This is a genomic window from Azotobacter chroococcum (assembly GCF_002220155.1).
Taxonomy (GTDB): Bacteria; Pseudomonadota; Gammaproteobacteria; order Pseudomonadales; family Pseudomonadaceae; genus Azotobacter; species Azotobacter chroococcum.
The window spans coordinates 2,927,501-2,984,079 of sequence record NZ_CP011835.1; the positions used below are offsets into that span (position 1 = coordinate 2,927,501).

48 protein-coding genes and 3 pseudogenes (1 of these 51 cut by a window edge) are annotated in these 56,579 nt (G+C 68.0%); 29 read left to right on the forward strand and 22 right to left on the reverse strand.

Features of this window, described 5'->3' with window-relative positions:
• Positions 1-4 precede the first annotated feature (4 nt).
• Positions 5-1,909: a molecular chaperone HtpG gene (gene htpG / locus ACG10_RS13485; protein ID WP_089168607.1), complete on the reverse strand. Its 1,905-nt coding sequence runs from the start codon at positions 1,907-1,909 to the stop codon at positions 5-7.
• Between the two features lie 109 nt (positions 1,910-2,018).
• On the reverse strand, positions 2,019-3,266 hold the full coding sequence (locus ACG10_RS13490) for a hypothetical protein (RefSeq protein WP_089168608.1): 1,248 nt from the start codon (positions 3,264-3,266) through the stop codon (positions 2,019-2,021).
• Positions 3,267-3,556: 290 nt separating this feature from the next.
• On the opposite strand from ACG10_RS13490, the pseudogene ACG10_RS13495 reads away from it, so the two are divergent.
• The 3 genes and pseudogenes from ACG10_RS13495 to ACG10_RS13505 all read left to right on the forward strand — a co-directional run.
• Positions 3,557-3,898 (forward strand): annotated as a pseudogene (locus tag ACG10_RS13495) (transposase); the annotation flags it as partial.
• Between the two features lie 453 nt (positions 3,899-4,351).
• Positions 4,352-4,621, forward strand: a pseudogene (locus ACG10_RS24460) (transposase); the annotation flags it as partial.
• Between the two features lie 107 nt (positions 4,622-4,728).
• Entirely contained in the window at positions 4,729-5,649 is a 921-nt protein-coding gene (locus tag ACG10_RS13505) for a LysR substrate-binding domain-containing protein (RefSeq protein WP_131254314.1), read from the forward strand.
• Between the two features lie 105 nt (positions 5,650-5,754).
• On the opposite strand, the gene ACG10_RS13510 is transcribed toward ACG10_RS13505, so the two are convergent.
• A complete protein-coding gene (locus ACG10_RS13510) occupies positions 5,755-7,563 on the reverse strand; it encodes an ABCB family ABC transporter ATP-binding protein/permease (protein ID WP_089168610.1) in 1,809 nt (602 codons plus the stop codon).
• A 309-nt stretch (positions 7,564-7,872) separates the two neighbouring features.
• On the opposite strand from ACG10_RS13510, the gene egtB reads away from it, so the two are divergent.
• Both egtB and egtD read left to right on the forward strand, forming a co-directional pair.
• Positions 7,873-9,105 carry an ergothioneine biosynthesis protein EgtB gene (gene egtB, locus ACG10_RS13515; protein WP_408608443.1) on the forward strand — a complete coding sequence of 411 codons (1,233 nt, stop codon included), beginning with the start codon at positions 7,873-7,875 and terminating at the stop codon, positions 9,103-9,105.
• Positions 9,106-9,107: 2 nt separating this feature from the next.
• Positions 9,108-10,070, forward strand: coding sequence for an L-histidine N(alpha)-methyltransferase (gene egtD, locus ACG10_RS13520; RefSeq protein ID WP_089168612.1), 963 nt, complete (start codon positions 9,108-9,110; stop codon positions 10,068-10,070).
• 7 nt (positions 10,071-10,077) lie between these two features.
• Here egtD and ACG10_RS13525 read toward each other — a convergent pair whose 3' ends face one another.
• Complete coding sequence (locus ACG10_RS13525; protein WP_089168613.1) at positions 10,078-11,397, reverse strand: DEAD/DEAH box helicase; 1,320 nt, start codon at positions 11,395-11,397, stop codon at positions 10,078-10,080.
• A gap of 177 nt (positions 11,398-11,574) precedes the next feature.
• On the opposite strand from ACG10_RS13525, the gene ACG10_RS13530 reads away from it, so the two are divergent.
• A complete protein-coding gene (locus ACG10_RS13530; protein ID WP_089168614.1) occupies positions 11,575-11,988 on the forward strand; it encodes an anti-virulence regulator CigR family protein in 414 nt (137 codons plus the stop codon).
• Between the two features lie 27 nt (positions 11,989-12,015).
• On the opposite strand, the gene ACG10_RS13535 is transcribed toward ACG10_RS13530, so the two are convergent.
• On the reverse strand, positions 12,016-12,615 hold the full coding sequence (locus ACG10_RS13535) for an FMN-dependent NADH-azoreductase (RefSeq protein ID WP_089168615.1): 600 nt from the start codon (positions 12,613-12,615) through the stop codon (positions 12,016-12,018).
• A gap of 209 nt (positions 12,616-12,824) precedes the next feature.
• On the opposite strand from ACG10_RS13535, the gene ACG10_RS13540 reads away from it, so the two are divergent.
• Together ACG10_RS13540 and ACG10_RS13545 are read left to right on the forward strand one after the other, a co-directional pair.
• Complete coding sequence (locus tag ACG10_RS13540) at positions 12,825-13,751, forward strand: LysR family transcriptional regulator (RefSeq protein ID WP_089168616.1); 927 nt, start codon at positions 12,825-12,827, stop codon at positions 13,749-13,751.
• 85 nt (positions 13,752-13,836) lie between these two features.
• Positions 13,837-14,391 carry a peptidylprolyl isomerase gene (locus ACG10_RS13545; protein ID WP_039803233.1) on the forward strand — a complete coding sequence of 185 codons (555 nt, stop codon included), beginning with the start codon at positions 13,837-13,839 and terminating at the stop codon, positions 14,389-14,391.
• Positions 14,392-14,436: 45 nt separating this feature from the next.
• Here the strand turns inward: ACG10_RS13545 and ACG10_RS13550 are convergent, their stop codons facing one another.
• The 3 genes from ACG10_RS13550 to ACG10_RS24755 form a co-directional block, all read right to left on the reverse strand.
• Positions 14,437-15,561 (reverse strand): GNAT family N-acetyltransferase, encoded by a 1,125-nt coding sequence (locus ACG10_RS13550; RefSeq protein WP_089168617.1) that lies wholly within the window; start codon positions 15,559-15,561, stop codon positions 14,437-14,439.
• A gap of 114 nt (positions 15,562-15,675) precedes the next feature.
• Positions 15,676-17,004, reverse strand: a complete 1,329-nt coding sequence (locus ACG10_RS13555) for an OprD family porin (protein WP_089168618.1) — start codon at positions 17,002-17,004, stop codon at positions 15,676-15,678.
• 20 nt (positions 17,005-17,024) lie between these two features.
• Positions 17,025-17,150, reverse strand: a complete 126-nt coding sequence (locus ACG10_RS24755) for a hypothetical protein (protein ID WP_264371153.1) — start codon at positions 17,148-17,150, stop codon at positions 17,025-17,027.
• A 352-nt stretch (positions 17,151-17,502) separates the two neighbouring features.
• On the opposite strand from ACG10_RS24755, the gene ACG10_RS13560 reads away from it, so the two are divergent.
• The gene (locus tag ACG10_RS13560; protein ID WP_089168619.1) at positions 17,503-18,213 is read left to right on the forward strand and encodes a dienelactone hydrolase family protein; all 711 of its coding nucleotides are present in this window, start codon (positions 17,503-17,505) and stop codon (positions 18,211-18,213) included.
• Between the two features lie 484 nt (positions 18,214-18,697).
• On the opposite strand, the gene cas2e is transcribed toward ACG10_RS13560, so the two are convergent.
• The 8 genes and pseudogenes from cas2e to ACG10_RS13600 all read right to left on the reverse strand — a co-directional run bounded on the left by cas2e (position 18,698) and on the right by ACG10_RS13600 (position 26,809).
• A complete protein-coding gene (gene cas2e / locus ACG10_RS13565; protein WP_089168620.1) occupies positions 18,698-18,997 on the reverse strand; it encodes a type I-E CRISPR-associated endoribonuclease Cas2e in 300 nt (99 codons plus the stop codon).
• A pseudogene (gene cas1e, locus ACG10_RS13570) lies at positions 18,997-19,911 on the reverse strand (type I-E CRISPR-associated endonuclease Cas1e). Before cas1e ends, cas2e begins: the two are co-directional and overlap by 1 nt.
• Positions 19,911-20,525, reverse strand: a complete 615-nt coding sequence (gene cas6e, locus ACG10_RS13575) for a type I-E CRISPR-associated protein Cas6/Cse3/CasE (protein WP_089168621.1) — start codon at positions 20,523-20,525, stop codon at positions 19,911-19,913. The pseudogene cas1e and the gene cas6e overlap by 1 nt, the downstream one beginning before the upstream one ends.
• Positions 20,500-21,162 (reverse strand): type I-E CRISPR-associated protein Cas5/CasD, encoded by a 663-nt coding sequence (cas5e, locus tag ACG10_RS13580; protein ID WP_089168622.1) that lies wholly within the window; start codon positions 21,160-21,162, stop codon positions 20,500-20,502. The genes cas6e and cas5e overlap by 26 nt, the downstream gene beginning before the upstream one ends.
• Positions 21,163-21,164: 2 nt before the next feature.
• A complete protein-coding gene (gene cas7e, locus ACG10_RS13585) occupies positions 21,165-22,307 on the reverse strand; it encodes a type I-E CRISPR-associated protein Cas7/Cse4/CasC (protein ID WP_089168623.1) in 1,143 nt (380 codons plus the stop codon).
• A gap of 10 nt (positions 22,308-22,317) precedes the next feature.
• Positions 22,318-22,860, reverse strand: a complete 543-nt coding sequence (gene casB / locus ACG10_RS13590; protein WP_089168624.1) for a type I-E CRISPR-associated protein Cse2/CasB — start codon at positions 22,858-22,860, stop codon at positions 22,318-22,320.
• On the reverse strand, positions 22,857-24,416 hold the full coding sequence (gene casA, locus ACG10_RS13595) for a type I-E CRISPR-associated protein Cse1/CasA (RefSeq protein ID WP_089168625.1): 1,560 nt from the start codon (positions 24,414-24,416) through the stop codon (positions 22,857-22,859). The genes casB and casA overlap by 4 nt, the downstream gene beginning before the upstream one ends.
• Positions 24,413-26,809: a CRISPR-associated helicase/endonuclease Cas3 gene (locus ACG10_RS13600; RefSeq protein WP_089168626.1), complete on the reverse strand. Its 2,397-nt coding sequence runs from the start codon at positions 26,807-26,809 to the stop codon at positions 24,413-24,415. Before ACG10_RS13600 ends, casA begins: the two co-directional genes overlap by 4 nt.
• 255 nt (positions 26,810-27,064) lie before the next feature.
• Here ACG10_RS13600 and ACG10_RS13605 point away from each other — a divergent pair, with 255 nt between their 5' ends.
• The 3 genes from ACG10_RS13605 (at position 27,065) to ACG10_RS13615 (ending at position 28,783) form a co-directional block, all read left to right on the forward strand.
• Complete coding sequence (locus ACG10_RS13605; RefSeq protein WP_089168627.1) at positions 27,065-27,595, forward strand: hypothetical protein; 531 nt, start codon at positions 27,065-27,067, stop codon at positions 27,593-27,595.
• 13 nt (positions 27,596-27,608) lie between these two features.
• Positions 27,609-27,989, forward strand: coding sequence for a VanZ family protein (locus ACG10_RS13610; RefSeq protein ID WP_198318945.1), 381 nt, complete (start codon positions 27,609-27,611; stop codon positions 27,987-27,989).
• 332 nt (positions 27,990-28,321) lie between these two features.
• The gene (locus tag ACG10_RS13615) at positions 28,322-28,783 is read left to right on the forward strand and encodes a thermonuclease family protein (protein ID WP_232487111.1); all 462 of its coding nucleotides are present in this window, start codon (positions 28,322-28,324) and stop codon (positions 28,781-28,783) included.
• On the opposite strand, the gene ACG10_RS13620 is transcribed toward ACG10_RS13615, so the two are convergent.
• A complete protein-coding gene (locus ACG10_RS13620; RefSeq protein WP_039803197.1) occupies positions 28,770-29,027 on the reverse strand; it encodes a glutaredoxin family protein in 258 nt (85 codons plus the stop codon). The two genes, ACG10_RS13615 and ACG10_RS13620, sit on opposite strands and share 14 nt — an antisense overlap.
• Before the next feature lie 411 nt (positions 29,028-29,438).
• Between ACG10_RS13620 and ACG10_RS13625 the strand changes: the two genes are divergently transcribed.
• The 6 genes from ACG10_RS13625 (at position 29,439) to dacB (ending at position 34,747) form a co-directional block, all read left to right on the forward strand.
• Positions 29,439-29,834: a DUF883 family protein gene (locus tag ACG10_RS13625; protein ID WP_232487112.1), complete on the forward strand. Its 396-nt coding sequence runs from the start codon at positions 29,439-29,441 to the stop codon at positions 29,832-29,834.
• A 21-nt stretch (positions 29,835-29,855) separates the two neighbouring features.
• Complete coding sequence (locus tag ACG10_RS13630) at positions 29,856-30,236, forward strand: phage holin family protein (protein WP_089168629.1); 381 nt, start codon at positions 29,856-29,858, stop codon at positions 30,234-30,236.
• Positions 30,233-30,577 carry a hypothetical protein gene (locus tag ACG10_RS13635; protein ID WP_089168630.1) on the forward strand — a complete coding sequence of 115 codons (345 nt, stop codon included), beginning with the start codon at positions 30,233-30,235 and terminating at the stop codon, positions 30,575-30,577. Before ACG10_RS13630 ends, ACG10_RS13635 begins: the two co-directional genes overlap by 4 nt.
• A 97-nt stretch (positions 30,578-30,674) precedes the next feature.
• Entirely contained in the window at positions 30,675-32,006 is a 1,332-nt protein-coding gene (locus ACG10_RS13640; RefSeq protein ID WP_089168631.1) for a deoxyguanosinetriphosphate triphosphohydrolase, read from the forward strand.
• Between the two features lie 81 nt (positions 32,007-32,087).
• Positions 32,088-33,149 (forward strand): FUSC family protein, encoded by a 1,062-nt coding sequence (locus ACG10_RS13645; protein WP_198318946.1) that lies wholly within the window; start codon positions 32,088-32,090, stop codon positions 33,147-33,149.
• Positions 33,150-33,286: 137 nt separating this feature from the next.
• Positions 33,287-34,747, forward strand: coding sequence for a D-alanyl-D-alanine carboxypeptidase/D-alanyl-D-alanine endopeptidase (dacB, locus tag ACG10_RS13650; protein WP_089168632.1), 1,461 nt, complete (start codon positions 33,287-33,289; stop codon positions 34,745-34,747).
• Between the two features lie 42 nt (positions 34,748-34,789).
• Here the strand turns inward: dacB and rlmKL are convergent, their stop codons facing one another.
• A complete protein-coding gene (gene rlmKL, locus ACG10_RS13655) occupies positions 34,790-37,003 on the reverse strand; it encodes a bifunctional 23S rRNA (guanine(2069)-N(7))-methyltransferase RlmK/23S rRNA (guanine(2445)-N(2))-methyltransferase RlmL (RefSeq protein ID WP_089168633.1) in 2,214 nt (737 codons plus the stop codon).
• Between the two features lie 412 nt (positions 37,004-37,415).
• Here rlmKL and rmf point away from each other — a divergent pair, with 412 nt between their 5' ends.
• Positions 37,416-37,631 (forward strand): ribosome modulation factor, encoded by a 216-nt coding sequence (gene rmf / locus ACG10_RS13660; RefSeq protein WP_089168634.1) that lies wholly within the window; start codon positions 37,416-37,418, stop codon positions 37,629-37,631.
• 93 nt (positions 37,632-37,724) lie between these two features.
• On the opposite strand, the gene ACG10_RS13665 is transcribed toward rmf, so the two are convergent.
• Complete coding sequence (locus tag ACG10_RS13665) at positions 37,725-38,765, reverse strand: quinone-dependent dihydroorotate dehydrogenase (protein WP_089168635.1); 1,041 nt, start codon at positions 38,763-38,765, stop codon at positions 37,725-37,727.
• 137 nt (positions 38,766-38,902) lie between these two features.
• Positions 38,903-40,048, reverse strand: a complete 1,146-nt coding sequence (locus ACG10_RS13670) for an aldo/keto reductase (RefSeq protein WP_089168636.1) — start codon at positions 40,046-40,048, stop codon at positions 38,903-38,905.
• Between the two features lie 198 nt (positions 40,049-40,246).
• Here ACG10_RS13670 and ACG10_RS13675 point away from each other — a divergent pair, with 198 nt between their 5' ends.
• From ACG10_RS13675 to ACG10_RS13685, 3 genes are all read left to right on the forward strand, one after another.
• Positions 40,247-41,137, forward strand: coding sequence for a DUF6685 family protein (locus tag ACG10_RS13675; RefSeq protein WP_232487113.1), 891 nt, complete (start codon positions 40,247-40,249; stop codon positions 41,135-41,137).
• Positions 41,138-41,177: 40 nt separating this feature from the next.
• Positions 41,178-42,188, forward strand: coding sequence for an alpha/beta fold hydrolase (locus tag ACG10_RS13680; RefSeq protein WP_408608444.1), 1,011 nt, complete (start codon positions 41,178-41,180; stop codon positions 42,186-42,188).
• A 247-nt stretch (positions 42,189-42,435) separates the two neighbouring features.
• Positions 42,436-42,810, forward strand: coding sequence for a hypothetical protein (locus ACG10_RS13685; RefSeq protein WP_039803174.1), 375 nt, complete (start codon positions 42,436-42,438; stop codon positions 42,808-42,810).
• Between the two features lie 23 nt (positions 42,811-42,833).
• Here the strand turns inward: ACG10_RS13685 and ACG10_RS13690 are convergent, their stop codons facing one another.
• Positions 42,834-47,690, reverse strand: coding sequence for an NAD-glutamate dehydrogenase (locus ACG10_RS13690; RefSeq protein WP_089168639.1), 4,857 nt, complete (start codon positions 47,688-47,690; stop codon positions 42,834-42,836).
• A gap of 280 nt (positions 47,691-47,970) precedes the next feature.
• Between ACG10_RS13690 and ACG10_RS13695 the strand changes: the two genes are divergently transcribed.
• From ACG10_RS13695 to ACG10_RS13725, 7 genes are all read left to right on the forward strand, one after another.
• A complete protein-coding gene (locus ACG10_RS13695) occupies positions 47,971-48,930 on the forward strand; it encodes an AAA family ATPase (RefSeq protein ID WP_089168640.1) in 960 nt (319 codons plus the stop codon).
• Entirely contained in the window at positions 48,930-49,886 is a 957-nt protein-coding gene (locus tag ACG10_RS13700) for a DUF58 domain-containing protein (RefSeq protein ID WP_089168641.1), read from the forward strand. The genes ACG10_RS13695 and ACG10_RS13700 overlap by 1 nt, the downstream gene beginning before the upstream one ends.
• A complete protein-coding gene (locus tag ACG10_RS13705) occupies positions 49,883-50,374 on the forward strand; it encodes a DUF4381 domain-containing protein (RefSeq protein WP_089168642.1) in 492 nt (163 codons plus the stop codon). The genes ACG10_RS13700 and ACG10_RS13705 overlap by 4 nt, the downstream gene beginning before the upstream one ends.
• Positions 50,367-51,374 carry a vWA domain-containing protein gene (locus ACG10_RS13710; protein ID WP_089168643.1) on the forward strand — a complete coding sequence of 336 codons (1,008 nt, stop codon included), beginning with the start codon at positions 50,367-50,369 and terminating at the stop codon, positions 51,372-51,374. Before ACG10_RS13705 ends, ACG10_RS13710 begins: the two co-directional genes overlap by 8 nt.
• The gene (locus ACG10_RS13715; RefSeq protein ID WP_089168644.1) at positions 51,371-53,116 is read left to right on the forward strand and encodes a VWA domain-containing protein; all 1,746 of its coding nucleotides are present in this window, start codon (positions 51,371-51,373) and stop codon (positions 53,114-53,116) included. The genes ACG10_RS13710 and ACG10_RS13715 overlap by 4 nt, the downstream gene beginning before the upstream one ends.
• A complete protein-coding gene (locus tag ACG10_RS13720) occupies positions 53,113-54,747 on the forward strand; it encodes a BatD family protein (RefSeq protein ID WP_089168645.1) in 1,635 nt (544 codons plus the stop codon). Before ACG10_RS13715 ends, ACG10_RS13720 begins: the two co-directional genes overlap by 4 nt.
• Positions 54,748-54,836: 89 nt before the next feature.
• On the forward strand, positions 54,837-55,577 hold the full coding sequence (locus ACG10_RS13725) for a hypothetical protein (protein WP_089168646.1): 741 nt from the start codon (positions 54,837-54,839) through the stop codon (positions 55,575-55,577).
• 108 nt (positions 55,578-55,685) lie between these two features.
• Here the strand turns inward: ACG10_RS13725 and ACG10_RS13730 are convergent, their stop codons facing one another.
• A protein-coding gene (locus ACG10_RS13730) for an acetyl-CoA hydrolase/transferase family protein (RefSeq protein WP_039803157.1) crosses the window boundary here: on the reverse strand, positions 55,686-56,579 show its 3' portion. It continues 603 nt past the right edge of the window; 894 of the gene's 1,497 nt are visible here — the last part of the coding sequence; its start codon lies beyond the right edge, outside the window; it ends in the stop codon at positions 55,686-55,688.

Consider the following 56,579-nt stretch of genomic DNA (forward strand, 5'->3'; position numbering starts at 1 on the left):
ATGCTCAGGCAGAAAGCTCTACCAGCAATCTGTTCAGCCGCTGCACGTAATCAGCCGGGTCCCTCAGGCCATCGCCTGCCGCCAACGCCGCTTGATCGAAGAGGATGCGCGAGAGGTCGGTGAAACGATCTTCATCAGCCTCGGAGTCCAGTTTTAGAATCAGCGGATGCACGGGATTAATCTCGAAGATTGGCTTGGAGTCCGGCACCTTCTGCCCGCTGGCTTCCAGGATCTGGCGCATTTGTAGGCCAAGATCCTGCTCACCAATGGCCAAGACCGCTGGCGAGTCGGTCAGGCGATGCGACACCCGCACCTCGGCCACCTGCTCGCCCAGTACCACCTTCAGGCGCTCAATCAGCCCTTCTTTCGCCTTGGCGACTTCGTCCTGGGCCTGCCTCTCCTCTTCCGTGTCCAGCTTGCCGAGATCCAGATCACCGCGAGCAACATCGACGAACTGCTTACCATCGAAGTCGGTGAGATATCCCATTAACCACTCGTCGATACGATCGGTCAGCAACAGCACCTCAATCCCTTTCTTGCGGAAGATTTCCAGATGGGGACTGTTTTTTACTTGAAGGTAACTTTCGCCCGTGAGGTAGTAAATCTTTTCCTGCCCCTCACGCATCCGCTCCACGTAGTCTGCCAAGGCAACACCCTGATCGCCAGACTCCTCCCTAGTAGAGGCAAAGCGCAGAAGACCCGCGATGCGCTCTCTATTGGCAAAATCCTCCGCCGGCCCCTCCTTGATCACCTGGCCGAAGGCCTTCCAAAAGCCCTTGTATTGTTCCGGCTCGCTCTTCGCCAGCTTTTCCAGCATATCCAGCACCCGCTTGGTCAGCGCTGATTTCATCGAATCAATGACGGGGTCCTTCTGCAGAATTTCACGAGACACGTTCAGCGACAAGTCATTGGAATCCACCACCCCCTTGATAAAGCGCAAGTACAGGGGCAGGAACTCGTCGGCTTGGTCCATGATGAACACGCGCTGTACATAAAGCTTCAGCCCTTTGGGCGCATCGCGCTGATAGAGATCGAAGGGAGCGTGACTCGGCACATAAAGCAGCGAGGTGTACTCCAGCTTGCCCTCAACCCTGTTGTGGCTCCAAGTCAGCGCGTCTTGGAAATCATGGGCGGCATGCTTGTAGAACTCTTGATACTCGTTGTCTTGGATTTCGCTACGAGGACGGGCCCACAAAGCACTGGCCCGGTTTACGGCTTCCCAATCGGTTGCGGTCGGGCTGTCCTTCTCATCGCCAAAACTTTCTTTGGGCAGCTCGATGGGCAAAGCGATATGGTCGGAGTACTTTCTGACAATGTTACGCAAACGCCACCCATCGGCGAACTCCTCTTCGCCGCTTTTCAGGTGCAAGACAATCTTGGTACCACGTTCGGGCTTTTCGATTGTCGCAATTTCAAACTCACCCTCGCCCCGCGACACCCAGTGCACGCCCTCACTGGCTGGTAGACCAGAGCGCCGGCTGAATACCTCGACCTTTTCAGCAACGATGAAAGCAGAATAGAAGCCCACACCAAACTGGCCAATCAGGTGAGAGTCCTTCTTCTGATCACCCGAGAGACTCCTCAGGAAATCGGCTGTCCCGGATTTGGCGATGGTTCCCAGGTGGAGGACCGCCTCCTCGCGACTCATACCAATACCATTATCCTCGAGCGTGATAGTCTTGGCGCCTTTGTCAAAACTGATGCGAATCTTCAGCTCCGCATTGTTCTCAAGCAGTTCAGGCTTGGACAGAGCCTCGAAACGCAATTTGTCGGCCGCATCGGAGGCATTGGAAATCAGCTCGCGGAGAAAGATTTCCTTATTGGAATAAAGCGAATGAATCATCAGATGAAGCAGTTGCTTCACCTCGGCCTGGAAGCCCAGCGTTTCTTTTTGAGTTTCCACACTCATGGTCGTCTGACTCCACACAGATGGCATATGCCGAAAGCCCAGTGATCCCCTACAAATGGGGCATCGAGACAAGATTTCAAGTAGCCAACTGGACCATGCAGGCAAAACCTCAGGGATCCAGCAACTCGATCGACTGGATGCTCTGCGGACTGAGCTTGTAGCTAGCGCTCCCTCCGCCCCCCAGGCGGCGCTGAATGACGAGATAGCCATCCCCATCAATCCCCACAAACACCCCTTCAGCAGCTCCCCCTTGTACCGTGACGATACGCATGCGCAACTGCTGAAACTCAGCCGGACTAAGTTGAAGACGCTGCAAGGAGAAGCCCCGCCTTTTATCGACTGACTCCAGAGCTGGGCTCGAGTGGGGCTTGACACCAGCGGTACCTGCCGGATCTTCGCTAGCCGCAGGCAGCGCAGGGAATCGATCCCCCTCGACCTGCCAGCCACGCAACTCATCCTTGCCCATATTCACCAGAAAATGGTGAGCCTTGTCATTGATAAAAGCCGCAACATCAATCTCCAAATGCCTGGATGGCAATGAAACACGGGAAAGGCCATACAGTTGTACTGCATCAGTTACGAAACGGCGCGCCAAGTAATCCCGGATCACATAGGCGAGAGTCTCTTCTGAGTCAAAGTGGAGATTGACTTTCCCGTTACGATAACGCAGTCGACTGGCAAACAACTCCACTCGACCACTCAGGCTCGTTCGGAACTGCCTCGGCAAGACCAAATGAAAGCTACCAATCAACAGGTTTGGCGCCTGAGGCTCAAGATCAAGATGCAGGGTATACCCTCGAGCAAGGTGCTGATTTTCCGGCTGGGTCAAATTGGAAGCTGACCGACTGATTTCAATCAGTGGTAACCGGCCCTGATCTTCAGGCAATATATTGATATGCACTGGACCAGATGATGCACTGGGCAGATGAATTCTAATTTCTTGCTGCATAGAAGCGACATTGCGCTCACGTAGCGTCAGCACGCTCCCGATTAACTCGCCCTCTTGGGGAATGAAAGGGTGCCCGTTGAGCTCGCCACGCAGTTGTATCCTCAGTTCGGGCGCCGGCTCTCTATTGACTTCTGAGTTAAGCCAACTCAGTTGGAGGATTGTCTCCAGACGCTCGCTATCGTGGTTAGCCAGCATAGCGAAACCGACCACCAGAGGAATGAAGCCGAAAGCCATCAATGTCACTGGGCTGGAAGACTTTTGCCACTTGAATAGCACGAAGACCAGAGTCATCGGCGGCAGCAAGCTTCCCAACCCCCAGAACAGACTCAAGGAAAAAGCCCGCCTAATCAACCAAGTCAACCCGCCAATAATCAATAGCAAGCCTCCCAGGATCAGCAGCTCATCCATTTGACATTCCTATTCAAAAACCTGCCTCAGGCCGTCCGTTCGAGTTGGCACCATTACAGCGCGCACCATACCGGGACTTTACTCTGCAAACCAGCTATGAATTCCTACTTTGTAATAACCATCGCATCCATGCACCGACTCTGAAAAGGCCAGAATATTGCTTTATAGTCCAGCCATCGAACTGGGGAGTAGCTAAGCGGGTAAGGTAGCTACGTCGCCGTAGCCACCTCCCCCAAGAACTGAACTGCTCCGGGTTTCCCGGAGGCTCCAACTCTTGAGAGGATGGAGCCATGAAGATAGCGGCGAAGTATTCCTCTGAAGTCCGGCAGCGGGCGGTTCGTATGGGGCTCGAACATCAGGACGAGCACGAGCCGCAGTGGGCGGCGATCAATTTCATCGCTGCGAAGATCGGCTGCACGGCCGAGACGCTGCGCCGCTGGGTGAGACAGGCCGAGCGCGATACTGGACTGGGTGAGGGACAGACGACGCCAGAGCGTGAACGGATCAAGGCGCTCGAGCGGGAGGTGCGTGAGCTGCGCCAAGCCAACGAGATCCTGGCGCAAGGCCTCAGTCTATTTTGCCCAGGCGGAACTCGACCACCGCCTCAAGCCATGAAGGCATTCATCGATGAGCGGCCACGCTGGCCTGGGTGGACTGGTTCAACCACCGGCGGCGGCTGGAGCCGATCGGCAACGTACCTCCGGCCGAGGCCGAAGCGGCTTAATTATCGGCAACTCGACGAGTCCGCCAGGGTGGCGTGACTCACACCAACGAGCCTCCGGAATTCCCGGGGCGGTTCACCTCTGATCGGAATCGGTTTCAGGCGTCGATGGAGTGGGAGTCGGGGTAGGCACCGGGGTGCTCTGACTGGGTTCTAAGGGCCTATCCTCGGTAGCCGGGCTCGGTGGTGGGCTGGCGGGAGTGGCTGGTGCTGTTACCTTGTCGTCCTTCGAGGAGTCACAGGCTGCTAGACCCATGGTAGCTGCCAGTAGAATGGCGTAGGCAAAGGATTTGTGCATGGCGATCTCCTTGATGAGCGATTCACGCTAATCCGTTCGAGCACTCCGGCTCGATGAAGTTCAATGTACGAGTATGTGCGGCGGGGCAGCGGCAATGGGTTCATGGCCTGCGAGCCGCTGGCCGGGTGGTGCATGGTCCGGGTGACCGAACGCAGGACCCGCGCGGACTGGGCGCATTTCGGCCGGGCTATCGCCGGCGCCTACCCCGATGCCGAGCGCATCACGCGGGTCATGGACAACCTCAACACCCACAGTGCAGCCTCGCTGTACGATCCGGCCGGCCTCGCGATCCAATATTTGTCCGCCAGGGAAAAACGACTCGATTTATGGGAGAGGCTAACTACAATCACTGAACGTGGAATCAACAGCCCTGCCTGGCATGGAGAAAGCCGTCCCACTGCCACGTGTGATGATCGCTTGTGCTCATGGATAGGCATTTCTGTATGGATACGCTGAATAATGTTTCAGACTTTTACCTATTGGTCCGCGTTATCGAAGCCGGTGGCTTCACGGCAGCTGCAGCTGAAACCGGTATTCCGCGCTCACGTCTGAGCCGGCGCATCATCGAACTTGAACAGCGATTGGGGGTACGCCTGCTGAACCGCAGTACGCGCAGCTTCGCCATGACCAGTACTGGCGAGCAGGTGTACCGGCATGCATTGGGCATACTGGCCGCCACCGAAGCCGCCGAGGGAGCCGCGCGGGAAGTGCAAGGCGGCCCGTCCGGACTGATTCGCCTGGCTGTTCCCAGCCTGCTGCAGGAAGTGCTGGGAGAACTTCTGCTCAGCTTTTCGAGCAGTCAGCCGAAGGTAAGGCTCGCCTTGGGACTACACAACAACCACACCGAACTGTCGCTGCAACGCCACGACCTGCTGCTCTACCTGGAAGGACAACCACCGGACAGCGCCGATATCGTTGCGCACCCCATTGGTCAGGTCCACTTCGTCACCGTTGCCAGTCCGGAACTCTGCAAACGACTGGGCCACCTTCGGCATCCCGACGAACTGGACGACCGGAACTGCCTTGGGTTTGGTCCTCCACAGGCCATCCGCCCCTGGCTGCTGCGCAACGCCGCGCCACGGCTGCTGCGCCAGGCCTGTTTCAGCAGCGACAACCTGCCTCTGCTCCTCGACGCGGCGCGCCAAGGTCTCGGCCTGGCCCATCTGCCGTTCTATGCCTGTGCCGGAGACCTGGCGAGTGGCCGTCTGGTCAGGCTGTTCGAAGCCCATGAGCCGCCGGCCCTCCCCCTGCTAGCACTTACGCCACCGCATCGAGCCATGACGCCTGCCATTCGTGCCCTGATCCAATTCATCAGATCGAACCTGGAAGAGCTCCAGGAACGAGGAATCCTTCTGGCAAGCTAATCCACAGGGCTCAGCCAGCCGCCTCAGACTAGCTGAGCCCCCCTTGCAGAACCTCTGGAAAACGAGCCTCCCCCAACAACCTGCAAGCCCTCTACTTTCTCACCCTCAGCCTTCCCTCTCCGCCTCGCGCTGCTGCAGCTGCCACATCTGCGCATAGCGGCCATCCCGCGCCAGCAGATCCCCGTGACTGCCACGCTCGACGACCCGCCCGCCATCCATCACCAGAATCTGGTCGGCGTTCATCACCGTGGACAGGCGATGGGCGATGACGAGGGTGGTGCGGCCGAGCTGGATACGCTCGAGTTCGGCCTGAATGGCCCGCTCGGACTGGGAGTCCAGCGCCGAGGTGGCTTCGTCGAAGATCAGGATGCTCGGGCTCTTCAGGATCGCCCGGGCGATGGCCACGCGCTGCTTCTCGCCTCCGGAGAGCTTCAGGCCGCGCTCGCCTACCTGGGTGTCGTAGCCATCCGGCAGGCTCTGGATGAACTTGTGGATGTGCGCGGCACGGGCAGCGGCCTCCACCTCCTCGCGGCTGGCTTCCGGGCGGCCGTAGCGGATGTTGTAGAAGATGCTGTCGTTGAACAGCACGGTGTCCTGGGGAACGATGGCGATGGCCCCACGCAGCGAGGCCTGGGTCAACTGGCGGATATCCTGACCGTCGATGAGGATGCGCCCGCCGTCGACGTCGTAGAAGCGGTAGAGCAGCCGGGCCAGGGTCGACTTGCCCGAGCCCGAGTGCCCGACCACCGCCACGGTACCGCCCGCCGGGATCTCGAAGTCCACGTCGTGGAGGATCTGCCGGCGCGGGTCGTAGCCAAAACGCACCGCCTCGAAGCGCACACTCGGCCGGGTGGCGGCCAGCGGCCTGGCATCCGGCGCGTCCTGCACGTCCTGGCGCTCGTCGAGCAGGCCGAACAGACGCTCCATGTTGGTCAGCGCCTGCTTCACCTCGCGGTACATCATGCCGAGCAGGAACAGCGGCGCGGAGAGCTGCAGCAGGTAGGCGTTGACCAGTACCAGGTCGCCGACCGTCATGCTGCCGTCCACCACCCCGGCGGCGGCCAGCCACATCATTGCGGTGACGCCGACGGCCACCAGCGTGGTCTGGCCGAGGTTGAGCACGGCCAGGCTGGTGGTCGCCTTGACCTTGGCATTCTCCAGATGACGCAGGTTCTCGTCGTAGCGTGCCGCCTCGTGCGCCTCGTTGTTGAAGTACTTGACCGTCTCGTAGTTGAGCAGCGAGTCGACTGCCCGCTCGTTGGCGCGGGTATCGGCCTCCACCGACGCGCGGTAGTAGCGGGTACGCCACTCGGTGATGGCGAAGGTCCAGGCCCCATAGGCCAGCAGGGTAGCCAGGGTGATGGCCGCGAAGCGCCAGTCGTAGGCCCAGACCAGCACCGCGGTGACCAGCAGCACCTCCAGCAGGATCGGCACGATCGAGTAGAGCGTCCAGTCGAGCAGCTCGGCGATGGCGCTGCCGCCGCGCTCGACATCGCGGGCCACGCCGCCGGTGCGCCGGCCCAGATGGAATTTCAGGCTGAGCCCGTGCAGGTGGCGGAACACCTTGAGGGTCACCTGCCGCGAGGTCCGCGCCATGACCCGGGCGAACACTACCTGGCGCAGCTCGGTGAACAGGCTGACGCCGATCCGCGAAACGCCGTAGGCCAGCAGCAGGCCGACCGGCAACAGCAGCAGGCTGGGTTCGACGTTGAGAGTGTCGACGATCTGCTTGAGAACGATCGGAACCAGCAGGTTGATCAGCTTGGCGACGAACACCAGGCCCAGCGCCAACAGGATGCGCCACAGATAGGGGCGCAAGTAGGGCAGCAGATCGGCGATCACCGCGAACTCGCCGCGCGCTTCACGGGCGCGCCGCAGCGGGGCGACCTCGGAGGCCGGATGGTCTTGGCTCATGGGGAACTCTCTTGACGGCTGGGCCGGCTGACACAAAAACCTGATTTCGAGCCGCTCATGCTGGCCTGTACGACAGACCGCCGCAACATTTTGCAACGAGCACTGCAGCCGGTCGGCAGAGGGGAACCCCAGCCCACACCCTGACGGTCTACCGCATGCCGGCCTTGGCATACCGGCCGGATCAGGGCAGCAGCAGGCGTGATGTCCAGCCTGGAACCGACCTCTTCGCCAGTCCCTTCGCCCCAGGAGCAGCCACCGATGCCTGACCCGGCCTCCGCGCAAAGCGCCCTCTCCTCATCCGTTTCCCTCATGGAGCGCTTCCAGCGCATCCGCGCCGCCAGCGAGTCGATCTGCGCGCCGCTGCAGATCGAGGACTACGTCATCCAGAGCATGCCCGACGTGAGCCCGCCGAAATGGCACCTGGCCCACGTCAGCTGGTTCTTCGAAGCCTTCGTGCTGCTGCCCTTCCTGCACGGCTACCGGGTGCTGGACGAGGCCTACGACCACCTCTTCAACTCCTATTACGAGACCCACGGCAAACCCTTTCCCCGCGCCAGTCGCGGGCTGCTCTCGCGCCCCGGGGTGGCCGAGGTCTATCGCTATCGCCAGCATATCGATGCGGCCATGGGCGAGCTGCTCGCCCGGCCGCCGCTGGAGCATGCCGCGGAGATCGCCCGTCGCGTCGAACTGGGCCTGCAGCACGAGCAGCAGCACCAGGAGCTGCTGCTCATGGACATCCTCCACATCCTCGCGCAGAACCCGCTGCGACCGGCCTATCGCAGCGACCTGCGCCCGGGTCCCGGGCAACTGCCGGACGAGCCGCACTGGCGGGACTATCCAGGCGGGCTGCAGCAGATCGGCCACGGCGGCGAGGGCTTCGCCTTCGACTGCGAGACGCCGCGGCACCGCCAGTTCCTCGAGGGCTTCCGCCTGGCCAGCCGGCCGGTGAGCTGTGCCGACTATCTCGCCTTCATCAGTGATGGCGGCTATGCCCGTCCGGAACTCTGGCTGGCCGATGGCTGGAGCCTGGTCCAGCAGGCCGGCTGGCGCGCGCCGCTGTACTGGCAGCGCACAGACGGCCGCTGGCTGGAAATGACCCTGGGCGGCCTGCATCCACTCGACCTGCAGGCGCCGGTCTGCCACATCAGCTTCTACGAGGCCGACGCCTATGCCCGCTGGGCCGGCGCCCGCCTGCCCAGCGAGGCGGAATGGGAAATAGCCGCCAGCGACCTGCCGATCACCGGCAACTTCCTCGAAAACGACCATCTGCACCCGGTTGCCGCCCCGCAGGCCGCCGCCATGTCTCAGCTGTACGGCGACGTCTGGGAGTGGACCGCCAGCGCCTACCGCCCCTACCCGGGCTTCCGGCCGTTGCCGGGAAGCCTCGGCGAATACAACGGCAAGTTCATGTGCGGGCAGATGGTCCTGCGTGGCGGCTGCTGCGTCACCCCGCAGGCGCATATCCGCGTCACCTACCGCAACTTCTTCTATCCAGCCATGCGCTGGCAATTCGCCGGGCTGCGCCTGGCCAAGGAGGCTTGAGCGTGCCCCTTTCCGTCCATTTTCATGATCAGCGCCCGCAGGCTGCCGGGCGCTCCCTGCGCGAGGAAGTACTCGCCGGCTTCGCCGAACGTCCCAAGACGACGCCACCGAAGCTTTTCTACGATCGCCGCGGCTCCGAACTGTTCGAGCAGATCTGCCGGCAGCCCGAGTACTATCCGACGCGCACCGAGGAACTGATCCTCGCCCGCGCTGCCCACGACATCGCCGAGATCGCCGGTCAGGACGCCAGCCTGGTGGAGCTGGGCAGCGGCGCGAGCCGCAAGGTGCGCCTGCTGCTGGAAGCCATGCACCCCGCCAGCTATCTGGGTATCGACATTTCAGAGGACTTCCTGCGCACCAGCACCCAGCGCCTGGCGGCCGACTATCCCTGGCTGGAGGTGCATGCCGCCTGCGCCGACTTCTCCCGACCGATGAGCCTGCCGGACGGCTTCGCCGGCGAACACCCGCTGGCCTTCTTCCCCGGCTCCAGCATCGGCAACTTCGATCCCGAGGAAGCACTGGCCTTTCTCGCCAACCTCCACGAGCTGCTGCCGGAAGGCGGCGGCCTGCTGATCGGCGTCGATCTGGTCAAGGACCGGGACGTGCTGGAGGCGGCCTACAATGACCGGGCCGGGGTCACCGCAGCCTTCAACCTGAACCTGCTGGAGCGCATCCGCCGCGAGCTGGACAGCGACATCGAGCCGGGCACCTTCGTCCACCGCGCCTTCTTCAACCAGGCCGACTCGCGGATCGAGATGCATCTGGTCAGTGACCGTACGCAGGACGTGGAGATCGAGGGCGAGCGCTTCCACTTCACCGCCGGTGAAAGCCTGCACACCGAGAACTCCTACAAGTACAGCGCCGAGGGCTTCCGTGCCCTGGCCGGCCGCGCCGGCTTTCGCGCCCTGGCTTTGTGGACCGACCCGCAGGCGCTGTTCAGCGTGCATTACCTGCAGCGGGCGTGAGGCGGACTCACTCCGCCGGCGGCGTGCGGCGCTTGAGCGGGGCCAGGCCGTCCTGGCTGACCAGGGACGGGCCCGCGGGCTTGCGCCGCGGGGCGGCCTTGGCGGCCGGCTTCTTGCCACCCTTCTTGTCGTCGGGCTTTTTCTTCTTGGTGCCGGCGGCCTTGCCGGAGGCCTTGAGGTTCTTCGGGCCCTGGTAGCTGCCTTTCAGTTCCTTGATGACGCGCCGCTCGAAATGCTGCTTGAGGTAGCGCTCGATGCTCGACATCAGGTTCCAGTCGTTGTGGCAGATCAGCGAGACCGCCAGGCCCTCGGCGCCGGCCCGGCCGGTGCGGCCGACGCGGTGCAGGTACTCGTCGCCGGAGCGCGGCATGTCGAAGTTGATCACCAGATCCAGGCCCTCCACATCCAGCCCGCGCGCCGCCACGTCGGTGGCCACCAGCACCTTGGTGCCGCCCTGCTTGAGCCGCTCGATGGCCAGCTTGCGCTCCTTCTGGTCCTTCTCGCCGTGCAGGACGAACGCCTTCTGGCCGGCGGCGACCAGATGCCCGTAGAGCCGGTCGGCCTGGACGCGGGTGTTGGTGAAGACGATCGCCTTGCGGTAGCTCTCGTGCTCCAGCAGCCAGTGCACCAGCTGCTCCTTGTGCGCCGGATCGTCCGCCGTGATGATCTGCTGACGGATGGTTGCGGAGAGATCGCTGACCGCATTGAGCATCAGGTGCTGCGGATCGCGCAGCACCTTGGCGACCATCTCGCGCAGCCCGGAACCACCGGTGGTGGCGGAGAACAGCAGGGTCTGCCGGCGGTTGGCGCACTCCTCGACCAGGCGCTGCACGTCCTCGGCGAAGCCCATGTCGAGCATGCGGTCGGCCTCGTCGAGCACCAGCACCTCCACTTCCTTGAGATCGAGATGACCGGCATTCAGATGCTCGATCAACCGCCCCGGCGTGGCGATCAGGATGTCCGGCACCTTGCGCAGCAGCGCCGCCTGTACCTTGAAGTCCTCGCCGCCGGTGACCAGCCCGGACTTGATGAAGGTGAACTGCGAGAAGCGCTCGACCTCCTTGAGGGTCTGCTGCGCCAGCTCGCGGGTCGGCAGCAGGATCAGCGCGCGGATGGTCACCCGCGGCCGGGCATCGCCGATCAGGCCGTTGAGCAGCGGCAGCACGAAGGCCGCAGTCTTGCCGCTGCCGGTCTGGGCGATCACCCGCAGGTCGCGCCCCTCCAGGGCCGGCGGAATCGCCGCCACCTGCACCGGCGTGGGCTCGACGAAATTCAGTTCGGCCAGCGCCTTGAGCAGGCGTTCGTGCAGGGCGAATTGGGAAAACACGGGGCTACCTCGATCGGACGGATGAAACGGCTGCATAGCCTAGCGTGACTCGCGGCGGAACACCCGTCCGGAGTGCGAAATGTTGCGCAGCTCCGGATGGCCAGCTTGACGGCGCAGCGGCGCTCTGGCTGCAATGGCTGGCACTGCGCCCCTTGGCGCCCACGAGAGCAACACGACATGCGCAAGACTTCCCGCCTGCTGGCGGTCGCCGCCAGCCTGACCTTCGCCGCCGCCGCCCACAGCGCCCCTCCCGCGGACAAGGGACACCATCAAGGCAATCATCATCACGGCGACAGCGACCTGTCGGTCAGGGTGCAGGCCCCCAGCATCGACATCGGCCAGGTACGTATCGTGCTCGGCGAGAACCGCCGGCTGATCGGCGATGCCCAGCCGCTGCCGCCCGGTATTCGCAAGCAACTGGCCCGCGGCAAGCCGCTGCCGCCCGGCATCGCCAGGAACTTCGACAGCCGCCTGACCAGCCAGTTGCCCCGCTACGACGGCTACGAGTGGCGCCAGGCGGGCACCGACGTGGTGCTGGTGACCCTCGCCACCGGACTGATCTACGAAGTCCTCCACGACGTGCTGCACTGAGCCGCCACCCGCCGGCCCGGCGGGGAGTCAGGCCACCCCGGCCAGCTTCTCCTTGGCCCGGGCCAGGCCCTTCTGCAGAAAATCGCCGCCCATGTTCAGCCCTTCGGCGTGGATGAAGCTGACGTCGTGGATGCCGATGAACCCCAGCGCCTGGCGCAGGTAGGGCTCCTGGTGATCCAGGGGGCTACCCGAATAGATGCCGCCGCGGGCGGTCAGCACGAAGGCGCGCTTGCCGGTCAGCAGGCCCTGCGGCCCGTTTTCGGTGTACTTGAAGGTCACCCCGGCGCGCAGCACGTGGTCGAGCCAGGCCTTCAGGGTGCTGGGAATGGCGAAGTTGTACATGGGCGCGGCGAGCACCAGCACATCGGCGCCGAGCAGTTCCCCGGTCAGTCGCTCGGAACGCGCCAGCGCCGCCTGCTCCGCCTCGCTCTGCTGCCCGGCGGGCTTGGTCCAGCCGCCCAGCAGCTCGATGTCCAGATGCGGCACCGGCTCGTTCGCCAGATCGCGCACGACGATCTCGTCGTCCGGGTGCGCCGCCCTCCAGTTGGCGAGGAACTCGGCGGTGAGCTGGCGGGAAACCGAACCTTCCTTGCGGGCGCTGCTTTCGATGACCAGAACACGGGACATGGGATTCTCCTTGGGTTGTGCGGGTCGATGGAGACAGGGTAGAAAGGAACAGGCCGATAAAAAAGCGCAAAAACCCGCTCTGAATCATCGATAAAATCGATACCTACTCCAGACACGACAGCCCCCCTGTAGGAGCCAACTTGCTGGCGATCAACCATGTATCGCCAGCAAGCTGGCTCCTACGGGATGACAAGGCAGAGGAAATCCCCATGAAAGCCCCCCGCGTCACCCTGGACCAATGGCGCACCCTGCAGGCGGTGGTCGATCACGGCGGCTTCGCCCAGGCCGCCGAGGTGCTGCACCGCTCGCAGTCCTCGGTCAGCTACACGGTCGCGCGCATGCAGGAGCAGCTCGGCGTGCCGCTTCTGCGCATCGAGGGGCGCAAGGCGGTGCTGACCGAGGCCGGCGCCGTTCTGCTGCGCCGCTCGCGGCAGCTGGTCAAGCAGGCCAGCCAGCTGGAAGACCTCGCCCATCACATGGAACAGGGCTGGGAAGCCGAGGTACGCCTGGTGGTGGATGCCGCCTACCCGACCCTGCGCCTGGTCCGCGCGCTGACCGCCTTCATGCCGCAGAGCCGCGGCTGCCGCGTGCGCCTGCGCGAGGAAGTGCTCTCCGGGGTCGAGGAAGTACTGCTGGAAGGCGCTGCCGACCTGGCGATCTCCAGCCTGAGCATTCCCGGCTACCTGGGCAGCGCGCTGAGCGAAGTGGAATTCGTCGCCGTCGCCCATCCCGACCATCCGCTGCATCGCCTGCAGCGCACCCTGGTTGCAGCCGACCTGGAAAGCCAGATGCAGGTGGTGATCCGCGACACCGGCCGACAGCAGCCGCGCGATGTCGGCTGGCTCGGCGCCGAGCAGCGCTGGACCGTGGGCAGCCTGGCCACCGCGGCGACCTTCGTCGGCAACGGCCTGGGCTTCGCCTGGCTGCCCTGCCACCTGATCGGCCGCGAACTCGCCGAAGGCCTGCTCAAGCCCCTGCCGCTGGAAGAAGGGAGCACCCACCGGCCGCGCTTCCAGCTCTACGCCGACAAGGACAAGCCCCTCGGCCCGGCCACGCAGATTCTTGTGGAGCTGATCAAGACTTTCGACAGTGCCCCGCTGGATGCGCCCTTCGCCGCGCCCCTGCCCGGCGCCTGAAGCTATCATCCCAAGAGCCGGGAACGCTCCGTCGGCGCACCGGTCTAGCAAGCCACCCTTTGTAGAACCACAAGGAAAGTTACACATGCTGAAAAAACTCGCCCTTGCCGCCGGTACCCTGCTGTTCGCCGCCAACCTGCTGGCCGCAGAAAAGCCCCACGTCCTGCTGGACACCAGCCTCGGCGAAATCGAAATCGAACTGGAAGCCGAGAAGGCGCCGATCAGCGTGAAGAACTTCCTCGCCTATGTGGATTCGGGGTTCTACAACGGCACCGTCTTCCACCGGGTCATCCCCGGCTTCATGATCCAGGGCGGCGGCTTCGACGCCGACATGAAGCAGAAACCCACCCAGCCGCCGATCAAGAACGAGGCCGACAACGGCCTGCACAACGTGCGCGGCACCCTGGCCATGGCGCGCACCCAGGCGGTGAACTCGGCGAACAGCCAGTTCTTCATCAACCACAAGGACAACGCCTTCCTCGACCACGGCGCGCGCGACTTCGGCTATGCGGTGTTCGGCAAGGTGGTGCGCGGCATGGAGGTGGTCGACCAGATCGCCCAGGTGCCGACCGGCTCGCGGGGCATGCAGCAGAACGTGCCGCGCGAGCCGGTGCTGATCAAGTCGGCGAAGAAGCTCTGACCTTTCGCGACACCCGCCGAACCGGGTGAGGCCGCCGGCCTCACCCTATCCCCGCCGGTAGGGCAACTGCCCCCGCGCCTCGTCCGCATAGGCCAGCACCCCGGCCTCCTCCTCCCGCAGAAACTCCGCCACTGCCCGGCGCAGTCCCGGATGCAGCAGGTAATGCCAGGAGCGGGTGATCACCGGCTCGAAACCGCGGACCAGCTTGTGCTCGCCCTGGGCGCCGGCGTCGAAGCGCCTGAACCCGTGGGCCAGGGCATAGTCGATGCCCTGGTAGAAACAGGTCTCGAAGTGCAGCCGGTCGAACTCGGCGAGACAGCCCCAGTAGCGCCCATACAGGCTGTCGCCGCCGACCAGGCTGAAGGCCATCGCCAGCGGACGGCCAGCCTGGCGGGCCAGTACCACACGGATCGTCTCGGGCATGCGCTCGGCCAGCAGGCTGAAGAAGCTGCGCGTCAGATAGGGCGCCTGGCCGCGCACCCGGTAGGTGTTGGCATAGCAGGCATGCACGAAGTCCCATTCGGCCTCGTCGAGCTGGTGCCCCTCGCGCCAGTCGAACTCGATGCCCTGTCCCGCCACCTGCTCGCGCTCCTTGCGCAGCTGCTTGCGCTTGCGCGAGGCCAGCGCATCGAGAAAGTCCTGGAAGTCCCGATAGTCGCGGTTGAACCACTGGAACTGGCAGCCGAGCCGCAGCAGCCAGCCTTCCCGGCCGGCCAGCAAGGCATCGGCCGGCGGATCGGTGAAGTTCACGTGCAGACCGGACAACCCCTGCTCGCGCAGCTCGCCGGTCAGGGCGTCAAGCAGTGCGCCGGCCGCCTCCGCCTCGCCGAGCAGGCGTGCGCCGCCGACCGGGGTGAAGGGCACCGCGCAGAGCAGCTTGGGGTAATAGCGGATACCGGCCCGCCGGCAGGCATCGGCCCAGGCCCAGTCGAACACGTATTCGCCGTAGGAGTGGGTCTTCAGGTAGGCCGGCAGGGCTGCCAGCAGCCGGCCGGCGGCATCGCGGAACAGCCGGTGCGCCGGCTGCCAGCCGCTGCGTCCGCCGACGCTGCCGCTGTCCTCCAAGCTCGAAAGGAAAGCATGCCGCAGGAAGGGCTGGCCCCCCGGCAGCAGGGCGTCCCAGTCGCTGGCGGGAAGGTCGGACAGGCGGGAAAGGCTGATGATCGGCATGCCCGCAGTCTGCCCCGTCGAGCAGACGAAAAAAAGCCCCGCCGAGGCGGGGCGAATTACACCGGATAAAACGAATGAACGACCCGCGGAGGCGGAAATAACCCGCCCTCGGGCTTACAGCAGGGGCAGCGTATAGGTGACGTACAGACGGTTGTCGTCGCGCTCGCGAATGCCGCGCACCATCGAGTTGCGCCAGGTGAGTCCGAGCCCCTTGAGGGTCCCTTCCTGCAGGACGTAGTCAACGCGGAAATCCCGCTCCCACTCTTCCAGATCGCTGCCGTTGGCATCGATGTCGTCGCCGCTGAAATAGGCAATGCTGGTCTTCAGCCCCGGAATGCCGACCTTGGCGAAGTCGTAGGCATAACCGGCCAGCCAGGTGGTCTCGCCGGCCCGGGTGAACTTCTCCACCGTGGCATCGGTGATCAGCGGTACCGAATGACCGCCCTGGTTGAGAACCGGGAAGTCGCTGTCGCCGGTGAGCCTCTGGTAACCCGCCTTCAGCTCGTGGCCGCCCAGGGTATAGGTGAACAGGGCGCTCCAGGCGTTGTTGTCGACCTCGCCGCGGTCGGGATCGCCGGCACTCCAGTAGCCGGCGCTCCGGTAACCCTCGGAACGCCCGGAAGCACGCGAGTTCGCGCCGGAGGAATCGCTGTTCCAGTAGCGCAGGTCGGTCTTCAGCGCGCCGACCGGCAGCGCCCAGTTGTGCACCAGGCCGAGGAAGTGCTGCTCGTAGAAGTCTTCCAGATTGCCGAAGTAGTACTGCAGCATCAGGTCCTTGGTGACCTTGTAGTCGGCGCCGCCATAGTAGAACTTGTTGCTGAACTGAGCACTGTTGCCGCTGTTGGCACCGGCAATCGAGAGGCCATAGCTGTCGCTGGAGTTACGCTCGGTGGAGTGCTCGAGCTTACCGGCGACCAGGGTCAGGTCCTTGAACTCCTTGGAGGTGATCTGCGCGCCGTGGTAGAGCTGCGGCAGCAGACGGCCATCGTTGGTGACCACCACCGGCAGCTTGGGACGCAGGACGCCCAGTTCGGCCACGGTTTCGGAGATGCGCATCTTGCCGGTGGCGTTGACCCGGCCGAATTCGGTCTTGCCCTTGCCGTTGCTTTCCAGCGGGAACACCGAGCCCGGCGAACGGTCGATGTCCGCCTTGCCGGCGCGACCGCCGCCATCCAGGCGGATGGCCTCCTGGGCGATCAGGTCCAGGCCGAAGCCGACCGGGCCCTCGGTGAAGCCGGACTTGAATTCGAACAGGAAGCCCTGGCCCCACTCCTCCGAACGGGGACGATCCTGGTTGCGGGTGTCCTGGTTGATGTAGAAGTTCTTGAAGGTCAGGTTGGCCTTGCTGTCCTCGATGAACGCGGCCGCCGCTTCCTGCACCGTCATCGGCAGCCCCAGGGTGCCGGCCACCACGGCCAGGGTCAGCGTGGACTTCCTGTTCATTGCGCGCTTTTCCCGGCTCATCAGACGATCTCCCCGGTCTTGGTTTCGACAGCGCTGACGGACACGACGGTACCTGCAAAAGCCTGGGCCGAGACGCCCAGCGCCGGGGCGCTGGCGACACTACCGGCGAAGTGCTTGCGGATCATCAAGGATTTCCCCTTTTCATCGAACTTTGAAAAACACACGAGTGTTTGGCGTATCGCTGGAATGGGGCGGAATCTTGGCAACGCTTTGTTGCAAACTGATTTCATTGGAAAAATATTTCATGCCCGGGGAACTTTCCGCCGCCCCCCCGGCAATGCCTCTACACCGGGCTGTAACCTGCGCATGGCAGACTGTCGTCCCGGGGCGGTTCCACTCCTCTATATAAGGAAGAACGGAACAGGCCTTTCCCCTCCTCTCCCTGCGGGCGTGGCATCAGCAAGCTTTCCCGTCGGCCGGCGGCCGGGCACCATGACAGGCACCGAACCTGGGCAGCCCGGAAGAAGGAGAACAACCATGGGTTCCACCCTGCAGATCGAAGCCGGCGATGGCAGCGGCCGCTTCACGGCCTATGTCGCCCTGCCGCCGGGCGGTCACGGCCCGGCCGTGGTCATCGGACAGGAAATCTTCGGCGTCAACGCCAACATTCGCGCCGTGGCCGACCGCTATGCCGCGGAAGGCTACGTCGCCATCGCCCCCGATCTGTTCTGGCGTCTCGAACCCGGCGTCGAGCTGGGCTACGCGGGAGCCGACCGGGAAAAGGCCTTCGCCCTCTTCGGCCGGTTCGACGTCGACAAGGGCATCGCGGACATCGGCGCCACCCTCGACGCGGCGCGCCGGACGCCCGAGGTGGACGCGGCGGCCGGCGCCGGCTTCGTCGGCTTCTGCCTGGGCGGCCGACTCGCCTATCTGACGGCCGCCCGCAGCGACATCGCCTGCGCCGTCGGCTACTACGGGGTCGGCATCGAACATCTGCTGGACGAGGCCGCCGGCATCCGCGGCCGGCTGGTGCTGCACATCGCCGAGGCGGATGCCTTCTGCCCGGCCGAGGCCTGCGCCGCGATCCTGGCAGGCCTGGGCGGCCGGCCGAACATCGAGCTGTACAGCTACCCCGGCTGCGAACACGCCTTCGCCCGCACAGGCAGCCGGCACTACGACCAGGCCGCGGCCGAACTCGCCCACCAGCGCAGTCTCGCCGCCCTGCACCGGGAAATCGGCCCGCGCTGAGCGACGCCATCGGCAAGAAATCGGGAGACAGGAAAAAAGCGAATCGGGCAGACCGCCTGAGCGGCCATGCCCGATCGCGCCGGACCTGCGGATCTGCCCCGCGAAGGCGGGGAGCGCTCGTTTACTACTTGCGCGGTTGCAGGTTGTCCAGGTTCATCCCCGCAGAGTCGAGGATAACCAAAGAATATATTGGCAGGGTTACAGCCCCCCACTGGCCTGGACAGGCAAGGAGATGCCATTCGTCGGAAAGTCCGACGAAGACCTTCGTTGAACCATCCCTGCGGGCGCGGGGAACACTCCTCGGCGTAGAGGAAGGCGTACTCGAAAGTCGGCTCATCCCCGCAAACGCGGGGAACACGGGCTGCTGTATGCGATGACGCCGTTCATGGCCGGTTCATCCCCGCAGGCGCGGGGAACACACTTAGCGTAACCGATTGTCTCCAAAGGAAAAAATCGGCCGCCAAGAGTCTACCGATTTTCCTTGTTAAAGATCGGGCTTTTCCTGGGGCTGAAAGGCGACCAGATGCAGGCCGTCGAACTCGACCGGCAAGCGCCGGTTTTTCCCCAGCGTCTGGAACTCATAACCGGACTCGTGGTTGCTCGCCCAGGCCATCACCACGTTGCCGTCCTCGTGCCCCTCGGCCAGATGCTGCCAGATCATTTCCCGGGTGCGCCGGGATACGTCGCCGATGTAGACGCCGGCGCGCACCTCCAGCAGCCAGATAGCCATGCGCCCGCGCAGGCGCGGCGGGACGTTTTCGGTGACCACGACGACGAAGGCCATCACTGCGTCCTGTGCCCGGCGTCGCCGATGCCTTGCGGGTTGGGAATGGCCGGCGGCACGGATTCCGGCGGCGCCTCGGGCGGGGCGATGCCGCCGGCGGCCAGCACCTCCTCGATGGTCGGGATGATCCTGGCCAGCAGCTTGCTGGAGCGGAAGATGTCCCGGCAGGCCAGGCGCACTTCCCTTTCGGGCTGGGCCGGCGAGCGGGCAGCGGTGCGAAAGGCGACCGGCACGACGGTTTCGAACTTGAACAGGTCAGCCACGTCGTAGACGAACGACAGCGGCTTGCCGGTATGGATGAAGCCCACCGCCGGCGCGTAGCCGGCCGCCAGCACCGCCGCCTCGGTGATGCCGTACAGGCAACTGGTCGCCGCCGACAGGCAGCGGTTGGGCACGTCCGCGGCGTCCCACTGCTGGCGGTCGTAGTTGCGCGAGCGCCAGTCCACGCCGTACTGCCTGGCCAGCAGCTTGTAGGTCTCGCGCACGCGGGCGCCCTCGATGCCGCGCAGCTGCTCGACGCTGCGCCGCTCCGGGGCCTTCTCCTAGAAGCGCAGCTCGTACATCTTGCGCACCACCTTCAGGCGCAGCTCGTCGTCCAGCGCCAGTTTCGCCTGGTAGAGCAGGCGGTCCGCACGGGCGCCGCCAGGCTGGCCGCTGGCGTACAGGCGCACGCCGGCCTCGCCGACCCAGACCAGCAGGGTGCCCACGGTCGAGGCCAGGTGCACCGCGGCATGCGACACCCGGGTGCCCGGCTCGAGCATGATGCAGGCCACCGAGCCGACCGGGATGTGCATGCGCACGCCGTTCTGGTCGATCACCACGAAGGCGCCGTCCTGCACGTCGATCTGCCCGTACTGGACTAACACCATCGACACCCGGTCCTTCATCGGCAGGGGCTTGAGCGGCGGCAGCATCAGAGGCGCGCCACGCTGAGCAGGCCGCAGCCGAAGGCCTTGGCCGGGCCGATGCCCGCCGCCAGGGCGTGGCCGAAGGCCGCCGGATCCTGCACCCGGAGCAGTCCCTCGAAGCAGGCCCGTTGCACGCTGATGCGCCCTGCGCCCTTGCGGGAGACCAGCAGGTCGCTGGCCGTCACCAGGGCCGCCTCGACGGCGAAGCCGTGGCGTTCGCCCTGCCGGCCGAGCCAGGCCAGCTGCTCGGCCTCGCCCACCAGGCCGTAGCGTTTGCCCTGGCGGCTGACGGTCGGGTTGGCCTGCAGACGGAAGCGGTAGCGCGCACCATCCTCGCCCCATGCCTCGAGCGCCAGCCGCTTGCTCTCGACGGGCCGCTGCAGGTAGTTGGGCAGCGCCTGCAAGGCCGACCAGTCGGCCTCGACGCTGGCCTGCACCAGCACCACGGGGGTGGTCCAGGCATTGCCGCCCGCCTCCAGGCGCCAGAGAAAGCGCGCGGGCCGGCTCTGCGCGTCCGCGGCGAAGGCGCGCGCCAGGGTGCGGTGCATTTCATAGGCGTCGCTCAGGTCGCGACGGGCCTGGGCGCTGCGCGGCTCAAGCGTCAGTCTGGTCAGGTGCATGCAGCACTCCCGATTTCACGAAACGCGGGCCGAAGCGCCGCTCGGCGAAAGGCGCGACCGGCTGGTCCAGACGAATGGCGCCCTCGCGCTCGTCCTCCAGCAGGCAGCGCAGCGGCTGTCCCTCCTCGCCCCGCCGGGCCGGCGCCAGGCGCGGATAGCCGGCCAGGGCCCGCTCCAGCGGCAGGGGCGAGAGACCGTCCGCCAGCCAGACCGGCAGGCCGGGGACGAAGCTCTTGCGGCCCAGGGCCAGCGGCCAGAACGGCGCGCGCAGGGCGGCATGGATGCGCGCCAGCAGCGCTTCGTCCTCACCCTCCAGGCCGACCAGAAACGCCGCATCCGCCAGGTGGAAGCGCGGGCTGACCACGGTGCGGCGCAGGTCGGGCTTGCCGCTGGCGAGCAGCACGCCCGTGGCGGTCTGGTAATCGCGCATCGGCACGCCTTCGCGGTCGACCCGCACGCCCATGCGCAGTACCGCCAGGTCCTCCACCGGCTCGCCGCGATCACGCCCGAGGGCGGCGCAGACCAGGCCGAGCACACCGGACTTGGACGGTTCCAGTTGCGTATCGCGCTCGTCGAAACGGCTGGTGGTCCCCCAGGACTGCAGCGGCCCCTGCAGGCGCATCAGCAGGGTGGCCATGCTCAGGCCTCCAGCCGGGAGGCGGCCTGCTCGCGCACCCAGGCCGCCAGCTCGTTCAGGTTCGCCGCCCGCCAGCCCTTCTGCGCCGGCCAGGCCTCGCTCAGATCGAGGTAGGCCCACTGGTCGCGGCCGTCGGCATAGACGGCCGCCAGCCTGTCCTCATGGCCGGCGAGCCGCTCGACCGACTGGCGGCTCAGCGAGCTGTCCGCGCGCGGGCTCACCGGCTTCTCGAAGGCGTTGGCCAGGCTCAGCGGGCCGCCATGGCGCAGGCAGACGCCGACGAAGCCGGGCAGGTTGTGCGCGGCGAAGCTGTTCTGCTTGCCGCTGGGAATGGCGCGCACCATGGCCTGGGTGAAGGCCTCCAGCGCCGCCAGGGTCAGCTCGCGGTCGCCCTGCAGGTTGCCCAGCAGCTTGCGCGCGTCGACCACCGCGTAGCGGTAGAGGGTCGCGGAGTTGAACTCCACCTGGCCGATCATGCCGGCGCCGGTCTCGCCGGGGCCACCCCGGTCGTCGACAGCGGTGAAGTAGTCGAACTCGCGCTCGACGCGGTGGGTGCTGATGGCGTGCGCCACCTGGCAGGCCGCTTCCCGGTTGACCTCCGGCAGGTCGGCCAGCATGCGCCCGAACAGCGCCACATCCACGGCCTTGCCGCCGTCGAGCAGGGCCTTGGCCTTCTTCACCACCTCGGCCGGCGCGCTGGCCCTGGCTTCCTTCTTGCCCTTCTTGCCGTCGCCGGCAGGCGACGCGGCCAGCTCGTCCCAGTGCTGCTCGATCAGTTCGGCGAAGCCGGCGATTTCCGCCTCGCCGAGAAACAGCAGGTATTCGGTCTTGCCGTCTTCCTTGAGCTTGAGGCCGGCGGCGGCCAGGGCGCTTTCGATCTTGCCTGCCGCTTCGAGCGGGTCGCGGCCGGCCAGGCGCTCCAGCAGCAGGGCCTGGAGCTTGCGGGTGCGCACCCCGCGGAACTCCGGCGCCACCAGCTCATGCTCGCGGGCGGCCAGGCGGATGGCGCGCTTGAAGCACTGGCTGCTCACCCGCGCCCGGCGATGGCCGCCGAACAGCGCGTCCTTGGGTGCGCCGGTGTCGTCACGGTTGAGGTTGGACGGGGCGAAGTTCTGGATCAGGTGGAATTCGATGAACAGACTCATGATGTCCTTCTCAATCGTTGACAGGGGTTGGCGCTGTTTCGCCGGCGGGAGCCGCCAGCGCCCGGTAGAAGTCCCGTGCCCAGCGCTGGCGCACGACATCGCGCCGCTCGGGGTCGATCCACGGGTCGAGCCAGAGGTGCAGATCCCTGAGCAGGGCGGCGTAGTCCAGCGGCAGGTCGCCGGTGGCCAGCAGGCTGACCACCTGGCGCAGGTAGACCGCCAGGTTCTCGGCGTCGGCGCCCAGCAGGGCGATGAAGCGCTGCTCGATGCCGGCGCCGTCGCGCTGGCGCATCAGCTCGCCAAGGCAGGCGGCCAGGCTCTTCCCGCCAGGCCTGGGATGCAGGGCGTAAAGCCCGGCCACCACGTAGAGCGCCAGGCGCGAGGCATCCTGGGCGTGCCGCTCGGCCGCGACGAAACGCTCGACATAGGGATAGGCCGGCGGATAGGCGCCGGGGGCGAAGCCCAGGCTGCGGCGCAATTCGGCCATGGCGGCTGAACTGTGCTTATGCAGCTCCTCCAGGTGTGCAACGAAGTCCTGCGCGAAATCGCTCATGCTCGAACCTCCTCGGATGGTTGCGGACACGGATCGGCCGATTGAAGGTCGCGCAGCAGGGCACGGAAGCGCGGCCAGGCGAGAGCCTCGGCACGCAGCGCCTTCGGCGAGCGGCCCAGGCCGTCACGGACGGCCTGCCAGGCGGCCTGGGCCGCCGCCAGCAGGGTGCGCGACCAGAGGACTTCGGCCTTGTCGAGATCGTCGGGGTCGCCGCTGCCGAGCAGGGCCATCAGCCGGCCCAGGGCGCGCTCGGCCGTGGCGAAATACAGCGCCGGCGCCGGTCCGGCATCGAACAGGCTGCGCGCCCTGGCCCAGCTGTCCTTGCCGGCGGAATCGGGCAGCGTTTCGGCGAGCATGCCGGCGGCGAGCTTGCGCACGTCGCCGAACAACTCTTCGGCACGGCGCAGCTGCCGGCGCAGTTCGTTCGCGCAATCCGCCGAGGCCAGCAGCGCCGTCGGCAAGCCGAGGCGCTCGGAGCGCCAGCGCAGCAACTTGGCCTGGTCGCTGGCCAGGCCGGCCACCAGCACAGGCTGCTCGCCGCCGCCCAGCAGAAACTGCAGGTTGGCCGCCCAGCCCAGGACGGCCGCCGGCTGGGAAGCCAGACCACCGGCATCGGGCAGCAAAGCCGGCAGATCGCGCCAGAACGCGCGGCCCTCGGCGAAGCTCAGCCGCACCAGACCATGGCTGCCGGCACGGTAGCTGGCCATGGGATCGGGCGCCTGCGCATCCTCGGCCAGAGCGATGCCGGCGGCGAAGCGTATCCACTGCACCCGGCCCTGCTCGTCGGGCAGCAACAGCACGGCGCGGGTCAGGCGGCTGTAGCGGTCGTTGGGACCGCTCGCCAGGGTCGGCTCGCCGCGCAGTTGCGCGAGGCCCGGCGGGTCCCGCTCCCAGCTGGGCAGATCCTCATGGCCGGCCCGGCTGGGCGGATGCAGGGCCAGGCAGAGGCTTTGCGCCAACGACTCGCCAAGCGGCATGACCGCGGCGGTATTGGCCAGCGCACCGGCCTTGTCGGCGTCGCGCAGGACCTTGACCAGACCGCCGGGGGTGAACTGCAGAAAGCCCAGCAGGGTGCGCAGCGCATCGGCAGCGGCGATGGGGCGCGGCGCCAGATCGCAGGAATGATCGAACAGCACCGGCGCATTGCCGTTGGCGCTGGCCAGGGAAATCTGCGACCAGGGCTTTTGCCGGTCGCGGGTCTCCTCGGCCTCGGCCAGGGCTGCCACCTGCATGAAGGGCTGCTCGGGATGGAACAGCCAGAAGCGCTCGCGCCAGTGTTCCAGGTAGTCGCGCACGGCCTCGGCCGGCAGGCCCTGGCGATACCAGCGCGCCCGGTCGGCATCCGTCCAACGGCCCTGGGCGCGACTCAGCGCGCGATGAACGATGGCCAGCAACAGGCGGTACTCGGCGATCAGCCCGGGCGGCGCGGTTTCCGCCAGGGCGCCGATTTCGCCGGCGCGCTCGAATACTTCCAGCAACCCCAGGTCGCAGACCCGCCCGTCCTGCAGGCGCACCGGCAGCCAAGGCTCGTCGAGCAGATTGAAGCACCGGTTCATGCCTGTTCTCCGGGCGCAGCAAGGGGGCCCTGGTAGACGAGCCCCAGCTCGTCGTCCAGACGCACCCTCAGCCGGCCGAGGGTCAGGCAACCCTGCTCCAGCGGCAGCGGCTTGAGATGGCGCAGCAGCGGATGTTCGGCAAAGGCCCGCGGCGCTTCCACGGCCTGCATCTGCTCGGTCTGGCGCTTGCCGAGGTGGCTGCCGTAGGCCTCATCCTCGATGAAGGCGCGATCAGGCTCGGCAAGGTCGGCCGGCAGCCCGGCCTCGCCATACACCGCCTGCACCAGGCGGTCGATGTCCTGCGGCAGCTGCAACTCCGCCTCACGCGACAGCAGCGCCCAGGTGCGGCCGAGGATGTAGGGGTCGTAGACGTACTCCCAGCCGGTGCCCTTCAGGTCGGGCAGCCGTTCGGGAGCGAGGCCGGCGACGAACAGCCGCGCCTCGGCATGCGCAGCGGGACGAGTCCGCCGGTGGCGATGCAGGCGGCCGGCGCGCTGCAGGAGCAGGTCGACCGGCGCCAGGTCGCTGAGCATGAAGTCGAAGTCGATGTCCAGCGACTGCTCGGCCACCTGGGTGGCGATCAGCAGCGCCCCGGCCGGCCGCTCGCCGTCCACGCCGAAGGCAACCAGCACCTCGCGCTCCCGCTCGCCGCGCTGGTCGGCGGGGAAGCGCGCATGGAACAGCAGCAGGCGCGCGCTGTCGCCCAGACGCTCCCTGAGCCCGAGGTATAGCGTCTGGGCGCGATCCACGGTATTGACGATCAGCACGCCGCAACCACCGCCCTGCAGGCATTCCAGGGCGCAATCGGCCAGGCTGTCGAGCTCCGCGCCGACCGCCTGCAGGCGGATCGACGGCAGCGGCCGCGACGCGCAGGTGGCGCCCTGCAGGCCGCGTTCGTCGGCCAGCAGCAGGCGCGGATAGGCCGGCGCGGGAGCATCCTCGTCCGCCACGCCCCAGGCCCGCAGCAGGGCAGCGCGCCGCTGCGCCGGCAGAGTCGCGCTCATCAGCACCACCGAGCTGCCGAGGGCCTTGAGCCAGCGCAGCAGGGCCTCGATCAGCCCGCCGGTGTAGCTGTCGTAGGCATGCACCTCGTCGAGCACCACCACCCGGTTGGCCAGGCCCCACAGGCGGACGAAGTGGTGCTTGACGTTCAGCGCGGCGAACAGCGCCTGGTCGACGGTGCCCACGCCGTAGGGCGACAGCAGCGGCCGGCGGCGCTGGGAGAACCAGGCCGACGAGGTCACGCTTTCGCCGGGCGCACCGTAAATGCCCTGCAACCGCCGGACGTCGTCGCTCAGCGCCGCGCCGCCATGCACCAGTTGCATGTCCAGCGCGGCATCGCCGGCGAACGCACGAAGAAAGCTCAGCGCGCGGCGGAACAGGGCATTGCCGGTGGCCTGGGTCGGCAAGGCGACGTACAGGCCGCGGTGCCGGTTGGCCGCCTGCAGGCGCAGGTGGGCGAGAAAGGCCAGCTCGGTCTTGCCCTCGCCCATCGGCGCCTCGACCAGCAGCAGGGCCGGCCCGCGCACGCCGTCGAGCAGCCGGTCGGCCTCGCGCTGCAGGGGACGCGCGCTCGACTCCGGGCGCTGGACGATACGCCCGATCAACTGATCCACAGTTGCCGCCTCGCGCAGCAGAACAGCGCTGCGCGACCAGCCGATAGCCGCCAGGGCCCGCCCGGCCCGCCGGCAGGCATCGGCGTGATAGTCGGCCAGCGAATCCTGACGCTCGCCGTGGGGAAACCAGTCGGGATTGGAGCCTATCCAGTCGGCCACGCTGGTGAGGCCGGCCAGCCACTGCACGGCCGGCAGGGACAGGGCCTCGACCTGCGGAATCCCCTGCGGCGCCAGCACGGCCCAGTACGCCGCGAAGATTTCCCGGCGCGCCTCGGCCCAGGCCGCCGGCTCGAAGGGGGGCCTGGCGCGGTTGAATTCCGGCTGGTTGAAGTGGTAGCCGTGGTGGGCGCTGATCGCCTGCAGCGCATGGCGGATCCACAGCAGGTGCGGGATACCCAGGCCCGACAGGTGCTCCCAGAGCAGGGCCGCACTGGCGCAGGCATGCTCGGCCACGCTCAGCGAACGCACCGGGAACGGCAGCCCCAGGGCCTCGTCGGCCTGCCGGCCCTCGGGCCATTTGTCCTGAAAACCGGGAATGGCCTTGCCGAAGTCGTGCAGGCCTGCCAGCGCGGCGGCCTGCCGCGCGAAGGCCGGCACGGGCAGGCCGAACTGGCGGGCGAAGTGTTCGAGCGTCGCGGGCGGCTCGTGCTCCAGCAGCACCTCGGCCACCGCCGCCACGTCCAGCAGATGGGCGAGCAGGCCATGGCCCGGCGCCTCGCCGCTCTTGGCCCAGAGCCGGCGGGCCGCCGGGGTGAGGTGGGAAAATCGGGCGGTCATGTCTCACCTCCTGTCGCAGCGCGGGAAGCCTGTCCCGGCTTCCCGCACTGGAAATTACCCCGACAAGAGATAAAGGCACAATGCCACTATCCTCTTTCGAAAGGGCCACGGAGCGACCGCTCCGAGGTGTCCTGTCCTGATCACAGTAAAGACGCCGGCCGGCCGAGGCGTGCGATTAGGCTAGAATCCGCGCCGTGAAACGCGCCCCACCCGGCGCGCCGCACCCCGTCTCCCTTCCAGCCACCGAGGCCGCCCATGAAAGATCAGCTCCAGGAACTCATCCGCCACATCAGCTCGGGCTGCCTCAGCGAAGAAGAGATCTCACGGATCGCCGACGAGGCGGCGCAGGCCTATGCCGACCCGCAGGCCTTCCTCGCCGCCAACCCGGACATCAACTACGACGACAGCTTCCCCATCCCGCTGGGCGAGTGGGTGGTGGTCGGCAGCCTGCCGGAGACGGTGCTGTTCCAGGCGGACAGCTACGAGGAGCTGTTCGGGCAGATCGTCGCCTCGTTCGGCCCCGAGGTGTCCTTCGTGCTCAAGCCCAAGCAGTTGCACAAGGTTGAGCCCCTGAAGGCGCTCAACCGCATCCAGGTGCAGCTGGGCAGCCTCTACCCGGAGAAGGGCGGCTACGTGCTGGTGGACTTCAGCGAGCCGCTGGACGACGAACTGCAGGCGGTGCTGGTGTACCGCTGCGATCTCGAGGCGACCCAGGCGCTGGCAGCCGCGGCGGGCATCCATGCCGCGCCGGCCTACGAGGCGCTGCGCGCCGAACCGGGTGCCTGAGGAGAGCCAGCCAATGCCTGCCGCCCGCCGCCTCGCCCATCCCCTGCTGCTCTGGCGCCTGGCCTTCTTCGCCTGCCTGGCGGCGGTGCTGGCGCTGGCGCTGCTGAAGGACGTCAGCCCGCCGCTGGATACCGGCTGGGACAAGAGCAACCACCTGCTGGCCTTCGGCGTGCTGGCCTTCCTCGGCCGCCTGGGCTTTCCCGGACGGCACTGGCTGGTGCCGTCCGGCCTGTTGCTCTACGGCATCCTCATCGAGGTCCTGCAGGGGCTGACCGGCTATCGCGTCGCCGAATACCGCGACCTGCTCGCCGACCTGCTGGGCATCGTCCTGGGCAGCCTGGTCGCCGCCGGCTGGCTGCGGTACAGGCGTCAGGAACGGCAGCCGGGCGCTTGAGCCCGCCGGACGTCGGCTTTCCCTCGGCAAAGCCGAGCGGGGCCCACTATTATCCTACTTAGCCCCGCCCATGCGGCAGGGCGCCCCGGGACGAGCAGTCCAGCCCCGGACAGGCAATCAACGAGAGCAGTAACCGCTTGGTGCCAGGAACGGCCGTAGGCGGAAAGCCGCGGCCTCCAATCAGCCCGTTCGATAGCCCCCGACCCGGAGAATGCGAGAAGACGGATCACGCTGTGCGTGACAGGCTATCCCCCCTGTCCGGCGAGGCAGGGATTTCTCGCGAAGCAAGAATGAACCTTTCCAGTACAGTTGGCGCATGCGGTGCCATTGCGTTGCTGTTCACGACCTCCCTCCATGCCGCCGAACCGACCTGCCGAGTCATCCGCGTGCAGGACGGCGACAGCCTGACCTGCCTGAGCCCGAGCAAGCAGCGGATCGAGGTCCGCCTGGCCGATCTCGACGCCCCGGAAAGCGCCCAGCCGTACGGGCAGCTGGCCCAGTTGCAGCTGTTCCGCCTGGTCTACAACAAGGAAATCCGGCTGGAGGTCGTCAAGCAGACGCGTTACGGGCTCAAGGTCGCCCGCGTCTACCTCGGCGACCTCTACGTCAATGACGCCATGGTCCGGCAGGGCTCGGCCTGGGCCTACGACGAGGGCAAAGGCGATTCGCGCCTGCCCGCGCTGGAGGCCGAGGCCCGCTCCCTGCAGCGCGGCCTCTGGGGCTTGCCGCAGGCGGAGATCGTCCCGCCCTGGCAATGGCGCAGCGAGCGCAGTAGTCGACTCAGCAGCCGCTGAGTTCCGGCCGGCTCAGAAAGGTGGCGACCTGCTCCGCCTCGAAGGGCCAGTCCAGCTCGCCGCCGTTGTCCAGTCGCCGCAGCACGGGGATGCGCAGGCCATAGCGCTCGGCCCGGCTCTCGTCCTCGGCGATGTCGACCAGCTCGACCAGCAGGCCGTTCTCGACGAAGGGCATCAACAGGCTCTCGGCCTGCTCGCAGAGATGGCAACCGAGGGTTCCGAACAGTTGGCACTCGGGGAGCATGATGGCCTCCTAGGGTCTGTTGACGTTTTGGCGTGAGCCGCGTTGCCGCGTCAAATGCCGCCAGGCAAGGCGCGGGGCGCCGGCAATGGTCATTCCCTTGCCAAGTCCCGCAACGCCGCATGGCGGCATTTGCCGCGCAACCCGAAGGGACGGGGCCCGTTTGGCGCAGCACGGCGTCGCTCGTCGTTCATTTGGAATGACCAAACTTCTCTCCTCGTTCCTTGTTCTGCGCCAAACGGGCCGCCGTCGCGGCCTACGCCAAAACGTCAACAGACCCTAACATGAACTTGAAGTCTAACATGCAACCAAGACACCCTATGGCGGAAGCGCAAGCCGCCCGCAGGCGCAGCTTGCCTGGCCGCCGCCGGCATTCGGCCGCCATTGCCCACCCCGTGATGAGGACCATCCAGCATGACCATGGACAGCAGCCAAACCCAGTCGGCCTCCTCCGACCCCCACACCTGCAGCTGGGAGCCGTGCGCATCGGCCTCGGTGCACCGGCGCAACCTGCAGCGTGCCCAGCAGGCGGTGATCGACGAATTCAACGCCCTGCTCGACGACACCGAACGCCTGCTGCGCCACGGCGCCGAGGTGACCGGCGACGAGGCGGACGCCCTGCGGGCGAAGATCGAGAGCAACCTCGAGCGCGCCCGCGAGACGCTCAAGGACAGCGAGGAGCGTCTGCGCGACCAGGGACAGGCCGCCCTCCAGGCCACCGAGGCGTATGTCCACAGCCATCCCTGGAAGGCGCTCGGCATCGCTGCCGGGGTCGGCCTGCTGTTCGGCCTGCTGGCCGGCCGCCGCTGAGTGCCTGGGGAGTCGTCGCCAATGGATGCCTCGCCACCGTCCGGGGAAGACCGCACGCCGTCCCTGAAACGCTTCGGCGGCGCCCTGCTCGGCCTGCTGCAGAACCACCTGGAGCTGCTCGGCATCGAGCTCCAGGAGGAAAAGGGCTACGCCTTCCGGCTGTTCCTCTTCGCCAGCCTGTGCCTGCTGTTCGGCCTGCTGCTGCTGATCGGCCTGTCCGCCGCCGTGGTCGTCGTCTTCTGGGACAGCCACCGGCTGGCCGCGATCCTCGGCCTGTGCCTCGCCTACGGCCTGGCCCTGCTGTTCTGCATCGCCCGCACGCTGAAGCTGGCGCGGCGCAGCGAGCATCCGTTCCAGGCGAGCCTCGAGGAACTGGCGCGCAACCGGGAGCTGCTGCCATGAGTCCACCCCGCCGTACCCCGCTGGAGATGCGCAAGGAGCTGGTGCGCCTGCGCATGGAGATGCAGCGCCAGCAGCTCGACTATCACGCCGAGCCGCTGCGTCATCCGCTGCGCCAGTTCGGCCAGCTGTTCGCCCCCAGCCGCGCCAGGCCGGGCAAGGGCACGCCGCTGGCCGTCGGCGGGGCGCTGCTGCTGAGCCTGTTCGGCAAACGCCTGGGCCGCTTCGGCAAGCTGGCGCTGTTCGCCCTGGAAGCCTATCCCCTGGTCAGCGCCGGCCTGCGCTATTACCGCGAATCCCACCCGCCGAAGCCGCCGCAGGCACCGCCCAGGCCGCAGGCTTGACGGATTCTTCACACTGCCCAAGGATGGCTGGCAGTCGCACGGCGGCCCGCGCGTTCGGCCCCCATGCCGGCAGCCCACTGAACAACGAGGAACGGCTTTGGACTGGCAAACCCTACTGACCCGAGAACGCCTGGGCAAATCGGTGCACAGCGTCGACGAACTGGGCCGCAGCCCCTTCCACAAGGACCACGACCGCATCATCTTCTCCGGGGCGTTCCGTCGCCTGGGGCGCAAGACGCAGGTGCATCCGGTGTCCAGCAACGACCACATCCACACCCGCCTGACCCACTCACTGGAAGTCAGCTGCGTCGGTCGCTCGCTGGGCATGCGGGTCGGCGAGGTGCTGCGCGACGCCCTGCCGGAATGGTGCGGCCCCGCCGACCTCGGCATGATCGTCCAGTCCGCCTGCCTGGCTCACGACATCGGCAACCCGCCGTTCGGCCACTCCGGCGAGGATGCCATCCGCTACTGGTTCCATCAGGCCGCCGAACGCGGCTGGCTGGACGGGATGAGCGAGGCCGAGCGCGACGACTTCCTGCACTTCGAGGGCAACGCCCAGGGCTTTCGCGTGCTCACCCAGCTGGAATACCACCAGTTCGACGGCGGCACCCGGCTCACCTACGCCACCCTCGGCGCCTACCTCAAATACCCCTGGGCCTCGCGCCATGCCCCCGCCCTGGGCTACAAGAAGCACAAGTTCGGCTGCTACCAGAGCGAGCTGCCGCTGCTCGAGCAGATCGCCGGGAAGCTCGGTCTGCCGCAGCTGGACGAGCAGCGCTGGGCGCGCCATCCGCTGGTCTACCTGATGGAGGCGGCGGACGATATCTGCTACGCGCTGATCGACCTGGAAGACGGCCTGGAAATGGGGCTGCTCGACTACCCCGAGGTCGAGGCCCTGCTGCTCGGCCTGGTCGGCGACGATCTGCCGGAGTCCTACCGCCAGCTCGGCCCGCGCGACTCGCGGCGGCGCAAGCTGGCGATCCTGCGCGGCAAGGCCATCGAACACCTGACCAACGCGGCGGCACGGGCCTTCGTCGAACAGCAGAAAGCCCTGCTCGCCGGCAGCCTGAGCGGCGATCTGGTCGAACACATGTACGGACCGTCCAAGGACTGCGTGCTGCAGGCCAAGCGCATCGCCCGCGAGAAGATCTTCCACGACAAGCGCAAGACCCTCCACGAGATCGGCGCCTACACCACCCTGGAGACCCTGCTCGACGCCTTCTGCGGCGCGGCGCTGGAACAGCATGGCGGGCGGCGGCCGTCGTTCAAGAACCGGCGCATCCTCGACCTGCTCGGCAACAACGCCCCGGACCCGCAGTGGCCGCTGTACCATGCCTTCCTGCGCATGATCGACTTCATCGCCGGCATGACCGACGGCTATGCCACCGAGATGGCTCGGGAAATGAAAGGGCTTGCCGGCCCCGCATAAGCGTCTGCGACCCGCTGGCCGACAGCCCGGCGAGGGGCACGAGGCCCCCGGCCGCATCGAAGTGAAGAAGGAACGCAGCCGATGCTCCGCTTTCTACCCTCCCGCCACCAATGGACGGCCGCCCCCACCTGGGGAGCGGCCATCGTGGCCACCCTCGGCTGCGCCCTGCCCCTGCTGCTCGGCCTGTTCAGCGGCCATTCCGGCTTTCTCTGGGCGTCGATCGGCGCCTTCCTGGCCGCCCAGGCCGACCCCCTGCACCGCTTCGGCATGCTGCGCATGCTCCTGCTCACCCTGCTCGGCGCCTGCAGCGCGGGGCTGGGCTTCTGGTCCGCACCCGGCCCGCTGGAGAGCCTGCTGGTGTTCGCCGCCGGCGGCCTGCTGCTCGCCTGGCTGCAGCGCTTCGGCCGCGAGGCCGGCAAGCTGGGCCTCGGCATGCTCGTCTGCCTGTGCCTCGGCCAGGGCCAGCAGCACCTGGGCAGCATGCCCAACCCCTATGCCGTGGCCACGCTGTTCACCCTCGGCGGCCTCTGGGCGACCCTGCTCGCCTTCACCCTGCGTGGCCTGCACGGCCTGCGCCTGTGGCCCTACATGCCACGCCTGCCCAACGTGCTGAAGGTGCTGCGCCAGCACGCGGCGCGCCTGCCGCACCCGCAGTGGCGGCTCTATGCCCTGGGCTGCAGCCTGGTCTGCGGCCTGGCCGGACTGATCGTCAACCTGGCCGGGCAGCCGCGCGGCTACTGGCTGACCCTGGCGGTGGTCACCAGCCTGCAGATCGACCTCAAGGGCCGGCTGCCGCGCGCCTTCAAGATCGCCCTGAGCGTCCTGCTCGCCGCCGGCCTGCTGGTGCTGCTCGGCGAGAGCCTGCAGAACCCGGCGCAGATGGTCGCCCTGGTGCTGTCGCTGACCCTGCTCGGCCGCGCCTTCCAGGTGGGGCGCTACAGCCTCTACGTGCTGCAGATGTCCTTCTGCATCCTCCTGCTGGCCGAGAGCCTGGCGCAGGACTGGCAGCTGGACCGCGAACGCCTGCTCGGCAGCCTGATCGGCGTGTCGCTCGCGCTGCTGGTAGCGCTGACCCTGAACGTCAGGCGCCGGCTGCAGGTCTGGCGTACCGCCCGCTCCGGCACGGATGGGCTGCCGCGCTGAAGCGCGCGACCGGCGATCCTGCGCATCGGGCAGCCATCGGTCGCCCCGCTTCGGGCATAATGCGACCCCATTCCCGGAGCAGCCGGACTTTTCACCCATTTCGCTTCGTTCAGCCCTGAGTCGGAGGGGCACCCTCGATGATTGCAACCTTTCGCCGGCTGGCCATTGCCAGCCTGCTGCTGCCGCTCGCACTGTCGGCGGGCGCGGCCCAGATAAACACCACGCTGCCGAAGAATGTCCAGCAGGCGCTGAGTGCCCACAAGCTCCCCGGCAACGCCCTGTCCCTGGTGGTGCTGCCACTCACCGGACCGGGCACCCCGACCATCGTCAACGCCGACGTGCCGCTGAACCCGGCCTCGACCATGAAGCTGGTGACCACCTATGCCGCCCTCGAGTTGCTCGGCCCGACCCACAAGTGGCAGACCCAGTTCTACACCGACGGCCCGCTGCGCGACGGCGTGCTGGACGGCAACCTGTACCTGAAGGGCGGCGGCGACCCCAAGCTGAACATGGAAAAGCTCTGGCTGCTGATGCGTGATCTGCGCGCCAACGGTGTACGCGAGGTGCGCGGCGATCTGGTGCTCGACCGCAGCCACTTCGTGAAGCCGCAGCTGCCGACGTTCAACGATGACGGCGGCGACAGCAGCAAGCCCTTCCTGGTCGAGCCCGACTCCCTGCTGGTCAACCTCAAGGCGCTGCGCTTCATCGCCCGCGCCGAGCCCGGCAAGGTGCAGGTCAGCGTCGAGCCGCCGATCGCCGGCATGACCATCGACAACCAGGTCAAGGCGCTGCCGGCCGGCGCCTGTCCGGACTGGCCGAACGTGCGCTACAACCTGATTCCGCAGGACAGGGGCCACAGCATGGTGGTCACCGGCTCGCTGCCGGCCGGCTGCAGCGCGCAGAGCTACATCGCCCCGCTCGACCACCAGACCTACGCCGCCGGCGCCGTGCGCGCCATCTGGCAGGAGCTGGGCGGCAGCATCCAGGGCCAGGACCGCCTCGGCGAGGTGCCCCGCCAGGCGCGCCTGCTGGTCCGCGCCCTCTCGCCGGACGTGGTGGAGATCATTCGCGACGTCAACAAGTTCAGCAACAACACCATGGCCCGCCAGCTGTTCCTCAGCATCGGCAGGCAGTACCGCAGCGGTGCCGACGCCGACGACGCCCAGGCGGCGTACCGCGCGGTGAGCCAGTGGATGACGCAGAAGGGCATCGACGCGCGGCATCTGGTGATGGAGAACGGCTCCGGCCTGTCGCGGATCGAGCGGATCAGCGCGCGGGAAATGGCCGAGATGCTCAGGGCCGCCTGGCACAGTCCCTATGCGGCCGAATTCATTTCCTCGATGCCGCTGGTGGCGATGGACGGCACCATGCGCAAGCGCCTGCGCCGCACCCCGCTGGTCGGCGAGGCACACATCAAGACCGGCACCCTGAACACCGTGCGCGCCATCGCCGGTTTCAGCCGCGACCAGAACGGCCACACCTGGGCGGTGGTCGCCATCCTCAACCATTCGCGGCCCTGGGGCGCCTCGTCGATCCTCGATCAGGTGCTGGTCGACCTGTACCGCCAGCCGAAGCTGTCCGACACCGCCCAGCGCTGACCCTCCGGGCGGGCCGCTCCCTGGCGGAGCGGCCCGCCGCCCTCAGTCCTGTTTCGCCTGCAGCCGCCAGGCGCGGTGGATCTTCGGGTTGCGGGCGAAGTCCGCATCCAGGGTCTGCGCGCTGATCTCCTCCACCGTGTAGCGCTGCTCGAGCCCGGGATCGAGCTGGAACTTGCGGAAGTTGTTGGAGAAGTACAGCACCCCGCCCCTGGCCAGCCGCGCCATGGCCAGGTCGAGCAGGCGCACATGGTCGCGCTGCACGTCGAACACCCCTTCCATGCGCTTGGAGTTGGAGAAGGTCGGCGGGTCGATGAAGATCAGCTCGTATTCGCCGCGATCGGCCTCCAGCCATTCCATCACGTCGCCCTGCTCCAGCCGGTGCTTGTCGGAGAAGCCGTTGAGCGCCAGGTTGCGCCGCGCCCAGTCGAGGTAGGTCTTCGACAGGTCGACGCTGGTGGTGCTGCGCGCACCGCCCCTGGCCGCATGCACGGTGGCCGTCGCCGTGTAGCAGTACAGGTTGAGGAAGCGCCTGCCGGCCGCCTCGCGCTGGATGCGCAGGCGCAGCGGGCGGTGGTCGAGGAACAGCCCGGTGTCCAGGTAGTCGGTGAGGTTGACCAAGAGCCTCACGCCGCCCTCGCCGACCTCCATGAAGCGGCCCTGCTGGTCCTGGCGCTCGTACTGCCTCTTGCCGGCCTGGCGCTCGCGGCGCTTGATCACCACCCGGGCCGGGTCGATGTCCAGCGCCTGGGGGATCGCCGCCAGGGCGTCGAGCAGGCGTGCCTGGGCCTTTTCCGGGTCGATCGAGCGCGGCGGCGCGTACTCCTGCACGTGCACCCAGTCGCGGTACAGGTCCACCGCCAGGGCGTATTCCGGCATGTCGGCATCGTACAGCCGATAGCACTCGATGCCTTCGCGGCGTGCCCACTTGCCGAGGGTCTTGAGGTTCTTCTGCAGGCGGTTGGCGAACATCTGCCCGCCCTCGGACAGTCGTGCCGGCTCGCTGCGCACCGCCGGCGGACGCTCCACCAGCTGCCCGCCGATCATCCGCGCCTGGCTCGGCGCCGGCTCGTTGCGCCCGGTGACGAACTGCTCCGGCACGACCTTGAACAGCAGCAGCTTGCACGGCAGCGCGCCGTTCCACAGGGCGTACTGCTTGTGACTGCGGATGCCCATGCGCTTGCCCAGCTCCGGCGCGCCGGTGAACACCGCCGCCTCCCAGCCCTCGCACTGGCTGCGCAGGCGCTCGCCAAGATGCTGGTAGAGATAGAGCAGGCTGGCCGGATCGCCGAGGCGCTCGCCATAGGGCGGGTTGCACACCACCAGGCCGCTCTGGCCGCGGTCCGGGTGCGGCTCGAAGGTGGCCAGCTCGCCCTGGTAGACCCGCACCCAGCCGTCCAGCCCGGCGCGCTCGATGTTGTTGCGCGCCGGCTGAATCAGCCGCGGGTCGGCCTCGTAGCCGCGAATCCACAGCGGCGGACGGGAAAGCCCGGCGGCGGCGCGCGCCTCGGCCTCGGCATGCAGCTTCTTCCACAGCGCCGGGACATGCCCCAGCCACCGGCTGAAGCCCCAGTGCTCGCGCCTCAGGTTGGGCGCGAGGTCGGCGGCCATCATCCCCGCCTCGACCAGGAAGGTGCCGACCCCGCACATCGGGTCGGCCAGCGCCCCGCCTTCGGCGGCGATACGCGGCCAGCCGGCGCGGATCAGGATCGCCGCGGCGAGGTTCTCCTTGAGCGGCGCGGCGCCCTGCTGCAGGCGGTAGCCACGCTGGTGCAGGCTGTGCCCGGAGAGATCCAGGGACAGCACCGCCTCGCCTTTGTCCAGACGCAGGTGGATGCGCAGGTCCGGATTGAGCTTGTCCACCGAGGGGCGCTGGCCGCTGTGCCGGCGCAGCTGGTCGACGATGGCGTCCTTGACCTTGAGGGCGCCGAAATGGCTGTTGTCGATGCCCGAGCCGTGGCCGCTGAACTCCACCGCCAGACTGCCGGTCGGCAGCAGGTGATCCTGCCAGTCGACCGCCTGCACGCCCAGGTACAGCTCTTCGGGGTTGCCGACCGGGAAGCGTCCGAGCACCAGCAGCACGCGGTTGGCCAGGCGCGACCAGAGGCACAGCCGGTAGGCGGTTTCCAGGTCGCCCCGGCCCTGCACCGCGGCGACCTGCTCGCGGACCTCGGCCAGGCCCAGGCCGGCCGCCTCCTCGGCGAGCAGGCCTTCGAGGCTCTTCGGGCAGGTGAGAACGAGTTCGTAACGATCCGACATGGGAATCTTCCAGTGCCTCAGGCAATTAGCGCGCGCCAGACGGCACGCCGTTCAATCATGGCAGGCCCGCGGCGTGACCCTTCGTCGCATGGCCCATGGAGCACAACTACGGAGCCCGCCGGCGGCAGATTCGCGCCATCCGGCTTGAAAGGCCCCAAATCAGCGGGGTTTTGCCGAACCAGCGGCAATTTTCCGTGAATTCTTATCGCCTGAGTGCCGAAAAAGTTTCGTTCTTATGACAAAACGGTCATTCACAGGCCAGAACTCATTGGATAGAAATCAATCAAGTCCCTCGCTGCAACGGCGGGGGAAGAAACCGCCACGCCGGCAGCGGTTTCGTCGGCAGCCAAGGCTGCCCGGTCTCGCCATGAGGCCAATGGGACATAACAGTCAACAGTGAGGGCAACACCCTATGAGAAGACTCAAACGTGATCCGTTGGAACGGGCTTTTCTGCGCGGCTATCAGAACGGCATTCATGGCAAATCCCGCGAACTCTGTCCCTTCACCCACCCGTCGACGCGACAGGCCTGGCTCAACGGCTGGCGCGAGGGCCGCGGTGATAACTGGGACGGCCTCACCGGCACTGCGGGCATTCACCGCCTGAATCAACTGCGAGCCGTAAGCTGATCGGAGGGATCACGGCATTCTCATCCTGAACGCCGCTGCAGGCGTCAGGCATCAAGACCACAGGGCTCCTTCGGGAGCCCTTTCTCATCGCGCTCAGTGCGACCTGGCCGAACGGGCCTGCTCCGCGGCGATGGCCTCCACCGCCTCGCGGATCAGCGCCGGTCCCTTGTAGATGAAACCAGTATAGATCTGCACCAGACTGGCCCCTGCGGCGATCTTCTCCGCCGCATGGCGGCCTTCGGTGATGCCGCCGACCGCGATGATCGGCAACCGCCCGGCCAGCTCCCCGGCCAGCACCCGCACCGTGTGGGTACTCTTCTCGCGCACCGGCGCACCGGACAGCCCGCCCGCCTCGCCGGCATGCGCCAGCCCCTCGATGCCCTCGCGGCCGAGGGTGGTGTTGGTGGCGATCACCGCGTCCATGCCGGTGTCCAGCAGCGCCCGGGCGACCTGCTGGGTTTCCTCGTCGCTCATGTCCGGGGCGATCTTGATCGCCAGCGGCACGCGCCGGCCGTGGCGCCCGGCCAGCTCCTCCTGGCGCTGGCGCAGGGCCTCGAGCAGCTGGCGGAGCGAATCGCCGAACTGCAGGCTGCGCAGGCCGGGGGTATTCGGCGAACTGACGTTGACCGTCACATAGCTGGCATGCGGGTAGACCCGGTCCAGGCAGATCAGGTAGTCGTCCACCGCCCGCTCGACCGGGGTGTCGAAGTTCTTGCCGATGTTGATGCCGAGCACGCCGCTGTAGCGCGCGGCCTGGACCCGCGCCAGCAGATGGTCGACACCCTGGTTGTTGAAGCCCATGCGGTTGATGATCGCCTCGGCCTCCGGCAGGCGGAACAGCCGCGGCCTGGGATTGCCCGGCTGCGGCCGCGGCGTCACGGTACCGATCTCGATGAAACCGAAGCCCAGCTGGGCGAGGCCGTCGATGGCATCGCCGTTCTTGTCCAGCCCGGCGGCAAGGCCGACCGGGTTGGGGAAATCCAGGCCCATCACCCGCACCGGCAGGCTCGCCGGCTTGCGGCACAGCAGACCGTTGAGGCTCAGCCGGCCACCCGCCCCGAGCAGGCCGATGGACAGTTCGTGGGCGGTTTCCGGGGACAGTTTGAACAGCAGCTGGCGGGCCAGGTTGTACATGGGCAGGCGTGACTCGGCGGTTGGCGTGGGGCGGCGATTATAGCCACGCCGCACGCTTCCGGGGCCTGTTTGGTCGATTCGCCGCAGCGATTTCGGCGCAGGCCTCCGAATCCCGCCCGGCCCATCGGCGCGGCACCTCAGGCCTGAGCGGGCACCGGCGCGTTCGGCGCGATCAGTTGCTCGCGCTTGAGCGCTTCCCAGAACTCGCCGGGGATCGCGATCTGCATCGACTGCACGTTGGCCTGCACCTGCTCGGGCGTGCGGGCGCCGGGGATGACGGCGGAAACCAGCGGATGGGCGGCGGCGAACTGCAGGGCGGCAGTGCGCAGGTCGATGCCGTGGCGCTCGGCGACCGCCATGATCCGCGCGCGCTTCTCCGGCGCCCAGGCAGGAACGCTGCCGGCGTAGAGGTAGCGGTCACGCCCGGCCAGGTAGCCGGCGAGCAGCGGCGCGCCCACCACCACCGAGACGCCGCGCCTGGCGAGCTGCGGGAAGGTCTTGTCGAGCGCCTCCCGATGGTCGAGCAGCGAATACTGGCAGGCCAGCAGGAAGATGTCCGGATCGCCGGCCTCCAGCGCCCGCAGCGCCGGCGCGGGATGGTTGACGCCGAAGCCCCAGGCCTTGATCAGACCCTCCCTGCGCATCCGCGACAGCTCCGGGATCGCTCCCCTGGCCGCCTGCTCGAAGTATTCGCTCCAGCGCTCGCCCATATCGCGGTTGTCGGGCGACAGGTCGTGGATGAACACGATGTCGAGGTACGAGACGCCGAGCCGCTGCAGGCTGTCCTCGATCGAGCGGCGTACGCCCTCCGCGCTGTAGTCGTAGCGGTAGGCGAAGGGCGAAGGCTCCTGCCACATCGTCTTCGGCGGGCTGTCGGTCGCGCTCAACAGGCGGCCCACCTTGGTCGACAGCACGTATTCCTCGCGTTTCAGGTCGTGCAGGAAGTGGCCGAAGCGGCGCTCGCCGAGGCCCAGGCCATACCAGGGCGAGGTGTCGAAATAGCGGACCCCGGCCGCGAAGGCGGCCTGCAGCGTGGCCTGGCTCTGCTCGCCGCTGGCCGGCGCGAAGCCGTTGCCGATGGCCACGCCGCCCAGACCGATGCGACTGAACGGACGAAACTTGCCGCCGGCGATCGGCGCGTTGGTCGGTACCGGTCCGCTGCCTGGCGTACCCGGGGTCGGCAGCAGCGACCCGGGGCCCTGTGCCTGCGCGAACAGGGGCGAGGCCGCCAGCACGGCGGTCCCGGCTGCGACGGCGGAAAGAAGTTGACGGCGTGTGCTCATGACGAATGCTCCTCCTGAAGCTGATGATGGATAGGCAAATCCCTGTGCTTTCCGACAGCGGGGCCGGAAAAAATTCGTCGGCGCCGTTTCATCTGTGACACGGCTCGATTGCAGGACTCGACACCAGCACTCAGGGTAGGCACCTGCCCGGTCATCTGCCAAACTGCCCGCCCCAGCCTGTCAATGGATCGTCCAAGCATGTCTTTCCTGCCACCGAGCCTCGTCGCACTCGCCCAGCGCCTGGGCCTGGGCCCGGGGAGGCATACGCCACGTCAGCTGCTGCACAAGGCCCGCGCGCTGCGCCTGCCCTTCCAGCCGCTGCCGCCGGTGCAGGAAAGCATCTGGTGGCAGGCCGACCCGCCCCTGCACCGGCTGGTCGAGCTGCCACGCGACGCCCTGTCCGGGCCGGTCCAGGAGGACAAGGCCGCAGCCCGCACGGTGCTGATGCGCCTCGTCGAGCGGGAACAGCGCAGCCTGGACGGCATCGACCTGCGCCAGGTCGACGGCCTGGTCGGCAAGGACCCGCAGGCCGCGCAGTACGACGGCCTCGAGGCCTACAGCGCGACCCCCGAATGCCGCGCCGTGCGGATCATCGGTTACAAGGACTTCGTGCGCACCCTCGGCCAGGCCGTGGCCGGCTTTCCCGAGGCCGGCCGCCTGCAGCTGCGCCAGGCCGGCTGGCGTGGCGAACGGCTGTTCTGGGCCGGCGAGCCGCAACAACTGGCGGCCTTCGCCGCGGCCGTCGCCTATGCGCGGCGGCGCGGCCTGGAGGTCGTCCAGCCTGCCGAGCTGACCCGCTACCGGCTGAGCGAAAGCGGCCTGGCCGGCCTGCGCCGGCGCTACCACGTGCTGGCCATGCCGGCGCAGGCCTGGAGCGATCCGGCCTTCATGGGCCTGCTGCTCGACCAGGGCATGCCCTATGCCCGCCTCGCCCTGCTTCGCCGCAGCGGCGCCCCCGAGTTCCTCCTGCTGCCCCGCCGCCATCCGGCGGCCAACGCCCTCGGCGAAGGGCTCTACCAGGCCGGCGCACCGGACGTGACCGGCTTTCTCGCCGGGCTGCTGCCGGCCGCGGACAGCGCGCCCGGCTGAGCCCGCCAGCCACCGCCCCAAGGAGATGTTCATGAAGGAGCTGTCCCTGTCCCGCCGCTCGTACCCCGCCCTGCTGGCCCTGAGCCTGCCCGCCGCCATGGCGGCCGAGTCCCCGCTCTACGGCCCCGAGCTGGAAGGCTTCGACTACCCCCACCCGGTCCAGTACTTCACCCTCGAATCCCAGGGCCAGTCGCTGAAGATGGCCTACATGGACGTGCAGCCGGCCGAACCCAACGGCCACACCCTGGTCCTGCTGCACGGCAAGAACTTCTGCGCGGCGACCTGGGAAGGCAGCATCGCCGCCCTGTCCAAGGCCGGCTACCGGGTGGTGGCGCCGGACCAGATCGGCTTCTGCAAATCCAGCAAGCCTGCGCACTACCAGTACAGCTTCCAACAGCTGGCGGCCAACACCCGGGCGCTGCTGGAATCCCTGGGCCTTGCGCGCTACAGCCTCATGGGCCACTCCATGGGCGGCATGCTCGCCACCCGCTTCGCCCTGCTCTATCCCAAACAACTGGAGCGCCTGGTGCTGGTCAATCCCATCGGCCTGGAGGACTGGAAGGCGGTCGGCGTGCCCTACCGCACGGTGGACCAGTGGTACGCCCGCGAACTCGAGACCAGCGCCGAGGGCATCCGCAACTACCAGCTCAGCACCTACTACGCCGGCCAGTGGCGCCCCGAGTTCGACCGCTGGGTGGAGATGCAGGCCGGCCTGTTCCAGGGGCCGGGCAAGCAGCGCGTGGCGTGGAACTCGGCACTGACCTACGACATGATCTACACCCAGCCAGTGTACTACGAGTTCGAGCAGCTGAAGGTACCGACCCTGCTGCTGATCGGCGAGAAGGACAACACCGCCATCGGCAAGGACGCGGTGGCGCCCGAACTGCGCCCGCTGCTCGGCGACTATCGGCGGCTGTCCTGGGAAGCGGCCAAGCGCATTCCCGGAGCCACCCTGCAGACCTTCGCCGACCTCGGCCATTCCCCGCAGATCCAGGCGCCGGAGCGCTTCCACGAGGCCCTGCTGCAGCAGCTGGCCAAACCGGCCGAATAGCCGGCCGCCCCCGGGCCTGCCCCGGCGGCCCGGCATCGCCCCGCCGAGAACAGCGCCCTGGTCGGCTCCAGACACTAGTTTCCCGCGGCATTGGTCAAACCTTTTTTTACTCTCCCGGTCGTAATTGCACTCGCCTCAGGTAAAGTGGCGGGGTGCGGAAACCGCTCGCGGCGTGGCTTTCCTGGCCGCAGCCGGTATCCGCCAGCTGTTAGGGACATGGACTGTGCTCGACAAGGAGATGTTTGCAATGGCCAGACAATGGCGAAAGACCGGCCTGCCATTCAGATTCAAGCCGGCCAACCGGATCGTGGATGCCCCTCCCGCCCCGGCAGATACCGCCCCCCCCCGGGGAACCGCCACCCTCGCCAAACTGTGCAGCCTGGTGGTCGACCTGATCCGCGGCAAGCGGGTATGGGTGAGTACCGAGGAGCGGGAGGCGCTCTCGCCGATGATCGATCTGGGTTATCTGCAGTGCGAAAGTGGTTTCCAGGAGTCCTCCACCCACTTCCTCTGCCACTGCTCCCACCCCACGCTCTTCGAGTTCTATTTCTTCTACCGCTGGCTGCCCGAACACGGCCAGCGCTTCCGCCCCCGGCGGGAGCTCTCCAGCCAGGCTCGCTGAGCCGACGCCAGCGGGGCCATTCTTCAGGCCCCGCGCGCGCCGCTCTGCGCCAGATCCGCCAGCTCGCGGTTGACCACCGCGAACATGGCATAGTCCGCGCCACCGGCCGCGCGCAGCTCGGCCAGGGTCGCCCGCCAGCGCTCGACCGCCGGCTGGTTCTGCTCCAGCCAGAGCGCTACCCGCGCCTCGATATCCTCCGGACCGTCGACCATCTGCAGCAGGGCGATGGTAATCGCCCGCTGCTGCCAGTCCATGTCGTCGCGGAACGCTTCCCGGGCCAGCGCCTGCCACTGATTCTCGACCGGCAGGTTGGTGATCTGCTGCAGGTACCAGGGCAGCTCCAGGGCGCCGCCGACGGCGAAGTGCGCGGTCGCCACCACCGCCGGCTCGCGCCCGGTGACGTCGGCCGCCTCGAGGATCGGCAACAGGGTGTAAAGGTAGCCGGTGCCGGCGACCAGCCGTGCCAGCAGCTCCGGCACCCCGGCCTCGGCATAGGCGCGGTAACGCAGCTGCCACTGCTTGTGAGTGCTGCCTTCGAGCAGCTCGTCGAGCTTGAGGCCGAGGGCGGCGACCTGCGGGCCGAAGTGCGCCACGTCGCGGGCGGCGTCCAGCTCGCCGCGGCGATTGCGCAGGAACCAGCGGGTGGCGCGCCGGCCCAGGCGGGTCAGCTCGTCCATCAGGGTCAGCTGCAATTCGGCAGGGACCTGGTGGTCCAGCGCCTCGATCTGCCGGAACCAGTACGGCAGGTGGAAGATGTCGCGGACGATCACATAGGCCTCGGCCACCGCCGCAGCATCCATGCCGGTGGACTCCTTGAGGCGCTGCACGAAGGTGATGCCCATGTGGTTGACCAGGTCGTTGGCGATCTGCGTGGCGACGATCTCCCGGCGCAGCCGGTGGCTGCGCATCAGCGCGCCGAAGCGCTCCACCAGCAGCGTCGGGAAGGCGCTCTCCATGTCGCGGATGAGGTAGTCGTCGTCCGGCACCCTGGAGTCCAGCAGCGACTCCTTGAGGTCGATCTTGCTGTAGGAGATCAGCACCGCCAGCTCCGGGCGGGTCAGGCTGGTGCCGCTGGCGAGGCGCTCGGCGAGCTGCTCGTCGGAGGGCAGGAATTCCAGGGCGCGATCCAGCCGCCCGTCATGCTCCAGGGCGTCGATCAGCCGGCGGTACTCGCCCGGATGCAGGCGCGCGCGGCGCTCGGCCAGGGACAGCGCCTGGGTCTGCTTGTAGATGTTGTTCAGCACCAGCTGGGCCACCGCATCGGTCATCTCGTGGAGCAGCTGGTCGCGCTGCTTGCCGGTCATGTCGCCGGCGGCGAGCACCTTGCCGAGCAGGATCTTGATGTTCACCTCGTGGTCGGAACAGTCAACCCCGCCGGCGTTGTCGATGAAGTCGGTGTTGCCGGCGCCGCCCTTGAGGCAGTATTCGACCCGGCCGAGCTGGCTGAAGCCCAGGTTGCCGCCCTCGCCCACCACCTTGGCGCGCAGCTCGCTGCCGTTGACCCGCACCGCGTCGTTGGCCTTGTCGCCGATGTCCGCGTGGCTCTCCTGGCTGGACTTCACGTAGGTACCGATGCCGCCGTTCCACAGCAGGTCGACCGGCGCCCTGAGCAGGGCGCTGATCAGCTCGGCGGGAGTCAGCCGCTCGGCGGCGATGGCGAAGCGCTCGCGCATCTGCGGGCTGATCCGGATGCTTTTGGCGCTGCGCGGGAACACCCCGCCGCCGGTCGAGATCAGCGCCGTATCGTAGTCGGCCCAGGAGGAGCGCGGCAGCTCGAACAGCCGGCGCCGCTCGGCGAAGCTCTGCGCCGGGTCCGGCTCGGGATCGACGAACACGTGGCGGTGGTCGAAGGCCGCCAGCAGGCGCACGCTCTGCGACTGCAGCAGACCGTTGCCGAACACGTCGCCGGACATGTCGCCGATGCCGATCACGCTGATCGGGTCCTTCTGCACGTCGATGCCGCGCTCGCGGAAATGGCGCTGCACGGCGACCCAGGCGCCGCGGGCGGTGATACCCATCTTCTTGTGGTCGTAGCCGCTGGAGCCGCCGGACGCGAAGGCGTCGCCGAGCCAGAAGGCGTAGTCGGCGGCGATGCCGTTGGCGATGTCGGAGAAGCTCGCCGTGCCCTTGTCGGCGGCCACCACCAGGTAGGGGTCGTCGCCGTCGTAGCGCAGCACGCTGGCCGGCGGCACCACCTCGTCTTCCCTGAGGTTGTCGGTGACGTCCAAGAGGGCCGAGACGAAGATCCGGTAGCAGGCGATCGCCTCGGCCTGGATCTCGTCCCGGCTGCCGCCGACCGGCAGGCGCCGCGGCACGAAGCCGCCCTTGGCGCCGACCGGCACGATCACCGCGTTCTTCACCTGCTGGGCCTTGACCAGGCCGAGCACCTCGGTGCGGTAGTCCTCCTCGCGGTCCGACCAGCGCAGGCCGCCGCGGGCCACCTTGCCGCCGCGCAAATGCACGCCCTCGACCCGCGGCGAGTAGACGAAGATCTCGAAGCGCGGCACCGGCCGCGGCAGCTCGGAGAGCGCCCGCGGGTCGAGCTTGAGGCTGAAGTGGCTCTTGGCCTGGCCGGCGGCATCCGGCTGGTAGAAGTTGGTGCGCAGGGTGGCCTTGATCAGCTCTAGGTAGCGGCGCAGGATGCGGTCCTCGTTGAGCACCTCGACCTTGTCCAGGGCGCCGAGGATGGCCTGCTCCAGGCGCTGCTGCTTGTCCTCCAGGTCCTCGCCGGCGATGCGCCGCGCCAGGTAGAAGCGGGTGCGGAACAGGCGCACCAGCTCGCGGGCGATGTCGCTGTGGTTGAGCAGGGCGGCGGCGACGTAGCCGAGGTCGAAGCCCAGGCGGACCTGCTTCAAATAGCGGGCGTAGGCGCGCAGCAGGCCGACCTCGCGCCACGGCAGCGCGGCGCTCAGCACCAGGCGGTTGAAGGCGTCGTTCTCGGCGTCGCCGCGGACGATGTGGATGAAGGCGTCCTGCAGGGTGTCGTTGAGCTGCTGGAGGTCCACCTCCGCCCCGCCGGCGCAGGTGAAGGAGAAGTCGTGGATCCAGAACTCGCGGCCGTCGCGGCGGCGCAGCGGGAAGGGGAACTCGCCGAGCACGCGCAGGCCGAGGTTCTCGAGGATCGGCAGGACGTCGGACAGCGGCAGCGGGGTGTCCGGATGGTAGATCTTGCCGTGCAGTTGCTGGTCGCCCTGGCGCAGCGGCTGGTAGAAACTCATCACCAGGGGCCGCTCGTCGCCCAGGGAGAGCAGGTGCTGCATGTCGACCACCGCCGAGTGGGGCGCGAAGCGCTCCCGGTAGCCGGCCGGAAAGCCCTGCGGAAAGTCCGCCAAAAGGCCGGTGCCCTGGGCCTCGCCGAAGCTCTCCACCATCAGGCTGGCGTATTCGTCCCGCCAGGAGCGGCAGGCGCGGATCATCTCCTGCTCCAGGCGCTGGGGATCGAAATCCAGCCGTACCTTGGGATCGACGCGCAGGATGAACTGCACCCGGGCCAGGATGGATTCGGAGAAATACACCCAGAACTCGCAGTCGCTGGCCTTCAGGCGCTCCATCAGCAGCTGCTGCATCTTCTGGCGGATCTCCGTGGAGTAGATGTCCCGCGGCACGTAGGCCAGGCCGTAGACGAAGCGCCCGTAGGGGTCCTTGCGCAGGAACAGGCGCAGGCGGTTGCGCTCCTGGATCTGCACGATGCTGATCGCGGTGCGCAACAGCTCGTCGAGGGGCGTCTGGAACAGATCGTCGCGCGGCAGCACCTCGAGCACCTGGCTGAGTTCGCGGGCCAGGTGACTGGTGCTGTCGAAGCCGGCGCGCCGCTCGATCTCCGCGGCCTTGCGGCGGATATAGGGGATGTGGCGGACGCTCTCGTTGTACACCGAAGCGGTGTACAGGCCCATGAAGCGGTACTCCCGGATCACCCGGCCGGCCTCGTCCAGCTCGCGCAGGGAGATATAGTTGGGATAGGCCGGGCGGTGCACCCGCGCCGGCTGCGAGGCCTTGGCGAAGGACAGCAGCAGCGGCTCGCGCAGGTAGCTGAGGGCTTCCGGCTCGATCTGCAGCCAGGCAGGATCCAGTCCCGTGCGCAGAAGCTTGCTCAGGCCCAGCAGGGAACGCTCGTCGTAGACGATGCGCCCGCCGCCGTCCGGCATGTCCGCCACGCTGAACTCCTCGTAGCCGAGGAAGGTGAAATGGTCCTCCAGCAGCCAGCGCAGGAACACCTTGATCTCCGCCAGCTCCTCGGCGCCCACCTGGAGCTGCGCCCGCTCCAGCCAATCCAGCAGCGCCCGCATGCAGGAGGTCATCGGCTCGAAGTCGGCGACCGCCAGGCGCACCTCGCCGAACACCGCCTGTATCGCCTGCTCCAGCGCGCGCTGCTCGCCCAGGCTGGCGCAGCGGTCGATCTCGGCGGCGATCAGCGCCTCCTGGCGCACCCCGTCGCCACGGCTGCCGCGAGGCAGGATCTCCAACAGCTCGCCGGCGGCGTTGCGGCGCACGCCGAACACCCCGCCCTGCAGGCTGTGGATGCCGTGGCCGTGACGGTTCAGCTCCATGCGCAGCGAGTCGACCAGAAAGGGCATGTCCAAGTGCAGCACCTCGACCACACTGTGGCTGGACAGCCAGCCGTGCTTCTCGTAGTCGGGATTGAAGACCGTCACCTCCGGCTGCGCCGGGTCGAAGCGCTCGAGCAGGCGCCAGGCCGACAGGGTGCTGCCGACCAGGTCGGGCAGGCGCCGCTCGGTCAGCTCGTCGAGAGCGGTCATGGCGAAGAACTCTTCGGCGAACAGCATCACCTGCGGCAGCAGCCGCTCGTCCAGCTGCGCCCCCAAGGCGGCCTGCAACTGCACCAGGAAATCGGCCTTGCTGTCGGCCGTGAAGAACGCCATGGTCGTACTCCTGAAAGGGTTCCTGCATGCAGCATAGGCGGCCCCGGCCCCCTCTCCATGCCGGCCCGCTGCCCGAGCGCGGGCCACGCCGGGCGCGCCATGCCGATCGCTCGCAGCTTCGGCGCCGCGTGCTCATCTACAATCGCCTCGATGCGACCACCCGGGAGGAGGACTGATATGGCCATCGGTACGGCAGCGCGGCGCCAGGTTTTGTTTTAAAGTGGCGCCCGCTGCCCTGTGGCAGCCAAGACCTGCGGTCCTTTTGCGGAAGTGTAGAGAGATGGATCACCGAGAAGCGCTAGTGGCACTGCGGCAATACCTGGCCGGCCAGATCCTCGGCCAGGAAAAGCTGATCGACCGTCTGCTCGTCGCCCTGCTCGCCGACGGCCACCTGCTGGTCGAGGGCGCCCCCGGCCTGGCCAAGACCAAGGCGATCAAGGACCTGGCCGAGGGCATCGAGGCGGAATTCCATCGCATCCAGTTCACTCCCGACCTGCTGCCGGCGGACATCACCGGTACCGAGATCTACCGCCCGGAAACCGGGAGCTTCGTCTTCCAGCAGGGACCGATCTTCCACAACCTGGTGCTGGCCGACGAGATCAACCGCGCCCCGGCCAAGGTCCAGTCGGCGCTGCTCGAGGCCATGGCCGAGCGCCAGGTGTCGATCGGCCGGCGCACCTACGAGCTGTCGCCGCTGTTCCTGGTGATGGCCACCCAGAACCCCATCGAGCAGGAAGGCACCTACCCGCTGCCCGAGGCCCAGCTCGACCGCTTCCTCATGCACGTGAAGATCGGCTTCCCGGACGCCGCGGTGGAACGCAAGATCCTCCAGCAGGCCCGCGGCGAGGCGCTGCACGGCGAGACCAAGCCCGAGCAGCGGCTCAGCCAGCAGGCGATCTTCGCCGCGCGCAAGGAGATCCTCGGCCTGTACATGGCCGATGCGGTGGAGGAATACCTGGTGCAGCTGGTGATGGCCTCGCGCACGCCGGCGCGCTTCGACGCCGAGCTGGGCGAATGGCTGACCTACGGCGCCAGCCCGCGCGGCTCCATCGCCCTCGACCGCTGCGCGCGCGCCCACGCCTGGCTGGCCGGACGCGACTTCGTCAGCCCGGAGGACATCCAGACGGTGCTGTTCGACGTGCTGCGCCACCGCCTGATCCTCTCCTTCGAGGCCGAGGCCGCCGGGGTCGACCAGGACCGGGTCATCCAGCGCATCCTCGACGTGGTGGCGGTGGCCTGATGCAGCCGCAGGCGGCAGGCGGACCACGCCCGGCTCCGGACGGCATCCGGGTGAACCTGGCCGAGCTGATCGAGATCCGCCACCGGGTGCGCGAGGTGCAGCTGTTCTCCAGCACCGCCCGGCGCAGCATGCTGCTCGGCGCGCACCACTCGCGGCTGCGCGGGCGTGGCGTGGACTTCGACCAGGTGCGTGTCTACCAGGCCGGCGACGACGTGCGCAACATCGACTGGCGGGTCACCGCGCGCACCCAGGAACCGCACACCAAGCTGTTCCACGAAGAACGCGAGCGGCCGATCTTCATCCTCGTCGAGCAGAGCCGGCAGCTGTTCTTCGGCTCCTCGCGGCAGTTCAAGTCGGTGCTCGCCGCCCAGGCCGCGGCGCTGATCGGCTGGGCCGCCCTGGAGCACAACGACCGGGTCGGCGGGCTGGTGTTCGGCAGCAGCGCGCCCCACGAGATCAAGCCGCGGCGCAGCAAGCAGAGCCTGCTGCAGCTGCTCAACCGCCTGGTGCGCGCCAACCATGCGCTGCACGGCGAACTGCCGGACGAGCCGGACGGCTTCGGCCTGGCCCTGCGCCGCGCCCGCGAGGTGCTGCGCCCGGGCAGCCTGGTGGTGGTGCTGTGCGACGAGCGGGCGCTGTCCGACACCGCCGAGCGCCAGCTGCTGCTGCTCGGCCGGCACAGCGAGCTGCTGCTGCTGCCGCTCTCCGACCCCCTCGACCATGCCCTGCCCGCCGCCGGCCTGCTGCGCTTCGCCCAGGACGGCGCGCAGCTGGAGCTGGACACCCACGACAGCGCGCTGCGCCAGGCCTACCACGCCCTCGGCCAGGCGCGCCAGGCGCGCTGGCAGCGCCTCGCCGAACGCCTCGGCAGCCTGCTGATGCCGCTCAGCACCCAGTTCGAGCTGGTCGAGCAGCTGCGCGAGCGGCTGCAGCCGCGGCCGGCAGGCCAGCCATGAACCCGCTCGACAACCTGCAACCGCTGATCCCCCCGCCGGCCATTCGCTGGTGGCCGCCGGCGCCTGGCTGGTGGCTGCTGGCGCTGGTCGCCCTCGTCTCCCTCGCCGCCTTCTGCTGGCTGCAGTGGCGGCGTCCGCGCCGGCGCGCCGAGCCGACGCCGGCGCAGGTCCTCGACCCGCTGCGCGTCGCCGCCCTGGAGGAGCTGGCGCAGCTGCGCAAACCCTACGACGTGCCGGCCGGCCCCTGGCTGCAGCAGCTCAACGCGCTGCTCAAGCGCCTGTGCCGCGCCCACTACCCGGACAACCACAGCCACACCCTGAGCGGCCGCGCCTGGCTGGCCTATCTCGACAGCCGCTGTCCGGCCGCCGGCCTGACCCGCTGGATGATCCTGGTGGAAGGCGGCTACCGCGCCGAGTGCCGGCTCGACGACAAGGCCATCGACGGGCTCTACCAGTCCGTGGAAATCTGGATCCGCCGGCATGTTTGAATTCGTCTGGCCCTGGGTCTTCCTGCTCGCCCCGCTGCCCTGGCTGCTGCGCCTGCTGCTGCCGCCGGCCGACAGCGGCGAGGCCGCGCTCAAGGTGGCCTTCCTCGATGAACTGGAGAGTCTCAGCGGCCGCCGCGCCCGCCTGCGCCTGCCGGGCTGGCGGCAACAGGCGCCTTTCGTCCTGCTCTGGCTGCTGCTGCTCACCGCCGGCGCCCGTCCCGAATGGGTCGGCGAACCCCTGCCGCTGCCCACCAGCGGCCGCGATCTGCTGCTGGCAGTGGATGTTTCCGGCTCCATGGAATACGCCGACATGCAGTGGCAGGACGAAACCATCAGCCGCCTGGAGCTGGTCAAGCGCCTGCTCGGCCAGTTCATCGAGGACCGCCGGGGCGACCGCGTCGGGCTGATCCTGTTCGGCAGCCAGGCCTACCTGCAGGCGCCGCTGACCTTCGACCGGCAGACCGTGCGCACCTGGCTGGAGGAAGCCATGATCGGCATCGCCGGCAAGAACACCGCCCTCGGCGACGCCATCGGCCTGGGCCTCAAGCGCCTGCGCCTGCGCCCGGCGCAGAGCCGCGTGCTGGTGCTGGTCACCGACGGCGCCAACACCGCCGGCGAGATCGACCCGCAGGTCGCCGCCCGCCTGGCCGCCGAGGAAGGAGTACGCATCCATACCATCGGCATCGGCGCCGATCCCCGGCAGAACGGCCTGCCCGGCCTGCTCGGCCTGACGCCGGGGCTCGACCTCGACGAGCCGACCCTGCGCGCCATCGCCGAACAGACCGGCGGGACCTATTTCCGCGCCCGCAGCACCGAGGAGCTGCACGCCATCGAGGAAACCCTCGACCGCCTGGAGCCGGTCGCCCAGCCGCCGAGCCAGGCACGCCCGGCCCGTCCGCTGTACCCCTGGCCGCTGGCCGCGGCGCTGCTGATCGGCCTGCTGCCGGTGGCCCGCACCCTGTGGCCGCCGCGCGCCCGTCTGGGCGGAGCACGCCGATGAGCGTCCTCTGGCCACACTGGCTGCGCCCCGGCTGGCTGCTCCTGCTGCCCCTGCTCGCCTGGCTGCTCTGGCGGCTCTGGCACCGCGAGCGGCGCGCCGGCCGCTGGGAGCTGCTGCTGCCGCCGGCCTTCCACCCGGCGCTGCTCGGCGCGCGCGCCGGGCGCGGCAGCCGCCTGCCGTGGATCGCCCTCGGCCTGGCCTGGCTGCTCGCCCTGCTGGCCCTGCTCGGGCCGAGCTGGCAGCGCATCGAGCAGAGCACCCTGAAGCGCGCCGACCCGCTGGTGGTGCTGCTCGAGCTGACCCCGAACATGCTCGCCGGCGACGTCGCGCCGAACCGCCTGGCGCTGGCCAGGCACAAGCTGCTCGACCTGCTCGCGGCGCGCCAGGAGGCACAGACCGCGGTGGTCGTCTACGCCGGCAGCGCACACACCCTGGTGCCGCTCTCCGACGATCTGGAAACCATCCGCAACCTGCTGGATGCCCTCGCCCCGCCGATCATGCCGGTCGCCGGGCGGCACGCCGACCTTGCCGTGGCCCGCGGCCTGGCCCTGCTCGAACAGGGCGCCCAGGGCCGCGGCCAGCTGCTCTTGATCGGCAGCGAACTGGACGAACAGGAGCGCCAGGGCATCGCCCGGGCACTCGGCGGCGACGGCGAACGCCTCGCCATCCTCGGCATCGGCAGTCCCGGCGGAGCGCCCATCGCCCAGGAGGACGGCACCTTCCTCAAGGACGACCAGGGCGCCATCCTCCTCGCCCGGCTGGACAGCGCCGGCCTCGCGCGCTTCGCCGACAACCTCGGCGGGCGCTACCAGAGCGTCAGCCTGGACGACCGCGACCTGCGCCAGCTGGGCCTGCTGGCGGGTCCGCAACTACTGCGCGAGGGCGACCAGACGGCGCGCTTCGACGCCTGGGCCGACCAGGGCCACTGGCTGCTGCTGCCGCTGCTCCTGCTGGCGGCCTGCGCCGGCCGGCGCGGCTGGCTGCTCGCCCTGCCCCTGCTGCTCGTCCTGCCCCAGCCCGGCCAGGCCTTCGAGTTCACCGACCTGTGGCTGCGCCCCGACCAGCAGGGCCGCATCCTGCTCCAGGCCGGCCAGCCGGACGAGGCCGCACGGCGCTTCGCGGACAGCCAGTGGCAGGGGCTGGCCCTCTACCAGGCCGGCGACTACGCCGCCGCCGCCGAGCGCTTCGCCCAGGGCCAGGGTGCCGCCGCCCACTACAACCGCGGCAACGCCCTGGCCCGGGCCGGCGAGCTGGAGGCCGCGCTGGACGCCTACGAGCGCGCCCTGGAACTGCAGCCGGCGCTGGAACCGGCACTGCACAACAAGGCCCTGATCGAGGAACTGCTGCGCCAGCGCCAGCAGCAGGCGCCGCCGCCGGACGCCGACAGCGCTGCCGAGCAGCCATCGGGCCAGCCAGGCCAAGACAGCCCGTCCGGGCAGAGCAGCGGGCAGAACGACGGCCAGGCGGATACGCCCGCGCCCGGAACGAGCGAGGACGCCGCGGCGGACAGCGCACCGGCGCAGCCGGGAGCGCCCGGAACGGCCCAGGACGGAGCGCAGGCCACGGGCGAGGCGCCGCCAGGCTCCGGCCAGGTCGCCGAGGCGACCCCGGAGGAGCCGTTCGCCGCCGAACGCCGCCAGGCCCTGGAACAGTGGCTGCGGCAGATCCCGGACAATCCCGGCGAGTTGCTGCGGCGCAAATTCTGGTACGAACAGCAACAACACCGGGAAGCCAGCCCATGATCCGCCTGCTCTGCACCCTCCTGCTCTGCCTGCTGGCCTGGACGGCCCAGGCCGAGGAGTTCACCGCCCGGGTCGACCGCACCCGCCTCGGCGCCGGCGAAACCCTCGAGCTGACCCTGGAAAGCAGCGATTCCACTCCGCTCGGCAAGCCGGACCTAAGCCCTCTGGATGAGCACTTCGAGGTGCTCGGCACCCGCCAGGTCAACCGTCCAAGCAGCACCGCCGGCGACTCCCGCAGCACCACCCAGTGGATCGTCACCCTGCAGCCGAAGCGCCGCGGCCAGGTGACGATCCCGCCCCTGCGCCTGGGTGACCGGCAGACCCGGGCAATCGTCCTGCAGGTGCAGAAAAGCGAGGTGGACAGCGACCCGGCCAGGCTGGCGCCGGTGTTCATCGACGCCACCCTGGACCGGGAAAGCATCTACGTGCAGGCCCAGGTCGTGCTCACCCTGCGCATCTACCATTCGGTGTCGCTCTACGACGACAGCAACCTGAGCCCGCTGCAGATGGCCGATGCCCACATCGAGGCGCTCGGCGCGCCACGCACCTACGAAACCAGCGTCAACGGCGTGCGCCACGGGGTGATCGAGGTGCGCTACGCGCTGTTTCCCCAGCGCAGCGGCGAACTGCTGATCCCCGCCCAGTCCTTCACCGCCACCGAGGTCAGCCGCGCCCCCGGCCGCGACGGCCTGCTGCCCTTCGGCCCGCACAGTGGCCGGCAGATCCGCGTCGAGTCGCCGGCGATCCCCCTGACGGTCCGGGCCAAGCCGGCCGAATACCCGGCCGACGCACCCTGGCTGCCGGCGCGCGCCCTCGTCCTGAGCGAGAACTGGAGCCCCGCGCCGGAACAGGCACGGGCCGGCGATTCGCTGACCCGCCAACTGACCCTCAAGGCCGACGGCCTGAGCGGCGCCCAACTACCGCCGCTGGCCAGCCTGCCGGTCGAGGGCCTGCGCCGCTATCCGGACCAGCCGCAGCTGACCGATCAGCCCGGCGAACGCGGCCTGATCGGCAGCCGCGAGGAGCGCGAGGCACTGGTGCCGACCCGCGACGGCCGGATCGAACTGCCGGCGCAGGAAGTGGTGTGGTGGAACACCGTCCACGAACGCCTGGAGCGCACCCGCCTGCCGGCGCGTACCCTGGTGGTGGAGACGAACCCGGAACTGGCCGCGGAACCGCCGCAGACCCTCGACGCGCCCCTGGCCCTGCCCGGCCAGCCGCTCTGGCTCTGGCAGCTGGCCAGCGCCCTGCTGCTCTGCACCACCCTGCTCGGCTTCGGCCTCTGGTGGCATGCCCGCCGCCAGCCGGCGATCCGCAGCGCCGTCGCCGGGCCGAGCCCGCGCAGCCTGCTCGACGACCTGCGCCGCGCCTGCCAGGCCAACGACACCCAGGCAACCCGCCAGGCCCTCGACGCCTGGGCCCGCCAGCAACCGGAAACCCTCGCCGCCATGGCGGCGCGCTACGTGCCCCTGTCCGCCGCCCTCGACGCCCTGAACGGCGCGCTCTACAGCGAGAGCGGCCAGTACTGGCAGGGCGACGACCTCTGGCAGGCGATCCGCGACCTGCCGCCGGCCCTGCAGTCGGGCACACCCCGCGAGCCGAGCCAGTTGCCGCCGCTGTATCCGCGCTGAGCGACGCGTGCGGCGGCGTGACGCGAGTCGCGACGGCCACAGGCCGTTGCCCGCTAAGCTGCCGACCCCACATTGACGAGCGGCGACGGGTGAAGATGGACATGACACGCAAACATCTCGATTTCTGCATCGAAGAGGCGGGATGCTTGCTCTGGGTCGCCCCCAGAAGCCTGGGCGGCCTCTCTGCAGCCGAACTGGGACAGGTATGGATGGGAGGGCATCGGGAGGTCACGACCGAAGAGCTCGTCCGCCGGGGCGCCATGATGCCCCTGGCCCTGTACCAGGACGATGGGTACGTGGTGCGCTTCATCCTCGGCGACCTGAGCGAGCAGGAAGCCAGCGCGTGGACCTCGCGCGCCATCTGGAAGCTCGACGTTCCCTGTGGAGAGATCCTGGTCTCCGGCGTGCTCACGCCCGATTTCCAGGCAGAGTTCGCGACCATGGTGCCGGCCGAAGCCAACGGCTCGTACTGGCTGGGCGCGTACATCACCGTGCCGCCCGGTGCTTACCTGGTCGAGATCCATGGCTATCCGCCAGGCGATCTCTCGGGGGGCTGGGGAACGATCACCGAGCCGCGGATGTTCGGCCCCCACCCCGGCATACAGCCGGAGAAACCGCTCGAATACTGGTGGCGTACGCACCCGGACGAGACGCCACCGGGGTGGATGGCCGACGAGCCCGAAGAAGGAGGCTCATACGTAGACTTCATCATTCGGCTTTCGCCGTTGGAGGGCGAGATGGCGGAACCGGCTCTCGAAGAGGATGGCTGCCTGCAGTGGGAGTTTCGCAAGCCGGATATTTGCCCGGCCGGGATTCGCTCCACCCTCTGAGCTGTCCCCATCCAGGCCCGGTCCCCGATCGATGCCCTGGCACTCTCCAGCAAAAAGAAAACCGCGGCTCGGAGGCCGCGGTTTTCAGGGTCGAGCGAGTGTCAGGCGTTAGCCTTTGGCCAGCATGCTGCCGCGCTCTTCCAGGTTGATGTGCCACTCCAGGGCTTCGCGCAGGATGTGCGGGGTCTGACCGCCCTTGGCGCAGGCGCGCTCGAAGTAGTCGTTCAGCGCGGCGCGGTAGTCCGGGTGCACGCAGTTGTCGATGATGGCACGGGCGCGCTCGCGCGGCGCCAGGCCACGCAGGTCGGCTAGGCCCTGCTCGGTCACCACGACGTCCACGTCGTGTTCGCAATGGTCGACGTGACCGACCATCGGCACCACGCTGGAGATCGCGCCGCCCTTGGCGATGGACTTGGTGACGAAGATCGAGGTGTGGGCGTTACGGGCGAAGTCGCCGGAACCACCGATGCCGTTCATCATCTTGGTGCCGCCAACGTGGGTGGAGTTCACGTTGCCGTAGATGTCGAATTCCAGCGCGGTGTTGACGCCGATGATGCCGAGGCGGCGGGCGATTTCCGGCAGGTTGGAGATTTCCTGCGGACGCAGCACCAGCTTGTCCTTGTACTTCTCCATGTTGCCGAACACGCGCTTGCCGCACTCTTCGGAGAGGGTCATGGAGCAGCCCGAAGCGAAGTCCATCTTGCCGGCGTCGATCAGCTCGAAGGTGGAGTCCTGCAGCACTTCGGAGTACATGGTCAGGCCGCTGAAGTCGGACTTCAGCAGGCCGCACATCACGGCGTTGGCGATGGAGCCGATACCGGCCTGCAGCGGCAGCAGGCTCTTGGTCAGGCGACCGGCGGCCACTTCGCGCTCCAGGAAGGCGATCAGGTGGTCGGCGATGGCCTGGGTCTCGTCGTCCGGCGGGGTGACGGTGGACGGCGAGTCCGGGGTGTCGCAGATCACGACGGCAGCAATCTTGGCCGGATCGACCGGGATGGCCTT

Bases quoted from the DNA above. Each gene is read 5' to 3' on its own strand.
- htpG (WP_089168607.1), bottom strand. From the start codon at position 1,909: ATGAGTGTGGAAACTCAAAAAGAAACGCTGGGCTTCCAGGCCGAGGTG.
- ACG10_RS13490 (WP_089168608.1), bottom strand. From the start codon at position 3,266: ATGGATGAGCTGCTGATCCTGGGAGGCTTGCTATTGATTATTGGCGGG.
- ACG10_RS13505 (WP_131254314.1), top strand. From the start codon at position 4,729: ATGGATACGCTGAATAATGTTTCAGACTTTTACCTATTGGTCCGCGTT.
- ACG10_RS13510 (WP_089168610.1), bottom strand. From the start codon at position 7,563: ATGAGCCAAGACCATCCGGCCTCCGAGGTCGCCCCGCTGCGGCGCGCC.
- egtB (WP_408608443.1), top strand. From the start codon at position 7,873: ATGGAGCGCTTCCAGCGCATCCGCGCCGCCAGCGAGTCGATCTGCGCG.
- ACG10_RS13530 (WP_089168614.1), top strand. From the start codon at position 11,575: ATGCGCAAGACTTCCCGCCTGCTGGCGGTCGCCGCCAGCCTGACCTTC.
- ACG10_RS13535 (WP_089168615.1), bottom strand. From the start codon at position 12,615: ATGTCCCGTGTTCTGGTCATCGAAAGCAGCGCCCGCAAGGAAGGTTCG.
- ACG10_RS13540 (WP_089168616.1), top strand. From the start codon at position 12,825: ATGAAAGCCCCCCGCGTCACCCTGGACCAATGGCGCACCCTGCAGGCG.
- ACG10_RS13545 (WP_039803233.1), top strand. From the start codon at position 13,837: ATGCTGAAAAAACTCGCCCTTGCCGCCGGTACCCTGCTGTTCGCCGCC.
- ACG10_RS13550 (WP_089168617.1), bottom strand. From the start codon at position 15,561: ATGCCGATCATCAGCCTTTCCCGCCTGTCCGACCTTCCCGCCAGCGAC.
- ACG10_RS13555 (WP_089168618.1), bottom strand. From the start codon at position 17,004: ATGAACAGGAAGTCCACGCTGACCCTGGCCGTGGTGGCCGGCACCCTG.
- ACG10_RS24755 (WP_264371153.1), bottom strand. From the start codon at position 17,150: ATGATCCGCAAGCACTTCGCCGGTAGTGTCGCCAGCGCCCCGGCGCTG.
- ACG10_RS13560 (WP_089168619.1), top strand. From the start codon at position 17,503: ATGGGTTCCACCCTGCAGATCGAAGCCGGCGATGGCAGCGGCCGCTTC.
- cas2e (WP_089168620.1), bottom strand. From the start codon at position 18,997: ATGGCCTTCGTCGTCGTGGTCACCGAAAACGTCCCGCCGCGCCTGCGC.
- cas6e (WP_089168621.1), bottom strand. From the start codon at position 20,525: ATGCACCTGACCAGACTGACGCTTGAGCCGCGCAGCGCCCAGGCCCGT.
- cas5e (WP_089168622.1), bottom strand. From the start codon at position 21,162: ATGGCCACCCTGCTGATGCGCCTGCAGGGGCCGCTGCAGTCCTGGGGG.
- cas7e (WP_089168623.1), bottom strand. From the start codon at position 22,307: ATGAGTCTGTTCATCGAATTCCACCTGATCCAGAACTTCGCCCCGTCC.
- casB (WP_089168624.1), bottom strand. From the start codon at position 22,860: ATGAGCGATTTCGCGCAGGACTTCGTTGCACACCTGGAGGAGCTGCAT.
- casA (WP_089168625.1), bottom strand. From the start codon at position 24,416: ATGAACCGGTGCTTCAATCTGCTCGACGAGCCTTGGCTGCCGGTGCGC.
- ACG10_RS13600 (WP_089168626.1), bottom strand. From the start codon at position 26,809: ATGACCGCCCGATTTTCCCACCTCACCCCGGCGGCCCGCCGGCTCTGG.
- ACG10_RS13605 (WP_089168627.1), top strand. From the start codon at position 27,065: ATGAAAGATCAGCTCCAGGAACTCATCCGCCACATCAGCTCGGGCTGC.
- ACG10_RS13610 (WP_198318945.1), top strand. From the start codon at position 27,609: ATGCCTGCCGCCCGCCGCCTCGCCCATCCCCTGCTGCTCTGGCGCCTG.
- ACG10_RS13620 (WP_039803197.1), bottom strand. From the start codon at position 29,027: ATGCTCCCCGAGTGCCAACTGTTCGGAACCCTCGGTTGCCATCTCTGC.
- ACG10_RS13625 (WP_232487112.1), top strand. From the start codon at position 29,439: ATGACCATGGACAGCAGCCAAACCCAGTCGGCCTCCTCCGACCCCCAC.
- ACG10_RS13630 (WP_089168629.1), top strand. From the start codon at position 29,856: ATGGATGCCTCGCCACCGTCCGGGGAAGACCGCACGCCGTCCCTGAAA.
- ACG10_RS13635 (WP_089168630.1), top strand. From the start codon at position 30,233: ATGAGTCCACCCCGCCGTACCCCGCTGGAGATGCGCAAGGAGCTGGTG.
- ACG10_RS13645 (WP_198318946.1), top strand. From the start codon at position 32,088: ATGCTCCGCTTTCTACCCTCCCGCCACCAATGGACGGCCGCCCCCACC.
- dacB (WP_089168632.1), top strand. From the start codon at position 33,287: ATGATTGCAACCTTTCGCCGGCTGGCCATTGCCAGCCTGCTGCTGCCG.
- rlmKL (WP_089168633.1), bottom strand. From the start codon at position 37,003: ATGTCGGATCGTTACGAACTCGTTCTCACCTGCCCGAAGAGCCTCGAA.
- rmf (WP_089168634.1), top strand. From the start codon at position 37,416: ATGAGAAGACTCAAACGTGATCCGTTGGAACGGGCTTTTCTGCGCGGC.
- ACG10_RS13665 (WP_089168635.1), bottom strand. From the start codon at position 38,765: ATGTACAACCTGGCCCGCCAGCTGCTGTTCAAACTGTCCCCGGAAACC.
- ACG10_RS13670 (WP_089168636.1), bottom strand. From the start codon at position 40,048: ATGAGCACACGCCGTCAACTTCTTTCCGCCGTCGCAGCCGGGACCGCC.
- ACG10_RS13675 (WP_232487113.1), top strand. From the start codon at position 40,247: ATGTCTTTCCTGCCACCGAGCCTCGTCGCACTCGCCCAGCGCCTGGGC.
- ACG10_RS13685 (WP_039803174.1), top strand. From the start codon at position 42,436: ATGGCCAGACAATGGCGAAAGACCGGCCTGCCATTCAGATTCAAGCCG.
- ACG10_RS13690 (WP_089168639.1), bottom strand. From the start codon at position 47,690: ATGGCGTTCTTCACGGCCGACAGCAAGGCCGATTTCCTGGTGCAGTTG.
- ACG10_RS13695 (WP_089168640.1), top strand. From the start codon at position 47,971: ATGGATCACCGAGAAGCGCTAGTGGCACTGCGGCAATACCTGGCCGGC.
- ACG10_RS13700 (WP_089168641.1), top strand. From the start codon at position 48,930: ATGCAGCCGCAGGCGGCAGGCGGACCACGCCCGGCTCCGGACGGCATC.
- ACG10_RS13705 (WP_089168642.1), top strand. From the start codon at position 49,883: ATGAACCCGCTCGACAACCTGCAACCGCTGATCCCCCCGCCGGCCATT.
- ACG10_RS13710 (WP_089168643.1), top strand. From the start codon at position 50,367: ATGTTTGAATTCGTCTGGCCCTGGGTCTTCCTGCTCGCCCCGCTGCCC.
- ACG10_RS13715 (WP_089168644.1), top strand. From the start codon at position 51,371: ATGAGCGTCCTCTGGCCACACTGGCTGCGCCCCGGCTGGCTGCTCCTG.
- ACG10_RS13720 (WP_089168645.1), top strand. From the start codon at position 53,113: ATGATCCGCCTGCTCTGCACCCTCCTGCTCTGCCTGCTGGCCTGGACG.